The organism is Micromonospora sp. L31 (genome assembly GCF_052068075.1).
Lineage (GTDB): Bacteria > Actinomycetota > Actinomycetes > Mycobacteriales > Micromonosporaceae > Micromonospora > Micromonospora purpureochromogenes.
In genome coordinates this window covers 1-57,671 of record NZ_JBQHDC010000015.1, presented here as the reverse complement: position 1 = coordinate 57,671, position 57,671 = coordinate 1, and the positions used below count along the sequence as shown (strand labels likewise).

Here is a 57,671-nt window from a genome sequence, read left to right as displayed (position 1 = left end):
ACTCCGCCGCCCTCACCGAGACCGCCGAGCTGCTGTACGGCATGGCGCTGCTCGCCGAGGGCGGCGACCTGGCCGACCCGGCCCGGTTCGCCCGGGTCCTCGCCGACCGGCTGGCCCGCAGCCTCTGACGCGACGACGGCCCCGGCCCGGTGCAGCGCCGGGCCGGGGCCGCCTGGTCACGAACCGACCCGCACGCCCATCGCCGCCCAGGTGGCCGGGCCGACCACCCCGTCCACGGTCAGCCCCCGCATGCCCTGGTACCAGCGCACCCCGGCCTCGGTCCTCGCGTCGAAGGCGCCGCTCGCGGGGCCGCACCGCTTCGCGCCGACGAACCGCTGGACGAAGGCCACGTCCCCGCCCTTGCTGCCGCGCCGCAGCGTCCGCGAGCCCGGTCTGCCCCCGGACACCGGCGTCGCCGGTCGCCCGCTGGGCACCGACGGGGCCGGCTTGACGGCCGCGCGCAGGGCCGCCACGGTACGCGGGCCGACCACCCCGTCGGCGTCGAGCTTCCGGGCGGTCTGGAACGACCGTACCCAGGCGGCCACGGCCGGCCCGAACACCCCGTCGGCCGTCAGCCGGGCCCCGAGGCGGTTGGCGACGGCCTGCAACTCCCGGACGTCGCCGCCCCGGCAGCCGGCGCGCAGCACCCGGTCGCCGAGCCGCGCCGTCGTGGCGGTGGCGATGCCCCACGCCTGGCGGCTGTCCTCCAAGCTCCGCTGGTGGCTGACGCTGACGTGCAGGTGCTTGTCGTGCGGGTTCGGCCCGGTGTACCGGGCCGGCCGGAAGCTGCGGGTACGGCTCCAGATCTTTCGGTCGTAGATGACGTACTGGGTGGACGGATGGCTGACGGCCTGCCGGACGACCAGCAGCGGGTCGATCCCGTCGACGTCCACGTCCACCGCGTTGACCGACTGGTCGTCACTGTCCGGATTATGGTCCGAGCGGCGCGCCTGGTGACTGGCGTCGCCCAACCAGCCGTCGGACTTGCGGTCCCGCTGCGGCCACCGGGTGTCTATCTCCTCGCGCAGCACCCGCAGCGCGGGCGCCAGGTGCACGCCCATCTCACTCCTCCTCTTCCAGCGCGGCGGCCAGGTCGAAGTCGACCTCGTCGCCGGCCAGGCTCTCCGGGTCGTCGTCCTCGTCCAAGGTGGCGACGAGGTAGTCGGTGTCGATGCTGACGGTGTCCATGGAGGTCCTTCCTCTCGCGGATGGTCGGCCGCCGCGAACCGGGGCGGACCGTGCCGGCCAGGGCGCCGGCGCCCGGCATCCGGCGGGTCCGACGCGTCGGCGCCGTGGCCGCGCTCTGCTCCCTACCGTCCGAGTCGGCGGCCGGGCTGCCCAGACATGAGTCGCCAATCAGCGGCAACGCTGACCGTCCGGCGGCGCGGGCCGCCGATCGAGGCCGCCTGACCAGCGAAGACGGCGAGGCACGGCAGCTGATCCGCCGCTCGGAGCGAGGCTTTCGGCCCAGTGGTGACAGGTTCCCGACCGGCCCTTGTAGAGCACCGCCGACCAACCCGCAACTCGAAGCACGAAGCCGTCGCTCAGCCGGGTGAAGAACTTCACAAGAGGTGGGCAATCGCCCGAAACAGTTCCTAACGTCGTTCGTGTTCGCGATCGCGGACACCACGGCCGGTAACGCCTAATCCATGCCGCCGGCCGGTGGGATCTTTGTCAGCGGGCATGGAGCGGGGGACCCACACGTTCCTCGGTGCACGTCACCTCGGGGTGAAGCCGCCCACGGGCGGCCGGGCTCCTCGGCCCGAACCCGACAGCTCACCTCGTCGGCGTGGAGGAATCCACATGGCAACTGAATACACCGCCCGTCACCGACGGGTCAGCTCGCGCCGCATCGCCGTCGGCACGCTCGCCGTCGGTGCGGTCACCGGGGTCGCCGCCGTCCTGGCGCCGGCGTCGCCGGCGAGCGCCGCCAGCGTCAACTGGGACGCGATCGCCCAGTGCGAGTCCGGCGGCAACTGGCACATCAACACCGGCAACGGCTACTACGGCGGCCTGCAGTTCTCGCAGAGCACCTGGTCCGGCTACGGCGGCAAGAAGTACGCCTCCCGCGCCGACCTGGCCAGCCGCGGCGAGCAGATCGCCATCGCCGAGAAGGTGCTCGACGGTCAGGGCATCGGGGCCTGGCCGACCTGCGGCAGGAAGGGCGGCTCCACCAAGAGCTACTCCAGCACCTCAGAGAAGTCGGAGAAGTCGCAGAAGTCGCAGCGGCGCTCCGGCTCGTCGAAGGCCACCGCCACCGAGCGGTCCTCGCGGGAGCAGCACAGCACCCGCAGCCAGCGGCGCAGCGCGCCGGCCGCGACCGGCGACGTGTACGTGGTGCGGCCGGGTGACACCCTGTCGCAGATCGCCGACGCCCGGGACCTGGCCGGTGGCTGGCAGGCGTTGTACGAGCGCAACAAGCGCGTGGTCGGCGCCGACCCGGGGCTGATCTTCCCCGGTCAGAAGCTCAGCCTCTGACCTCAGCACCTGGGCACCGTGGCGACGCCCGGCCGGACGACCGGCCGGGCGTCGCCGCGTCCACAGCGCCGTCGTGGTTCGGGCCGCTGCCGGCGGGGTACCCGGCGCGCGTGGACCGGCCCGCCGGCGCGTCCGCGTCGCCGGGTCGTCGGGCCGTCGGCCGGGGGGCGGGGATAGGGTTGGCCCTGGTGTGCCGGGAAGTCTGGTCGGCGATGGATGACGCGACCCCTGCCGACGAGGAGACCCCGTGACCGACGCCCCCCGGCGCCGTACCAGCCTGTTCGCCCGCCGCTCCTGGGGCGAGACCAGGCGCATCTCCGCCATCCTGCGCAAGGAGACCGTGGGCGGGGCGCTGCTGCTCGTCGGGGCGCTGCTCGCGCTGCTCTGGTCGAACTCGCCCTGGGCGGACGGCTACCGGGCGCTGCGTGACCTCACCGTCGGCCCGGCGTCGCTGCACCTCGATCTCACCCTCGGCACCTGGGCCGCCGACGGGCTGCTGGCGATCTTCTTCTTCGTCGCCGGGCTGGAACTCAAGCGCGAGTTCGTCGCCGGCGACCTGCGCGACCCGCGCCGGGCCGCGGTGCCGGTGGCGGCGGCGGTCGGCGGGGTGGTCGTACCCGCGGTGCTGTTCGTCCTCGTCGCCGGGGTCGACGGCGCCCGGGGGTGGGCGATCCCCACGGCCACCGACATCGCGTTCGCCCTGGCGGTGCTCGCGGTGGTGGGACGGCTGCTGCCGTCGGCGCTGCGTACCTTCCTGCTCACCCTGGCGGTCGTCGACGACCTGCTCGCCATCGTCATCATCGCCGTCTTCTACACCTCCAGCCTCGCCGTGCCGCCGCTGCTGGCCGCCCTGGTGCCGCTCGCGCTCTTCGCCGTGCTGGTGCAGCGCCGGGTCCGGTCCTGGTGGCTGCTGCTGCCGCTGGCCGCCGTGACCTGGACGCTGGTGCACGCCTCCGGGGTGCACGCCACGGTGGCGGGGGTGCTGCTCGCCTTCACCGTCCCGGTGCTGCGCAGCGAGGCCGCCGGTGGGCCGGACGCCGGGCCGGGCCTGGCCGAGCACTTCGAGCACCGGTTCCGGCCGATCTCCGCCGGGGTGGCGGTGCCGATCTTCGCGTTCCTCTCCGCCGGCGTCACGGTCGGCGGCCTGGCGGGGCTGGCCACCGCGCTGACCGACCGGGTCGCGGCCGGCATCGTGGTCGGCCTGGTGGTCGGCAAGCCGGTGGGCATCCTGGCCGCCACCTGGCTGGTGTCCCGGTCCACCCGGGCCAACCTGGACGAGGGGCTGAACTGGTTTGACGTGCTCGGCCTGGCGCTGCTCGGCGGGATCGGGTTCACCGTGTCGCTGCTGATCGGCGAGCTGGCCTTCGGCCTGGGCAGCGTGCGTGACGGCCACGTCAAGGTCGCCGTGCTCACCGGCTCGCTGCTCTCCGCGCTGCTGGCGACGGTGATCCTGCGCGCGCGCACCCGGGCCTACCGGCGGGTACACGAGATCGAGACCGTCGACGAGGACCACGACGGCGTCCCGGACGTCTTCGAGCCGGATCCGGACCGCTAGCTATGCCGGTCCGGCCGGGTACGCCCGGGTCTCGCTGGCCTTGACCGCCGCCCACACCCGCTGCCCGGGCTCCAAGCGAAGCTGGGCGGCGGCGGCCGGGGTGACGTCGGCGGCGGCCGGGACCGGGCCGGCGAGCTGCACGCGCAGGTTGTCCCCGTGCCGCTGCACTCCGGCGACGGTGGCCGGCCAGGTGTTGCGGGGGCTGCCGTCGGGCTGGCGCGGGTGCAGGGCCACGGCGGCGGGCCGGAAGACCACGAAGGCGTCGCCGTCCAGCCGGTCGGCGGTGGCCAGGGCGAAGCCGTCGTCGAGGCGTACCTGGTGTCCGTCGGCGTGGCCCCGGTAGAGGTTCAGCCCGACGAGGCGGGCGACGTAGTCGGTGCGCGGCCGGGCGGTGACGGTGGCGGCGTCCCCCTCCTGCACCACCCGGCCGTCCTCGACGATGACCAGCCGGTCGGCCAGGGCGAGTGCGTCCAGCGGGTCGTGGGTGACCAGCAGCGTCGCGCCGTCGTGGTCGACCAGGTGCCGGTGCAGGTGGGCCCGGGTGTCCAGGCGAGTCCGGGCGTCCAGCGCCGCCAGCGGCTCGTCGAGCAGGAGCAACCGCGGGCGTACGGCGAGCGCGCGGGCCAGGGCGACCCGCTGGGCCTGCCCGCCGGAGAGCTGCCGCGGCCGGCTCCGGGCGTGCCCGGACAGTCCGACCCGGTCCAGCCAGCCGGCCGCCTGCTCGCGGGCGGCCCGCCGGTCGAGGCCCTGCCGGCGGGGGCCGAACGCGACGTTGTCCAGCGCGCTCAGGTGCGGGAAGAGCAGGTAGTCCTGGAACACCACGCCGACCCGGCGCCGCTCCGGCGGGATCCAGCGGGCCCGGTCGGGCCGGTCCAGGTCGACGCCGTCGAGCAGGACGTGGCCGGCGGTGAGCGGCTGGAGCCCGGCGAGGGCGCGCAGGGCGGTGGTCTTGCCGGCGCCGTTCGGGCCGAGCAGTGCGACCACCTCGCCGGCGCCGACGGTCAGCCGGACGTCGAGTCGGAAGGCGCCTCGGTCGACGACCAGGTGGCCGTCCAGCAGCGGGGTGCTCACGGGCTGGTGATCCAGCGGTCGCGCAGGCCGGCGAGGATCACCACCGAGACGGTGAGCAGGATCAGGCTGAGCACGATCGCCGCGTCCAGGTCGGTCTCCAGGGCCAGGTAGACGGCGAGCGGCATGGTCTGGGTCCGGCCGGGATAGTTGCCGGCGAAGGTGATGGTCGCCCCGAACTCGCCCAGCGCCCGGGCCCAGCAGAGCACCGCGCCGGCGGCCACGCCGGGAGCGATCAGCGGCAGGGTGACGTGGGTGAAGGTGGTCCACCGGCCCGCGCCGAGGGTGGCCGCCGCCTCCTCGTAGCGGCTGTCCGCGCCGCGCAGCGCGCCCTCGACGGCGATGATCAGGAACGGCATCGCCACGAACGCCTCGGCGAGCACCACGCCGGTGGTGGTGAACGGCAGGGTGAGGCCGAAGGCGCCGTCCAGCCACCGCCCGAGCAGCCCGTTGCGGCCGAACACCAGCAGCAACGCCACGCCGCCGACCACCGGGGGCAGCACCAGCGGCACGGTGACCAGGGCCCGCACCACCCGGCGGCCGGGGAACTCCACCCGCGCCAGCAGCCAGGCCAGGGGTACGCCGCAGGCCAGGCAGAGCAGGGTGGCCAGGGTGGCGCACTGCACCGACAGCCGCAGCGCGGTGAGCACGCCCGGCGCGGTGAGCCGCTGCGGCAGCGTCGCCCACGGGGTACGCGCCAGCAGTCCGGCCAGCGGCAGTACCAGGAAGAGCAGCCCCAGCCCGGCCGGTACGAGCAGCGCGACCGGCACCCGCCGGCCGGGCCGCCGCCGGGTACGCGGCGCCGGGGCGTCCGGTGCGGCGGTCACGACCCGGTGGGCGGCTGGAAGCCGGCGGCGGTGAGCACAGCCCGGCCCTGGTCGGAGCGGACGTGCTCGACGAAGGCGCGGGCGGCGGTCGGGTTCGGCGCGTCCTTCAGCACCACCATGGGGTAGTCGTTGACCGCGCGGGCGGACTCGGGGAACTCGACGCCGTCCACCTTCGCGGCGGCGGATCTGACGTCGGTGCGGTAGACCAGCGCGGCATCGACCTCGCCGAGGGTCACCTTGGACAGCGCGCCCTTGACGTCCTGCTCCAGGGTGACCGGGGTCAGCGGCACGCGCGCGGCGGCGAGCGCCTGGGCGGCGGCCGCTCCGCACGGCACCTGCTCGGCGCAGAGCGCCACCTTGACGCCGGGCCGGGTCAGGCCGGCCAGCCCGGTGACCCCGCCGGGGTTGCCCTTCGGCACGGCGATGACGAGCTGGTTGCGGGCGAAGACGGTGGGGGAGCCGGCGGCGGCCCCGGCGTCGGTGACGGTGGCCATGTTCCTCGGGGCGGCCGAGGCGAACACGTCCGCCGGGGCGCCCTGGGTGATCTGGGTGGCCAGGGCCGAGCTGCCGGCGAAGTTGAAGGTGACCCGCACGGCCGGGTGCGCGGCCTCGAACTGGCGGCCCAGCGTGGTGAAGGACTCGGTCAGCGATGCGGCGGCGAAGACGGTCACCGTGCCGGTGACCCCGCTCGTGCCGACGTCGTCAGCGTCGCCGCCGCAGCCGGCGAGGCCGAGCGCGGCCACCACCGGCAGGACGGCCAGCGCGGCGCGGATCCTCGTCATCAGCTGTTCCTTCCGCGCAGCGGCGCGGCCCGCTCGACCACGACCGTGGTGGACTTGATCACGGCGACCGCGACCGAGCCGACCGTCAGGCCCAGCTCGTCGACCGCCTCGCGGCTCATCAGCGAGACCACCCGGAACGGGCCGGCCTGGATGTCGACCTGCGCCATCACCGTGTCCCGGACGACGGCGGTGACGATCCCGCGCAGCCGGTTGCGGGCCGAGGAGAACTCGGCGCGCCCGTCCGGCTCGGCGGCCTGGGCCCGGACGAAGCCGGCCAGCTCGACGCCGTCGACCAGCCGGTGGCCGTGCTCGTCCCGGGTCGCCGGCAGGCGTCCGGCGTCCACCCAGCGCCGCACGGTGTCGGTGCTGACGCCCAACAGCTCGGCGGCCTCGCTGATCCGGAACACGGTCACCGGGTCACCCTAGCGGCTCGCGTCTGCGTGGTGGAAGCGGCGATGTGCCTCGCGTACCCGAGGGTGATGGCGGGTGGGCGATCGCATCTGCGGGTGCGGCATTGGGAGAGAGGACGGCCCGCAGGGGCACAATGTGGCCATGCGGCAGGGGTTCGCTCACCAGGCGGTTCTCGACATGGCGCCGGACGCCGATCCGGGCGTGCCCGGGGCGGCCATCACCACGGCTCTCTGCGGCCACTGGGAACACGAGCCGCCGTGTCCGGTCGCGTCCCACCACACCCGGGCCGAACGGTCCGGTGCCGAGGTACGCCTGCACATCCTCTTCGCCACCGAACCGCACCTGGAGGAGCGGGTGCGGCAGGACATCGACCGTGCCCTGGCGCGCGGCGAGCTGCGCGGCCCCGACGGCGGGACGACCCGGTGGCGGCTGCGGCTGAGCGGACCGAGCGAGCCGTCGCCGCGGGAGGCGGAGCACCTCGAGCGGTTGACCCGCGGCTAGACCCGTCCGCCGCCCGGTGTCCCGGGCCCGTGGGCGCGGCTGACCTACCATGCGGGCGTGGCGAACTTCGATGCGTCGGCGGTCACGATGGTCTGGCAGCGGCAGAGCGTCTGGTCGCAGGCCGCGGTGGCCGAGAAACGGCGCGTCGTGCGCGCGCGGCGCACGGTCGCCGGCCTCACCATCGGCGCCGCCGTCGCCGGCTCCCTCGCCACCCAGCTCGGCGAGCCGCACCGGACGGCCAGCCGCGCGCTGGCCATCCTCGCCGCCGCCGCGCTGCTGCTGGTGCCGGTGGCCGCGCGGTGGACCTCGCGGGACACGGTGCACGCGTGGACCCGGCTGCGGTCGGTCTCCGAGGCGTTGAAGGCCGACATCCACCGCTACCTGGCCGGGGTGGCGCCGTTCGCCGGCGCCGACCGCGACCGGGTGCTGCTGCGGCGCGCCGACACCCTGCTCGACGACTCGGGTGACCTGGTCGGGCGGACCGTCGGCCTCGCGCCGGTCGCCCGGCCGCTGCCCGACATCCAGGACGTGCCGAGCTATCTCAGCATCCGGGTGCGGGGCCAGGTGGCGGGCTACTACACGCCGATGGCGCGGCGAATGGCCCGGCTGGCCGCGCGCGTCCGGTGGGCCGCGACGGCGGTGACCGTGGCCAGCGCCCTGCTCGCCGCGACCGTCGGGGTGCTCGGCGACGGGCTGGGCCTGACCGCGTGGCTCGGGGTCGCGGCGACCGTGACGACCGCGCTGGTCGGCTACGGGGCCGCGCAGCAGTACGAGGCCCAGCAGATCGAGTTCGCCCGGACGGCCGACCAGTTGACCCGGCTGTGCGTGACCCGCGAGGCCGGGCACGGCTGGACCGACGACGACGCGTTCGTCGCCGAGGCCGAGCGGATCATCTCGCTCTCCAACGAGGGCTGGATGGCGAAGATGATCGAAGAAGATGGCACAGCGCAGCAGTGACATCACAGCGCGTGAAATGTATTATCTTCGATGGTGTCGTCGACCGTGGATGTCGACCGACCATCAACCGCATATGGGGGAACCGACGTGGATCGCATCGCAGTCCGTCCCGACCCGACCCCGACCCCGAGCCCGCCGCCACTGGACGACCTGCGGCACACACCGCTCGGCCAGATCTCCCTCTCCCGGGCGCGTGCCGTCGCCCGGGTCCACGACCGCAGGGTCGACCGCCCGACCGGCGTCGATGTCGCAGGCTTCGGCTCTTCGATCTGACGCTGGCGGGCCGGGCAGGAAGCCGCCCGGGCAGGTCAGCCCGCTGAGTCAGTACGTGCTCAAGCTGACCAGCCGCTGCGACCTCGCCTGCGACCACTGCTACGTCTACCAGCATCCCGACCAGTCCTGGCGCCACCAACCACACGTGATGGCGGCGTCCACACTGGAGCAGGCGGCGCGCCGGATCGCCGAACACGCCGCCGCGCACGGGCTCGACACCGTCCGCGTCGTGCTGCACGGCGGCGAGCCGCTGCTGGCCGGCGCGGGCGGCCTGGCCGCCGCCGCCGCCGAGCTGCGCCGCCGGATCGACCCGGTGGCGCGGCTCGACCTGCGGATGCAGTCCAACGGCGTGCTGCTCACGCCGCGCATCTGCGACGTGCTCGTCGCGTACGACGTGAAGGTCGGCATCTCGCTCGACGGCGACCTGGCGGCCAACGACCTGCACCGCCGCTACGCCAGCGGCCAGAGCAGCCACGCCGCCGTGCTGCGCGGGCTGGCGCTGCTGCGCCGCCCCGAATACCGGTCCAGCTACGCCGGCATCCTGTGCACCATCGACCTGGCCAACGACCCGGTCGCGGTCTACGAGGCGCTGCTGGCCCAGGAGCCGCCGCAGATCGACTTCCTGCTCCCGCACGCCAACTGGGAGCGCCCGCCGGCGCGCCCCGAGGGGGTGCCCACCCCGTACGCCGACTGGCTGCTGGCGATCCACCGGCGCTGGCTGGCCGACGGGCGGCCGGTGCCGATCCGGCTGCTGGAATCCCTGCTCTCCACCGCGTCCGGCGGGGCCACCCGCACCGAGGCGGTCGGGCTGGGCTTCGCCGACCTGGTCGTCATCGAGACGGACGGGACCTTCGAGCAGGTCGACTCCCTCAAGTCGGCCTACGACGGCGCCCCGGCCACCGGGCTGGACATCTTCCGCCACCGGGTCGACGACGCCGCCGCCCACCCCATGATCGCCATCCGGCAGACCGGCCTCGCCGGCCTCTGCGCCACCTGCCGGGAGTGCGAGGTCGTGCAGCAGTGCGGCGGCGGTCTCTTCGCCCACCGGTACCGCCCCGACACCGGCTTCGACAACCCGTCGGCCTACTGCGCAGACCTCAAGGAACTGATCCACGCGATGACGACCGCCGACGTACCCGCCCAGCGGCAGCCCACCGACGCGCTGAGCCCGACGGTGCTCGACGACCTCGGCACCGGCTACGGCACCGTGGAGTCGGCCCGCCACCTCGCCTCGGTCCATCTCGGGCTGGTCCGCGCGCTGCTGGTCGACCTCAGCCCCCGCGCGGCGCACGACGAGCGGGCCGCGGCCGGCTGGCAGCTGCTGGTCGACCTGGACCTGACCGCCCCCGAGGCCGTCCGCGCCGTGCTGGAGCACCCGTTCGTCCGTCGCTGGGCGCAGCGGTGCCGCGACGAGGCGACCGCCGACCTGGCGTACCTGGCGTGCGTGGCGGCCGCCGCCGCGATCCACGCCGGAGCCGACGCCGAGCTCACCGTGCCGGCGCGCGACGGGGCGCTGAGCCTGCCCACGCTCGGCGCGCTGGCCGTCGACGCCGACGAGGAGGCGGTGCTTTTGTCCATCCACGACGGGGGGTTCACCGCGCGGGCCGGCGGGCGCCGGCTCACCGTGCGGCCCGGCCGGCCGGACCTCCCGGACGGGTGGCGGCCGGTGCGGGCGGCGGTCGCCGACGGGCACCACGTCCTGCTGGAGGACACCGACCCGTACCGGGACTGTTTCGCGGTGCCGGTCGCGCCCCGGCTGCCGGCGGCCACCGCCGACGGATGGACCCGGCAGCTGACCCGGGCGCTGCGCCGCGTCGACGTCGAGGCCGGCGGGTACGCCCCGGGCCTGCGGACGCTGCTGCGCGCGGTGGTGCCGCTGCGGGCCGACGAGGGCGGGATGCAGCGCAGCGCCGCCGCCGGGGCCGCCTTCGGCGCGGTGGCCGTCGCGCCGGTCGGCGACGACGCGGCGCTCGCGGTGCTGCTGGTGCACGAGGTGCAGCACCTCAAGATGCACGCGGTGCTGGACGTCTGCGACCTGTTCGACCGGCACGACCGGCGCCGGCTGACCGTGCCCTGGCGGGCGGACCCGCGGCCGGTGGAGGGCGTCCTGCACGGCACGTACGCTCACCTGGCCGTCGCCGACGTGTGGCGTCGCCGGCCCGGCGGCGCGGCGGCGACCACCTTCCGCCGCTACCGCGACTGGACCGACGGCGCCCTCGACGCGCTGCTCGACCTCGGTGCGTTGACCGCCGCCGGCGAGCGGTTCGCGCACCGGATGCGCGACACACTGGACAGCTGGTCGTGACCCCCGATGCCGCCGCGGTCACTGCTCCGGGCACCGATCGGCCCCGGTGCTGGTGACGGGGACACCCGGTATTGCGTACGCCGATACTGTGGACGGTTCAGGATGTCCCACGTCGGGCGGGAGCGGCAGGTGACCGAGGAAGAGTTCCGGGTCGACCCGTCCGCGCCCGTGTTCTTCCTCAGCTACGCCCGGACGAAGAACCGGGTCGCCGCGCCCCCGCGGGACACCAACAGCAAGGTGTTCCAGCTCTTCGTGGACCTCTCCGACCACGTGGTCGAGCTGCTCGGTCTGCCGCCGGGGCGCCCGGCCGGCTTCATGGACCGAGTGATCGACGGCGGCCAGCTCTGGACGGAGGACCTGGCCTTCGCCGCCGGCCACAGCCAGGTCTTCATCCCGCTGATCTCGCCGCAGTACCTCAACAGCGCCTGGTGCGCCCGCGAGTGGGACGCCTTCGCCCGCCGCCGGTTCACCCTGCGCCCCGGCGCGGCGGCCACGCCGGGGGAGACCCCGATCATCCCGGTCAACTGGTCGGTGGTGGAGCGGCACCGGGTGCCGCCGGTCGTGTCGCAGCGGCAGATGTTCACCCCCACCCGGTTACCCTCGGACATCGCCCCGCAGTACCACGACGAGGGCATCTACGGCCTGCTCAGCCTCGGCAAGAACGGCAAGGACGCCTACGACGCGGTGGTGTGGCGCCTGGCGCAACGGGTCGCCAAGGCGTACCACACGCACTGGGTGCAGGCCCAGGTCCCCGCCGACATGCAGCAGCTCCGCGCGACGTTCGAGGAGGTCGGGCATGACCTGGTCTGACGCTTCCTCGTCCGGCGCGCCGCCGGGCCGGCAGACGTACTTTTTCCTCAGCTACGCGCACTCGGTGCCGCTGTCCGCGTCGGCCCGCCCGGACACCGACTTCTGGGTCAACCGGTTCTTCCAGGACCTCGGCGCCGCCGTGCGACGCGGCGCCCGCCGCACCGGCGAGCTGGACGTGGGGTTCTTCGACGGGCTGGTCAGCCCCGGCGCCGACCTCAAGCAGACGCTCACCGACGCGCTCAGCGTCGCCCACGTCTTCGTGCCGCTCTACTCGCCCAAGTACTTCAGCAACGCCTGGGCGGTCGGCGAGCGGGACTCGTTCCGCAGCCGGCTCACCCGGTTGGCGCCCGGCCGGGCCGCGCGGCACATCCTGCCGGTGCTCTGGCTGCCCCTGTCGCCCTGGGAGGAGCGGCCCGAGACGGCGCAGGCGCTGGAGCTGGTCGGCGACGGCGCCGAGCGGGCCGACTACGCCGAGAACGGGCTGCGGGCGCTGTGCAAGCTCAGCGCCTACCGCCGGCAGTACGAGAGCATCCTGTCCGTGCTCGCCGAACGGATCATCACGGTGACGGAGAGCGAGCCGCTCGCCCCGTCCCGCGCCGTGACGGTGACCAGCAACCCGGTGACCGACAGCGGGGAGACCGCGCTGGTGGTCACCACGCTCACCCCGCACGGCCCGCGCTGGCGGCCGTACGGCGACCAGCACGAGCTGGCCGTCGCCGACTACGTCGCGGCCACCGCCGAGCGGCTGGGCCTGTCCACCCGGGTGGTCGCCTTCGCCGACGCCCGCACCCAGGCGCCGCAGTGCCCCACCGTCGTGCTGGTCGACGCCGCCATCGGCGCGGACGCCGCGCGCGACGCGGTCGACGGGCTGCCCCGCTGGGCGGTGCCGCTGGTCATCGCCGCCGACGGTGAGCGTGGCGAGACGACGCCCGAGGCGATCGCCGGTACGTTGCAGGACGCCCGCTTTCCGCAGGTGCTGCCGGTGCGGGACATCGCGGAGTTCGAGCGCTGCGCGCCGCAGCTGGTGATCGAGGCCCGTAAGCAGTTCCTCCGACACGGTCCGGTCGATCCGCCCGACGGCCCGGCCGTGCCCCGGCCGAGCCTGCGTCCGGCCGGCGCATCAGACGTAGGGCGAGGGAAGGAAGACCGATGACGCGACCGCGCGATGGCCAGGTCGTCACCTTCTACTCATACAAGGGTGGCACCGGCCGCACGATGGCGCTGGCCAACACGGCCTGGATCCTGGCCGCGAACGGGCAGCGGGTGCTCGTCGCCGACTGGGACCTGGAATCCCCCGGCCTGCACCGGTTCTACGCGCCGTTCCTCGACCCCGAGCAGGTCGCCTCCACCGGCGGGGTGATGGACCTGATCCTGGAGTACGAGTGGGAGAACGCCCGGCGGCGCGCCGAGTCCGACGCAGCCGCCCGCCCCGGTGACTGGCACCGCCAGTTCGCCCGGGTGCACAAGTACGCCTTCTCGGTGAACTGGGAGTTCCCCGGCGGCGGCAGCCTCGACCTGCTGCTCGCCGGCCGGCACAACCCCGACTACGCCACCAGCGTCACCGGCCTGAACTGGGACAACTTCTACAACCGCCTCGGCGGCGCGCAGTTCTTCGACGCCCTGCGCGAGGACATGAAGCGGCACTACGACTACACGCTGATCGACAGCCGCACCGGCATCAGTGACGTCGCCGAGATCTGCACCATCCACCTGCCGGACGTGCTGGTGGACTGCTTCACCCTCAGCGACCAGGGCATCGACGGCGCCTCGGCGGTCGCCCGCCGGGTCCGGGGGTACGAGGGACGCCGCGCGCGGCGGGTGCTGCCGGTGCCGATGCGGGTCGACGACGGGGAGAAGGGCAAGCGGGACGCCGGCCGGACGCTGGCGATGCAGCGCTTCGCCGGCCTGCCCAGCGGCATGACCGACGCCGAACGCCAGGAGTACTGGCTGACCGTCGAGGTGCCCTACCGGGCGTACTACGCCTACGAGGAGACGCTGGCGACCTTCGGCGACGAGCCGGGCGGCCGGACCACCCTGCTGTCCGCGTACGAGACGTTGACCAGCCACATCACCAACGGCCGGATCGGCTCGCTGCCCCGGCTCGACGAGGCGCTGCGCCGGCAGACCGTCCAGCGCTTCGAGCGCAAGCCGGCCGTCCCCGACGAGCTGATCGTGCTGCGGCACGCCGCCGAGGACCAGGCCTGGGCGGAGTGGGTGCAGGCGGTGCTCACCGGCGCGGACCTGCGGGTGCTGACCGTCGCGCCGGGCGCCGTCGCACCGGTGAAGGCCGACACCGCCTCCCGCGAGCTGCGGCTGGTCTCCCGGGCGTACGTCGCCGCGCGGGACCGGCTCGGCCCGGACGTGGTCGGGCGCGGTGGCGCCACCCTGGCCGTGCACCTCGACGACACCCCTCCCGCCCCGGACGTCCCGGTCGGCAGTTGGACCTCGGTGCACAACCGGAGCGTGGAGGCCGCCACCGAGCAACTGCTCAAGCTCGTCGGGCGGCCCACCGGCGACGGCGGGCGGGGCCTGCCGGGCGCCCGCTTCCCGGCCGTCGGTGCGGACGTGTTCAACCCGCCCGGCCGCAACGTCCGCTTCACCGGCCGCGAGCAGTTGCTGCGCCGGCTGCGCGAGGAGCTGAAGGCCGGCGGCAACGAGCGCACCCCGGTGGCGCTGCTCGGCGGCGCCGGGATCGGCAAGACCCAGCTGGCCATCGAGTACGCGCACCGCTTCCGCGGCGCGTACGACATCGTCTGGTGGATCGACGCGGACCCGCCGCAGTTCGTCGACGTGCAGGTGTCCGACCTCGGCCGCGAACTCGGCCTGCCGGAGCTGCCGACCATCCCGGAGAAGACCCGGGCCGTGCGGCAGTGGCTCAGCCGCGCCGAGCGCCACGAGGACGGCGGCCAGCCACCCCGGTGGCTGCTGGTGTTCGACAACGCCGACCAGTACGAGCACGTCAAGGACTTCCTGCCGCAGGGCAACGGGCACGTCCTGGTCACCACCCGCAACCCGGACTGGGGGGACCTGGCCCGGGCGGTGGACGTGGAGGCGTTCCAGCGGACGGAGAGCGTGTCGCACCTGCGCGCCCGCATCGGCGAGCAGCTGATGAGCGTCGCCGAGGCCGAGCAGGTCGCCGAGGCGGTGGAGAACATCCCGATTCTGGTCGCGATGGCCGGCGCCTGGCTGGCCGACACCGGCACCCCGGTGGGCGACTACCTGGCCGGGCTGGAACGCAGCGGCCCGGAGACCGACGTGTGGGGCCAATCCCTGCAGCGGCTCAAGGAGCAGTCCGCCGGCGCGTACCGGCTGCTGCAGCTCTCCTCGGTGCTGGCGCCGGAGATCTCCCTGGACCTGCTCTACGGCGACCAGGTGGCCCGGGTCATCGCGCCGCACGACCCGGTGGTGGCGGCCCGGGTCGCCGACCGGGTGTCCGAGCGGGACATCGCCGCGGCCCTGGTGCAGCGGATCAACCGGCTCGCGTTGATCAAGGTGGACCTGCACGCCCAGCGGGTGCAGGTGCACCGCCTGCTCCAGGCCGCGCTGCGGGTCCGCATGTCCGACACCGAGCTGAACGAGATCAAGCACGACGTGCACCGGATCCTCGCCGGGTCGCGCCCGTCCGGCGAGGTGGAGGATCCGGCCGTACAGGACCGGTTCCGCATCCTCTGGCCGCACCTGGACGGCTCCGACGCCGTCTCCTGCCAGGACGACAACGTCCGCCAGCTGGTGATCGACCGGATCCGGTACATCTACCTCAACGGCGGCTTCGAGCAGGGCGAGCAGTACGCGCGGCAGGCCGACAAGACCTGGTCGACGCGGCTGGAGGAGCTGTCACCGGACTCGCCGCCGCACCGGGCGCTGCGGGTGCAACTGCTGCACCTGCGGTTCAACTGGGCGAACCTGCTGCGCGGCCTGGGCCGGTTCGAGGAGGCCCGCCAGCTCGACGAGGACACCCTGCGCCAGCAGGAGGAACTGATCGGCGCCAGCCACCCGTACACGCTGATGACGGCCGGCAGCTACGCCGGCGACCTGCGCGCCCTCGGCCGCTACCGGGAGGCGCTGGAGCGGGACCTGCGCACCTACTCGGCCTCCGTGGAGGTGTTCGGCGAGGACAACCGTCGCACCCTGGTCGCCGCCAACAACCTGGCCGCCTCCTACCAGCTGATGGGCCAGTTCGCCCGGTCCCGGGAGCTGGACGAGAGCACCTACCGCCGGCTGCGGCTGGTGCTCGGCGCCGAGCACCCGCGGACCCTCTTCTCCGCCAGCAACCTGGCCCGGGACCTGCGCGAGGTCGGCGAGTACGAGCGGTCGGTGTCGCTGCTGCGGGGCGTGGTGGAGGGCTACCGCCGGCTCTTCGGCGAGCACTCCCGCGACGCGCTCGTCGCCCAGGCCAACCTCGCCGTGTCGCTGCGCAGCACCGGGGAGATCGACGAGGCGGCCGAGCTGCTCGACGTCGCCTACGAGCGGCTGCGCACCAGCTTCGGCCCGACCAGCCCGGACACCCTGTTCAGCTGGCTGAGCCGCACGGCGAACATGATGCTCCAGGGGCAGGGCGCCCGGGCCCGGGCCGAGCTGGCCGAGGTCGGGCAGATGTTCGCCCAGGTGTTCGGCGCCGAGCACCCGTACGCGCTGGTCTGCCGCAACAACCTCGCGGTGGCGACCTGGGACGCGGGGGAGCACGCCACGGCCCGCACGCTCGCCGAGTCCGCCGCCGAGGCGCTGCGCGCGGCGCTGGAGGAGCGGCATCCGTTCGCGATGGCGGCGGCGAACAACGCCGCGGTCTTCGACATCTACTCCGGCGAGCTGGAGGAGGGCCGGGCGCGGCTGCGGACCGTCGTGGAGCGGATGGTCGAGGTGCTCGGCCCCGAACACCCCGACACCCTGCGCGGCCTGGGCAACCTGGAGGTCGTCCACCAGATGGCGTCGGGCGGGCTGGTGAGCATCGGCCGGACCCGGATCGCCGACCGGCTGGCCGACCGGATCGGTCAGCGGCATCCGAGCGTGGTGGTGCTGCGCGACGGCCGGCTGGTACGCCGGGTCGTCGACCCGCACCCCTACTGATCGGGCCGGCTGCCGATCAGCACGTCCCGGCCCACCGGCGCGCCGACGTCGGTGAGCCAGCGCAGCATGCGCGGCAGCTCCTCGACGGCGTCGAAGTGCGCCGCGCCGGGCTGCACCTCCACCTCGGCGCCCGGAATCTGCCCGGCCAGCCACCGTGCGTGGCTGGCCGGGGCGAAGGTGTCCTCCGCGCCGTGCCACAGCCGCACCGGCGTCACCGCCGTGTCGATCGCCCCGAGGTCGAACTTCCAGCTCCGCCGCAGCGCCAGCACGTCGTCGATCCACCCGTACGGGCCGGCGCGCAGCGCCTCCTCGTAGGTGTCGGTGATGAGCCGGCGCAGCGCCGCGTCGTTGACCGCCCGCCGGTCCGCCGCGCTCATCTCCACCATCAGCTCCTCCAGCAGGAACCGTGGATCCTCGACCGCCCGGGCGGCGCGGCGCCGGATCTGCTCGATCACCGAGGCGGTGTCCCGGTTGCCGTCGCCGCCGAAGCCGCGCACGTTGTCGCTGTTCATCCCGGCGAACCAGTCGAGCTGCGTGGCGTCGGACGGGGCGAAGCTGACCAGCACCGCGACCCGGGTCACCCGGCCGCGTAACGCGCCGTCGGCGGCGCAGGCCAGCGCGTGCGGGCCGCCGCCGGAACGGCCGGCGACGGCGAAGTGCTCCAGCCCGAGCTGGTCGGCGATCGCTTCGACGTCGCGGGCGGCGTCGGCGACGTCGCGGCCCTCCCGCCGGTCGGAGTCGCCGTACCCGGGACGGTCGTGCGCGATGAGCCGGACGCCGAGCCGGTAGAGAACGATGCCGCGTGGCTTCGGGCCACGGCGGCTGCCGGGGGTACCGTGGAGCAGGAAGACCGGAAACCCGTCGGGCGCGCCGGTGACCTCGTACGCCACGCGCTTGTTGTCCGCGCGGTGGGCGAATTCGGCCCCTGGCTCGCCATCTCGGGTCACTCCAGCCTGCCTTCCGGTGCTGCGTTCAGCCAACGTGCGTAACCCGGCGGGTGAGGAAGCTGATCCGGCTGCGACAACCTCACTCAGCAGTCGAGCCTAACGGTCGGGCCGGTCGCGTCGCTACGGAGAGCATCGACAAGGGGCCGGATCTGTCGGAAACGACACCCGTCCGGTCCCTTATCCTGGAACTTCCGCCTGACGCCCTGACCGGCCGTTACGGGTGCCCGGCGGGGCACCGGTCGGCACCCGGGCGGCCCGCGCCGCACGCCTGCGGCCAAGCGTCGGTGGCCCACCCGCCGGCCGCGTCCGGGTCGGCCCCGGCGGCGCTCGGGTCGCCGAAGCGCCAGTGCAGCCGGTACTGGGCGCGCAGCCGGGGCCGGGGCACCTGCCACTCGTACGCGACGACGCCCTCGCGTTCCTGGCGGCGCGGAACCACGTCGGCGGTCGTCTCCGAGGTGAACGACGTCTCGCTGCCCCAGACCGTGGGACGGGCGGCGGCGGGCAGGTCCAGCCGGATGGCGAGGCGGCGGGTGGGCAGCCGGATGTCGCGCTGCAACCAGTCGCCGAACTTCCACGCCGGCACCCGGTAGGCGTAGGCGAGCACGGTGCGCTGCCCGGGGTAGAGCGGCACGGGCGCGCCGCCGGTGTCGAACATCAGGGCGATCTTCAGGAAGGCGTCCCGGCTGCGGGTCACCCGCCAGCGCATCGGTTCCGGTCGGTCGGCGCCGATGGTGGCGGTGAAGTCGACCTCGTCCAGGGTGAGCGGGTGGCGGCTGTGGAAGTCCGTGGAGCAGGCCGGGTCGTCGGGGAACCGGTCGATGTCGATCTGCACGGTGTGCCGGGTGATCGGCTCGGTGCCGACGCTGTTCAGGATGCGCCGGAACCGGCACTCGTACCAGCCGTCGACGAGGGAGAGGCTGGCCTGCTCGTCGTCGATCACCAGGTGCGGCCCGGCGGGCGGCGGCACGGCGGTGGGGCCCAGGGCGGGCAGCCGGCCGTCGCCGCGCGTGCCGGCGAACTCGACGTACCGCTGCCAGATCCGGTTGCCGCTGTCGAGCACCAGTTCGACGCGGCGGGCGAACTCCTCGGTCGGCTGGTGCCGGCCGTTCTCGATGTGGCTGACGTACGAGGGGTCGAAGCCGGTCCGCTCCGCCAGTTCCTTCTTGGACAGTCGGCGCTGGTGTCGCCAGTGCGTGAGCTCCCGTACGAAAGCCGCGGCCGCATCGTCCTGTATGGAGCCGTCCATGCCCCCGTCCCTGGGTGTCGGGCCTCAAGTGTGTCCCAGGTGTTGCGGCCGCGCCAGCCGTGATTCGCCGGCCGGCAGCAGGTCCCGCCGGCCGGCGTCGAAAGTGTGAACGCGGCGTTACTGGACGGCCAACACCGCCGCCGCCCGGCCGTCGGACACCGGCTCCTGCCGCGACGCGTGGGACTCCGGCCGCCTGGGTATCAGGTCCGGTCATGAGCACGCGCAGCACGGCGACCGACGAGCGTCCCGCGACCACCGCGAAGGTGGGCACGGTCGCGGTCGTCGCCCACCGGAGGAAGACCCTCGGCGGCGGCCTCGACGAGCTGCGCGCGACCCTCGTCGCCGCCGGGGTCGAGGACCTGCTCTGGTACGAGGTGCCCAAGAGTCGCAAGGCGCCCAAGAAGGCCCGTAAGGCGCTGAAGAAGGGCGCCGAGCTGGTCTTCGTCTGGGGCGGCGACGGCATGGTGCAGCGCTGCGCCGACGCCCTCGCCGGATCGGACGCCGTCATGGCGATCCTGCCCGCCGGCACCGCCAACCTCTTCGCCGCCAACCTCGGCATCCCCACCGACCTCGCCGAGGCGGTCCGCGTCGGCCTGCACGGCCACCGCCGTCGGCTGGACCTGGGCCGGCTCAACGGCGAGCACTTCGCGGTGATGGCCGGCGCCGGCTTCGACGGGGACCTGATCCGCGAGGCCGACCGCACCCTCAAGGGCCGACTCGGCCGGGCCGCGTACCTGTGGACCGGCCTGCGCCACGTGCGGGGCGAGCTGGTGCGCACCCGGATCCGGGTCGACGGGTCGGACTGGTTCGACGGCGAGGCGAGCTGCGTGCTGTTCGGCAACGTCGGCACCATCACCGGGGGAGTACCGGCGTTCGACGACGCCCGCCCCGACGACGGCGCCCTGGAGATCGGCGTCTCCACCGCCAGCGGCGCGATCGACTGGGCGCGCACCCTCGGCCGGATGGCCGCCGGCCGCTCCGAGGACTCACCGTTCGTCCGGATCACCCGCGGTCGCCGGATCAAGGTCCGCTTCGCGGTGCCGAAGACGTACGAGCTGGACGGCGGCGCGCGGGGCGAGACGACCCGGCTGAAGGTCAGGGTGGTGCCGGGGGCGTTGACGGTCTGCTGCCCCGAGACGGACAGTTGAGGGGCGAACCGGCACGACCCGGGGGAGGGGCGATGGGCCCGTCACAGGACATGGTCACCGTCCGCCGCCTGCGCCGGGGCATCGGCCTGGTCGGTATCGCGATGCCGTTCGTGCTGACCCTCGGAAACGCCCTCTTCGCCGGGCGCCTCACGCTGCTCGAATCGATCAGCGGGGCGTACCACACGGGGATGCGGGACGTCTTCGTCGGCAGCATGTGCGCCATCGGCGTCTTCCTCATCTGCTACCGGTACCGGCCCCTCGACGACGTGCTGAGCAGCGTCGGCGGCGCGCTGGCGGTCGCGGTAGCGCTGTTCCCCACCGCCTCGGGCGCCCGGGACGACCCGGTCAGCGCGACCGACATCCTGGTCGGGCGGGTGCACCAGGTCAGCGCCGCCGCCCTGTTCCTGCTGCTGGCCGGCTTCTGCCTGTTCCTGTTCACCAGGACCGACCCGGCCGTCGTCCCGGTCACCCCGGAGAAGCTGCTCCGCAACCGCGTCTACCGGATCTGCGGCGCGATCATCGTCGTGGCGGTGGCGCTCGCGCCGGCGAGCACCCTGCTTCCGGAGACGGTGCAGGAGGCGGTGAAGCCGGTCTTCTGGTGCGAGACCGTCGCCGTGCTCGCCTTCGGCGTCGCCTGGCTGGTCAAGGGCGAGGCGATCATCCGGGACGGCAGCGGTCGGGGCGCGGACCCGAGCTGAGCGGTCCCGCCGTACCCGTCTGGGGGTGGCACGCGGCCCGTCGACCGGGCCGAGGCAGGATGACGGCCATGGACCCGACCGTACGGCGCTATCTCGACGACCTGGTCGACGCGGCCCGCGACGTCCTCGACGACGACCTCGTGGGGGCGTACGCGGCCGGCTCGGTGGGCATGGGGGCGTACCAGCCGGGTCGCAGCGACGTGGACGTGGCGCTGGTCGTCGCCGGACCGCTGGATGCCCGACGCAAGCGCGACCTGGTGGCCCGGCTGCGGCACGAGGCGCTGCCCTGCCCGGCGCGCGGCCTGGAACTGGTCGCCTACACCCGCGCGGTCGCCGGCTCCGGCACCCCCGAACCGGGTTTCGAGGTCGAGCTGAACACCGGGGCCCAGATGCCCTTCCGTGCCACCTGGGACCCGGCCGAGCGGCCCACCGCCGACGGCCGCTTCTGGTACGGCCTGGACCGCGACATCCTGCACGAGCACGGGTACGCCCTGCTCGGCCCGCCCGCCGCCGACGTGTTCGCCGCCCTGGCCCCGGCCGACCTGCGCCGGCTGCTCGTCGAGGCGCTGCGCTGGTGGCTCGCCCTGCCCACCCCCGCCGACGACGCGCCCGCCCCGGGCGCCGAGGACGCGGTGCTCGGCGCCTGCCGGTCGTTGGTGAAGGCCCGGGACGGGGTGTGGCTGTCGAAGGTCGCCGCCGGCAGCCGGCTGGTCGACGCCGGCTACGAGGACGAGCTGATCGGGCGCTGCGTCGCCGCGCGCGCCGGGGGCGTCCCGCCCAGCGGCGCCGAGGCCCGGGCGTTCCAGCGGCGGGTGCTGGCGGAGATCGCCGCCGGGAGCTGACCGCGCGATGGTGGCGCATCACCCGGCGGTGCCGGGGCGCGCGGCGATCGGCGTCCGACGCCGGCCGGTCTGGTCGGTGGGGAGTGACCGGATGGACACCGCGTGTCGGGTACGCGTCTCGGCGCAGTCGGTTCCGCGCTAGAGCGGCCCGGCCCGGGGGGCGGAGGGTGTGACCAGCCCACCCCGCACTCCGAGACGAGGTAGTCATGCCCGTGACTCCGAGCTACCCCGGCGTCTACATCGAGGAAGTCCCGAGCGGCGTCCGTCCCGTGATCGGTGTGGCGACCGGCGTGACCGCGTTCGTGGGATACGTCCGCACCGGGCCGGAGAACCGCGCCGTCCGGGTGAACAGCTTCGGCGAGTTCGAGCGTCGCTTCGGCGGGGTGGACCGCGATTCCGAACTGAGCCTGGCCGTGCAGCAGTTCTTCCGCAACGGCGGCTCGGCCGCCCTGGTCGTCCGGGTGCCGAAGAGCGACGCCCGCGCGGCGTCGGTGACGCTGCTGGACAAGGTCGGCACCGGCCCGAAGTCGGCGCTCGTCCTGGACGCCGCCAGCACCGGCCAGTGGGGCAGCAACCTGCTGGTCGACGTCGACCACGACGACGCCGCCGATCCGAAGATCTTCAACCTCAGCGTGCGCGACGGGTCCACCGGCGTCGCCGAGCGGTTCGCCGGCCTCTCCGTCGACCCGACCAGCGCCGCCTACGCCGTCACCCTGCTCAACGATCCCGACCGCGGCTCCTCCCTGGTGCGGGCCCGCCCCGGCGCGAGCGGCGCCGGGCGGCCGGTCCCCAGCGGCACCGTCGGGGCCGCGATCGGCACCCCCACCGTCGACGCCGGCAAGAACTACCGGCTCACCGTCCAGCCCGACCGGCCCACCAAGCCGGACCCGGCCGACGCCACCAGGACGGTGCCCGCCGTGGCGGCGGTGACGGTGACCGTGCTGGAGAAGGGCGAGCGGCTGCCGTCCTCGCCCGCCGGGGTGGCCGCCCTGGTGCAGCGCAAGGTCAACGCCGCGCTCGGCGCCGCCGACGGGGCCGCCGGCCTGCGGGTCCGGGTCGTGCCCACCGCCGCCGGCGGGGTACGCCTCCTCGGCGACGTCGACCCGCTGGTGGCCCCGGCCGCCGTGGACGCCGCCTTCACCGTCGCCGGGGCGACCGCCTCCGGCGACGTCGCCGACGGCGCCGCCCTGCTCGGCCTGGGCGGGGCGACGGCCAACGTGGGCCGGTACACGCCGGTCGGCGCGAAGCGGCTCGGCCAGGGTGACCTGGTCACCGGCGCCGACGGCAGCACGCTGCCCGGCACCGGGGCGCTGGTCGGCTCGGAGGCCGCCTACTCGGGCCTCTACGCCCTGCTCAAGACCGACCTGTTCAACCTGCTCTGCATCCCCGACGCCACCCGGGCCCGGCACGGCGATCCGAGCACCGTCGACAGTGGAGTGGACCCGGAGGCGATCTGGTCCGCGGCGTACGAGCTGTGCGAGCGGCGCCGGGCGATGCTGCTGGTCGACCCGCCGCCCGGGGTGGACGACCCGGACCGCGCCCTGGACTGGATCAACCAGCTCGGGGTCAAGGGGCCGAACGCGGTCGCGCACTTCCCCCGGCTGCGTATCCCCGACCCCTCCGACGGTTTCCAGCCGCGCACCGTGGCGCCCGGCGGCACCCTCGCCGGCCTGTACGCCCGCCAGGACGCCGAGCGGGGCGTGTGGAAGGCCCCGGCCGGCACCGAGGCACAGCTGCGCGGCGTGACCACCCTGGTGTACCCGCTGACCGACGCCGAGAACGGCGTGCTCAACCCGCTCGGGCTCAACTGCCTGCGCACCTTCCCGGTGGTCGGCACGGTCAACTGGGGCGCCCGGACGACGGCCGGCGCGGATGTGCTGGCCAGCCAGTGGAAGTACACCCCGGTCCGCCGGCTGGCGCTCTACATCGAGGAGAGCGTGTTCCGGGGCACCCAGTGGGCCGTCTTCGAGCCGAACGACGAGCCGCTCTGGTCGCAGCTGCGGCTCAACCTGACGTCGTTCATGCAGGACCTGTTCCGCAAGGGCGCGTTCGCCGGGCGGACCCCGCGCGAGGCGTACCTGGTGCGCTGCGACGCGGAGACGACCACCAGCGACGACCGGGACCGCGGCGTGGTGAACGTGGTCGTCGGGTTCGCCCCGCTCAAACCCGCCGAGTTCGTGATCATCCGGATCCAGCAGCTCGCCGGCCAGAACCCGTCCTGAGAGGTGTGAGTCATGGTGCAGTTCGCCGTCAACCCGACCCGGTTCGACCCGTACAAGAATTTCAAGTTCCGGGTCAAGTGGGACGGCCGGTACGTGGCCGGGGTGAGCAAGGTCAGCGCGTTGAAGCGGACCACCGAGGTGGTCAAGCACCGCGACGGCGGCGACCCGTCCACCAGCCGCAAGTCGCCGGGGCGCAGCGAGTTCGAGGCGGTGACGCTGGAGCGCGGGCTGACCCACGACGCGGAGTTCGCCGCGTGGGCCGGGAAGATCTGGGCGCTGCACGCCGGGCTCGGCTCCGAGGTGTCGCTGGCCGACTTCCGCCGGGACATCACCATCGAGCTGCTCAACGAGGCCGGCCAGGTCGCCCAGTCCTACCGGCTGTTCCGGTGCTGGGTGTCGGAGTACCAGGCGCTGCCGGAGCTGGACGCCAACGCCAACGCGGTGGCGATCGAGCACATCAAGCTGGAGAACGAGGGCTGGGAGCGCGACGAGGCGGTCGCCGAGCCGGCCGAGCCCCGGCTCGGGTCGTGACCGGAGGGCGGCCGCTGAGCGAGGCGGAGCTGGTCTCCGCCTGGGACCACGCGCTCGACCGGCCGGCGGCACACCGTCCGCTGGTGCTGCTCGGCCGCCCCGACGCCGACCGGCTGCCGGTGGGCGCGGTGGCGGCCCTGCTGCTGCGGACCGCGGGGGACTGGACCGGTGGGCGGGTGGAGACCATCATGGACTGTCCGGCCTGCCCGGAACGCCTCGAGGTGGGCTTCACCGTGGCCGAGCTGCTGGCCGCCGCGCCGGAACCGGACATCGGCACGTTCACCCTGGACTGGCGGGGGCACCGGCTGACGCTGCGCCTGCCCACTCCGGCCGACCTGGCCGAGGCGGCACGCGCGGGTGACCCGGCGGCCGCCGAGCGCCGGCTGCTCCAGCGCTGTCTGGTCGCCGCCGAGCCGCCGGTGGGCGAGCCGGATGAGCTGCTGCCGGCCGTGTCGGCCGCGATGGCCGAGCGCGACCCGCTCGGGGTGGTCGCCGTGGCGCTGACCTGCCCGGCCTGCGGCACCGCCGCCGAGGCCCTGCTGGACCTGCCCGCCTGGGCGTGGCAGGCCGCCGACGCCCGGGTCCGGCGGCTGCTCGGCGAGGTGCACCGGCTGGCCCGCGCGTACGGCTGGTCGGAGGCGGAGGTGCTGGGCCTGGGCCCGCACCGCCGGGCCGCGTACCTGGAGCAGGTGTCATGACCGGCTACCTGGCCGCGCTGGCCGCCCTGGCCGTGGGCAGCGCCCACCGGCTCCAGCCGCGCACCCTCGGCCGGTTCGAGCCCGAGCAGCCCGAGCCGGGCGGCGGGTTCGAGGCGTACGACCTCGAGCGGGACGCCCCGGTACCACCGCGCCCCGCGACCCGTCCGGTGGCCGCGCCGGCCGCGCCGCCCGGCACGCTGACGCCCGCCGCCGCGCCACCGCCGGTGCCACCGCCCGGGCCGCCGGCGGCGGCCACCGCGCCGGCGGTCGAGCCGGTGGCCGTGCCGGCCGTCCCCGCCGCCCCGCCGCGCGAGCCGGCGCCGCCGCGCCCGGCCGCGCCCCCGCCGGTCACCCGGGAGGAGACGACCCGGGTGCTGCGGGAGGTCACCCTCGACCGGGCGGTGACCGGGCGCCCACCGGCCGGGCCGGCCGCGCCGCCGCCCCCGCCCGCCGCGCCGGCCCCGCCGCCGCAGCCGGCACCGCCCCCGGTCACGGCGCCCGTGGTACGGCCCGCGCCGCCCGCCCCGCCGACGCGCGTCGCACCGGTGACCCGGGCCGCCGTCCGGGCACCGGAGCGGCCCACCGTGCACGTCCACATCGGCCGGATCGACGTCCGGCTCGCCCCCGGCCAGCGCCCGGTCGCCGCCGCCGGGCCGCCGGTCCCGCCCGCCGCCCCGCCGCCCGCCGCCGAGCCGGGGCCGGCCCCCGAGCTGGAGGCCTACCTGCGCGACCCGGGAGGGCCACGATGAGCACCGCGTACGCCCTCGCCGCGGTCACCGCGGTGCTGCGCGGCCAGCTGATGGCCTACCTGCGCGCCACCGGCGCCTCCTCGGCCGTCGGCGGGGTGACCGTGTCCGCCGGCCCGCCCGACCGGGTGACCGTGGGCAACCAGGAGGGCAACCAGGTCAACCTGTTCCTGAACCGGGTCACCCGCAACCCGTCGTGGGCCAACCTCGGCCCGCCGCCGCGCGACGCGGCCGGCGACGACGTCGCCGCGCCGCCGCTCGGCGTGGACCTGCACTACGTCGCGAGCGTCTACGGCCACGACCCGCTGACCAGCGAGATCCTGCTCGGGCACCTGCTGGCGATGCTGCACGAGACGCCGGTGCTCACCCGCACGGCGATCCGCCGGTCCCTCGCGCCCGACCCGCCGGACCCGACCCTGCCCGCACCGGTCGCCGACTCCCGCCTCGCCGAGCAGTTCGAGCAGCTGCGGCTCACCACCACCAACAGCCCGGGCGGGGAGGAGACCTTCCGGCTCTGGTCGGCGTTCAGCGCGCCGTACCGGACCAGCGTCTTCTTCGACGTCTCGGTGGTGCTGATCGACCCGGTGCGCGGCGCGCGGGAACCGCTGCCGGTCCGCGCGGTCACCGCCGGCACCGTCGACGTCGCCGGACCCGAGGTCGACCAGGTGCGGGCGGACGGCCCGACCGGCACCCCGGTCACCGCCGGGGCGACGCTGGTGGTCACCGGCCGCAACCTGTCCGGCCGGGACACCCGGATCCGGATCGGCGCGGCCAGCGCCAGCCCGGCGTCCGCCACCGCCGGGGAGCTGCGGGTGCCGCTGGCCGCCTTCGACCGGCCGGTGCCGGCCGGGATCTCCGGACTGGTCGTCACGCACGCGGTCGACCTCGGCGACCCGCCCAGCCCCCGACCGGCGCTCAGCTCGGACGCGGTGCCGGTCACCTACCGTCCGCTGATCACCGTCGCGCCCGGCGACGTGGTGGTCGACTCCACCCGCACCGTCGACGGGGTGCCGCTGCGCACCGGCGCGGTCACCGTCACCGTCGACCCGCGCGTCGGCGCGACCCAGCAGGTGACCCTCTCGCTGACCGGCGGCACCGGCACCGTGCTGCCCGCACCGCCCGGCAACGGCGTCGCGCCGGGCGCCGACGGCACCGACCGGATCCGCTTCGGCTTCCGCGACCTGCCCGCCGGCACGTACCTGGCCCGGCTGCGGGTGGACGGGGTGGACAGCCCGCTGACCGCCGACCCCGCCGGCCGGTACACCGGACCGTCGGTGGTGCTGTGATGCCCGCCCCGCGCCCCGCCGCCCGCTGGCCCGCCCCGCCGGTCGCCGCCACCGCCGACGACGGGCTGCCCGCCGAGGTGGACCGGATCCGACTGCTGCTCAAGGGCGAACCGGCGGACCCGCCGCCGGCCGGCTGCCCTGCGCTGGACCGGATCGCCGCCGGCTTCGGGCTCAGCGGGTTCGAACGCGACGTCCTGGTCGCCGCGATCGCCGGGGAGCTCGGGCTGCTCGACCGTCCCCCCACCTTCGCCTGGTGCCTGGACACCCTGCCCGGCCCGCACTGGGACGCGCTGGCCGCCGACCGGCCGCTGCGCGCCGCCCGGCTGGTCGAGCTGGGTGACGGCCCGCTGCCGCACGCCCCGGTCCGTCCCGACGAGCGGATCCTGCACGAGGTGCGCGGCGCCGGCCGCCTCGACGAGCGGCTCCGGCCGTACCTGGCGGACCTGCCCGCCCCACCGGCCACCCTGCCGGCGAGCCGGCGACGGGCCGCGACCCAGCTGGCCGAGGCGTGGCAGGCCGGCCGCCGCGCGCTGCGGATCTGCGGGCCGGACCGGGCCGACCGGACCGACGTGGTCGCGCTGGCCGTCGCCACGGTGCGGCGTACCGGTCACCGGGTCTCCGCCGTCGACCTGCCCCGCGCCGTCACCGACCGGGACGCCTTCGCCCGGCTGTGGAACCGGGAGGTGGTACTGGCCGACCCGGTCCTGGTGGTCGAGCTGGCCGGCGACGAGCCGCCCGAGCTGCTGACCACCGTGGAGTACCTGCTGGCCCGGATCATCGGTGACGTCCTGGTCTCCACCCCACGGGCCGTGCCGCTGCACGGGGTCGGCGTCGGGCCGGTCGTGGACCGGCCGACCCGCGACGAGCAGCGGGAGCTGTGGCGGCTGGTGCTGCCCGGCCGCACCGGCGGACCGGCCGCCGCACTGGCCCGCGAGTTCGACCTGGCGCACAGCGACATCCTCGCCACCGCCGGACGGCCCGGCGCCGATCCGGTCACCGCCGCCCGCGACCTGGTCCGCGCCGGGGTACGCCGGGACCTCGACGGCCTCGCCGAGCGGATTGAAGTCCGGGCCGGCTGGGACGACCTGGTGCTGCCCGCGCCGGCGCGCGAGCAGCTGCGCCAGCTCACCGCCGCCGCCGCGGGCCGGGTGCTGCTCGCCGAGCGGGGGTTCGGGCAGCGCACCGCCCGAGGGCTTGGCGTCACCGCGCTGTTCGCCGGGCCCAGCGGCACCGGCAAGACCCTCGCCGCCGAGGTGGTGGCCGGCGCGCTCGGCCTGGACCTGCACCGCATCGACCTGGCCACCGTGGTGAGCAAGTGGATCGGGGAGACCGAGAAGCAGCTGCGCCGGATCTTCGACGCCGCCGAACGCGGCGGCACCGTGCTGCTCTTCGACGAGGCCGACGCGCTGTTCGGCCGGCGCTCGGAGGTGAAGGACAGCCACGACCGGTACGCCAACATCGAGGTGTCGTACCTGTTGCAACGGATGGAGCAGTACCGGGGCGTGGCGGTGCTGACCACCAACATGCGCACCGCGATCGACCCGGCGTTCCTGCGCCGGCTGCGGGTGGTGGTCCCGTTCGGACACCCCGGCCCGGCCGAGCGGGCCGACCTGTGGCGGCGGGCCTTCCCGCCCGGGCTGGCCACCGACGGCCTCGACCTGGCCCGGCTGGCCGAGCTGGACCTCACCGGCGGGGACATCCACACCATCGCCCTGCGCGCCGCGCTCGTCGCGTCCGGCGACGGCGCCCTGATCGGGATGCGACACGTCCTCGACGCGGTCGCCGCCGAGTACGCCAAGCACGACCGACCCGCGGACCCGGGGCTGTGGACATGAACATCGAGGTGGACGTCCGCGAGCTGGTCCTCACCGGGGTCGAGGTGCCCGACCGGGCCGCGCTCGCCGCCGCCGTGACCGTGGCACTGACCAGGCTGCTCACCGACCGGGGCCTGCCGAGGACCGCCCCCGCGCCCGGGCCGCTGCGCGCCCGCCCCGACGCCGACCTGCCGGCCGCCCTGGCCGAGGCGATCTGGGCCGGGCTGGGCCGCCCCGGACACCCGGAGCCGGGCCGATGACCGAGCGCGAGGCGGCGGTCCACGCCGCGCCGGCCCCGGACCGGGACGACGCCCCGGCGCGGGACGAGGCGCTGGCCGCGCTGACCAGTGACCTGGTCGGCCGGTGGGCTCCCGCGCTGGGCCTGCGGCCGGACGCCGTGCGGGTGCACCTCGGCGACGCCGGGCGCCGGGCCGGCAACCACGGCGCCCGGGGCCTCTTCGCCGACGGCGCGCTCTACCTGGCCCCCGGCTTCGACCCGCGACGGGCCGCCGGGCGGGCCCTGCTGGCCCACGAACTCGGGCACCTGGCGCAGGCCAGCGCGGCGCCCGGGGCGTACCCGAACCGGACCGACCCGGAGGCCGAGGCCCGGCAGCTCGCCGAGGCGGCCGCGGCCGGCCGGCCGCTGTGGGCGCCGGCGGCGCGGCTGCCCACCGGCGCGGTCGCCGCCGACACCGGCGCCGTCAGCACCGCCCCGGCGCCCCCGGCCAGCACGGCGGCGGCGAGCGAGACCGAGACCGGGCTGCTGGAGTCGCAGCTCAGCGAGATCGTCGACCGGCGCTACCGCGCGGAACGGGCCCGGCTGATCGACCTGCTCGACGGGTTGTGGGTCTCCGGCGACGACGTGCGGGGCTGCCTGCGGGTGCTCGACACGATGCCCTTCCTGGTCGCCCGCAACCTGGTGCACAGCCTGCCCGCGAACCGCCGCACCGACCTGGCCCGCAACCTCGACGACGACCACCACCGGCTCTACCCGGGCGCCGCCCTCGCCGCGCTCGGCGGCCAGACGCCCTACCTGCTGCGGGTCCTGGAAGCCGGCAACGTGCACGGGCTGAGCACCGAGGGGCTCGGCCCGGTCGAGCGGCGCACGGCGCTGAACGTGGTGCGCGCGCTGCGCGACAGCGTCCTGCGGGAACTGCTCAACGGCGACCGCAAGGTCTTCTTCCACGCTCTGGTGGCCGAGCGGACGCCACGCGGCACCGACGCCGCCGCGCTGCGGGCGCAGCTCACCGCGCTGGGCGGGGTCGACGACGAGAGCCGGCGGCTGGACGGGGACGCCGACCTGCGGACGGTGTCGCGGCGGGCCGAGCGGCTGATCGGCGAGCACCGGGCCCCGGCGGCGCTGGACCTGCTCGCCGCGCTCGCCACCGCGCCGCCGACCGCCGGGGGCGCGGCCGCCACCGCGCCGAGCGGCGGCGCGGCTGGCGCGGGTACGGCCACCGCCGGCCCGCCGGAACCCGGTGCGCGGCTGCGCCACGTGGTACGCCGGCTCGACGAGGCCGGCCGGCTCGACGTGCTCCTCGACGACCTGCCGTGGGAGGAGAAGCGGATCGGCGCGACCCTCGGCCCCCGGCTGCTCGTCGTCCTGGCCGCCCGCGAGGAGCACCAGAACCTGACCCGGATCGAGGGGCTGCTGTCGTACGGGGTCTTCGACTGGGCGATCCGCGACCACGAGGCCCGCTTCGCGTACCTGCTGGTGCGCAGCCTGCCGCTGGCGGCGCAGGACCGGTGGCGGCGGCTGGAGCAGGGCCGGTGGTTCGCCCGGCTGGAGGAGAACATCCCCGCCGAGGACATCCTCGGCGGCCGGTACACCGGGGTGGGCAGCTTCGCCGAACCGCTCGACCCGGCCCGCCGCAGCGCCGGGCAGGTCGACGCCGGTCGGGTCGTCGAGGAGATCCACCGGGAGGTGCAGGCCGGGTTGGACGGGCCGCGGGCGGTCGCGCTGGTCCGCCGGCTGATCGGCCTCGACCAGCCGACCGGCGCGGTGACCGGCGCAGCGGCCGCCCGTGGCCGGGAGACGCTGCGCACCGCCGTCCACCGGCTCGACGCGCTGCGCGACCTGGACCGGATCCTCGACGCGCTGCCCGACGCCCACCTCACCCACGAGATGTGGCGGACCGAGGTGCTGGACCTGCTGGCCCTGCGGGACCCCGCCCACCTGGAACGGCAGGCCCGCCAGCTGCTCGCCGTGGGCTTGACCGACTGGGCGGTCAACCCGCGCGAGGCGTGGCTCGCCTTCCAGCTGGTGCGGAACCTGCCGGTGGCCGACCAGGCCCGGCTGGAGGCCGAGGACCCGGACCGCTGGGCCCGGATGCGCTCGGCGATGACCCCGGAGATGCGGGCCTCCCTGGCGGTCACCGCGATCTCCGGCCCGCGCCGGATCGAGGCCCGCGACCAGCTCCGCGACCGGCTGCGCGACGACCGGCTGTGGCGGGCGGACCGGGCCACCGAGCTGCGCTCGCTGATCGTCCAGCTGTACGCCCTCGACGACCGCCGCTGGGTGTTCCTGCGCTCCCGCGACGTCCGGGCCGACCAGGTCCCCGGCCTGCGGGAGCTGGTCGACCAGCTGCGGCTCTACCACGCCCGGTTGCGGCCCTCGTTCGAACCCGAGACGCTGCGCACCGACGACGCGCCCACCGTGGTCGGTGACCTGGCCCGGCTGGTCGCGGTCGGGCTGAAGCTGCTCTTCCTCAGCCGGACCGGGCTGAGCATGTTCACCCAGGAGGTCACCCTCCGCGAGTTCGACCTGCACGACGCGCAGTGGATCAGCGGCGACCTCGGCGGCGCCCGGCTGAGTGACACCGACCGCGCGCACACCAACCACCTGTCCGCGTCGGTCGACGCCCGGCAGGGCATCCTCCGCGTCCGGCTGCCCCGGCTGGAGCTCGACGGGTTCAACCGGACGTTCACCGGCAGCTCCCTGCGCACCGGCCGGGTCGTCCTCACCGGCCTGGACATCGTGGCCTCCTTCTCCGACCGGGGCTACGAGCGGCCGGTCGGCGCGCAGGCCGGAATGACCGGGCTGAGCGTCTCCGACGTGGTCTACGCCAGCGACTCGCTGCCGGGCGGCATCCTCGGGCTGACCCGCTTCGGCCTGTCCAGCCTGGCCTTCCGGGCCGGGGCGACCGGTCGGGAGGACGTCACCGAGCCCAGCCGGCGGGGCTGGATCGGTATCCCGCTGATCGACCCGCTGATCCACCTGCTGCACAACGTGATCTCCTTCTACGGCGGCCTGCCGTTCCTGTCGAAGATCAGCGACGCGTTGCTCGCCCCGTACACGGCCGGGGCGCCCTTCCTGGCCCGCCAGTTCGCCTCGCTGAGCGCCGGGGAGATCTTCACGCCGCTGGCCAACGCCACCATCGGCCTGCTCACCGACGGGGTGATGCGCCCGCCGCGCACGGTGGGGGAGCGGGCCACCGACGCGGTCGCCATGCTGCACTCGCTGCGGGTCAGCTTCGCCAGCGCCACCGCCGAGGGGCTCTCCTTCGCCGGGATGCAGCAGGTCGGCCGGATCGAGGTCGGCCGGACCCTGATCGGGCTGGGCAACAGCCTGCCGGCCCGGCTGCGCGCCGAGCAGGACTCGCTGCGCGAACGGCTCGGCCGGGCGACGGTCGCCGAACGGGCCGCGCTGCAGGACCGGCTGAGCCAGGTGACCCGGCAGCTGACCGAGCTGGAGCCGCTCGAGCGGGAGCTGCACCGGCTGGAGACCCGACACCGCTGGAACGCCGAGTCGCTGACCGAGCCCGAACGACGTCGCCTGGTCGCGCTCTCGGACCAGCTCCGCCAGACGGCGGGCGGCACCCTGGACATCGGCGGGATCCGGGTGACCGGGCTGACCGGCCGGGTCGAGGCCGCCGGTCTGGAGATCGACCCGATCCACGCCGAGGGCTCGGTGCCCTCCCGGTCGGGCGAGTACCTGCCCGACGACGAGCTGATCGCCCGGTTCCGCCGGGACCGCACCGCCCCGGACGCCGCCACCCTCGCCCGGGGCAGCACCGCGTCGGTCACCGCCGCCGGCGTACGACTGCTGCCCGGCGCGGACGGGCAGCCCGCGCTCCGGGTCACCGCCGCCGAGCTGCCCACCCGGGAGCAGGTCGCCGCCCAGCTCGCTGCGCTGCCCGACGAGCCGCAGTGGGCGGCGCGCCGCGCCGAGCTCACCCGCTGGCTGACCGACCTCGACCGGCTGCGCGTCCTGGCGGCCCGCCCCGCCGAGCCGGTGGACGCGGCGGGCCGGTACGTCCCGGGTCACCGCAGCGCGGCCGAGGAACGCGAGTTCCAGGAGCTGCGGGAACGGGCCCGGCGGTACTTCGGCCTGTCGGTCGGCGGGCTGACCGTCAGCGGGCTGAGCGCGGGCCTGGACCCGGCCACCCTGGGCGCCGAGATCCGGGTGGCCGAGGTGACCGCCACCGACGTCCGCAGCGGCGCGACCACCGTGGACCGGATCGAGGCCCACCGGCTGCGCGCTCGCGCCGACCTGGACGTCACCGGCGGCGGCCTGCTCCCCGCCGAGCTGAGCGGCCCGGCCACCGAGGCCGGCCTGCCCACCGGCCGGGCCGCCGTGGGTTTCGGCGTCGGCGACCTCACCGTCACCGGACTGTCCGGCCCGGGTACGACGGCCGGACGGATCGCCTTCACCGCGCCCGCCCGCGCCGACGGCAGCCCCGGCGAGGCGATCCACGGCCGGGTGGTGCCGCAGGGTGACGACCTGCGCCTGCCCGACCTGGTCGTGGAACGCACCGAGCTGACCGGGGTCACCATGCGGTCGGCGACCCGCAGCCTCTACTCCCGGGGCAGCACCCGGATCGGCCGGATGAGCCTCGACGTACTGGTCCGCACCGCGCCCGCCGCCACCGGCCGGCAGGTCCGGGGCGCGCTGATCCGCACCATGGTGATCGACCGGATCGACGCCGACCGGATCGGCATGGACGTCACCGACCCGGCGCCCGGCTACAGCGTGGAGGTCGTCTCCGGCGCGCTGGTCGGCGTCCGGGTGCAGGACCTGGAGCTGGACCTGTCCGGCGAGGAGCTGACCTACTCGGGCCGGCTGAGCATCGGCCAGCTTGACCAGCTCCGGTTCAGTGTGCTGTCCCGGGCGCTGGAGGGCGGCCCGACCACCATCACCGGCACGGTCGGTGGCCAGCCCGTCGGCCCGGCCGCCGCCGTCACGGTGGACCTGATCCGGGCCGGCGCGCACCGGGTCGACCCGGCCACCGGCCGGATCCTCAGCGACCCCACGGACAGCCAGCAGATCACCCTCAGCGGCGTCACCCTCGCCGACACCACCCTGCGCACCCCCGACGGCTCGGTCACCGTCCGCCGGGCCGGGCTGGGCGGCCGGATCGTCACCGAGCACGCCGGCGGGCTGCGGTTCGAGGACATCGGCCCGTCCCGGATCGAACTGTCCGGGATCGACTGGCGGGCCGGCGACGGCCGGATCGTCTCCCACGGCCCCACCGTGCTGGACGGTCTCACCGTCACCGGCCGCTGGGACAGCGCCCCGGAGCGGACCGGTCCCGACGGGCAGGTCCGGCCGCCCGGCGACGCCGAACTGCTCGTCGAGCGCCTGCACATCGACCGGATCACCAGCCGGGACCTGCGCTACCGCAGCGGGGTCCTGGACGTCGGCCTGGGCCGCCCGGTGCCCACCCCGGCCGGGCAGCCGGACCTGCCGCCGCTGGAGATCCTCGACGTGAACGTGCGCGGCCTGCGCTGGTCGCGGGCGGCGGGGCTGGTCGCCGGCCGGATCACCACCGGCGCCACCCGGCTGGAGATCGCCGGGCGGGTCGACGCGGCGCTGCGGGTCGACGCCGCGCTGTCGGCCGCCCAGATCACCCTGGCCTTCGGCCGGGGCGGCCACGTCGAGGCCCGGGTCACCGGCGCGGAAGGGCACCTGGGCACCGGCCCGAACCCCGGCGAGCACACCCAGCACGTCCAGTTCGAGGGACTGGACACCGGCCTGGTCAGCATCCGCCCGGACGGGATCGACATCGGCGCGAACGGCGGCCCGGGGCTGCGGCTGGCGACCGTGTCGGTGGACGCGCTCGACTGGCAGGGCCAGTCCCTCGGCCTGCGCATCCGGCCCGGCGAGGGCGCCATCACCCTGCTCGACATCCGCGCGCGGGCCCGGATCGACCTGCACCCGCCGGGCACGCCCGGCGGCCGGTTCCGCCGGCTGCTGCTGCGCGAGCTGGTGGTCGGGCAGACCCGGGCCAGCGGGCTCCTGGTCGACCTCGGCGACGGCACCACCATCCGGCTGGCCACCGACCAGGAGACGGTCCTCGGCGAGCTTCGGCTGCGCCCCACCCCGCCGCTGGACGGCTTCCTGGTCGAACCGACCCACACCGCGCAGGGCATGCGGATCATGGGCGGGCTGGACCTGGGCGCGATCAGCGCACCCCGGGTCGGCTTCGACATCGGCACCTTCCTCTCCGACGGCACCGCCGACTTCGGCGCGGCGGGGCTGACCGTCGACTTCCTCGACCACGGCGGCCTGCGACTCAACCTGCGCCAACCCACCCTCACCGCGATCCGGGCCCAGGTCACCGCCGACGCCCGACGGGAGCTGCGCCTGCTCGGCGCGCCCCACGACCGGCCGGAGTACGGGCTGCGGTTCACCTCCATCGGCTACGAGCAGGGCGGTGCCGGCCTAGGCCCGAGCGGGCCCCCGCCCGCCACCATCACCGCCACCGGTGGCGAGATCAGCGGCCTGACCTTCGTCGACCACGGCATCGGGTTGTACGTGTTCGTGCAGCGCGGCCTGCTCGGCGACCTCACCCACGAGATCACCTCCGGCGCGGGCGAGCTGCCCTCGCTGGACGTCCGCGACGCCACCTTCGCGCTCGACCTCGGCATGCTGCTGGGCGGCGGGCCGAGCCCGACCCCCGCCCCGACCACCAACCAGCAGCGCCGCCGCGAGATGGCCGCCGCCTGGGACGGGCTGCTGCGCATCCTGAACACGTACCACCTCAGCGAGGTCCTCGACAGCCTCAACGGCCGGCTGGACTTCGACGTGGTGCACTCCGGGTTCGTCTGGGGCGAGCGGACCTGGGAGGCCCGGCTGGCGTTCCACGACGGGGCGCTGGACTACCGGCGGATGACGGGCGCGCTGCCGTGGTGGACACCGGGGCGGTTCACCATGGAGGGCGAGGAACTCGTCTACCGGGTGACCCTGCCCGCCGTGGCGGACCCGTCCGGGCTCGGCCCGCAGGAGCCGAACACCGTCGACCTGCTGCGCTGGCGGCTGCCCACCGGCGAGGTCCGACCGGCCCGGGAAGAGCACCTGATCCGGTTGAACCGGCTGCTGCGGCCCACCCCGGAGTCCCGGGACGAACTGCTGCACACCATCGCCGACGTCCAGAGCGACCAACCGTCGCCGCCCGGACGGCTGGCGATCCGCAACATCGACGCCGATCTGTCGGTCAACAACCCTCGGGAGATCACCCTCCCGCTCGGCGGCGCCAACGAGATCGTCCTGGCCCCCGACGCCCTGCTCGGACTGCGGATCGGCGGCGGGATCAGCCGGGCGGCCGACGGCAGCGACCAGCCGGGGGCGCTGCGGCCCATCTCCCTGAGCAGCGCGACCGTCGCGCGGGTGAACCTGCTCTTCACCGGCCTGGGCCTGCAGACCGGCCAGATCCGGGTCACCGACCTGACCAACTGCTCGCTGACCTTCGACGGGCTCAACCCCCGGCAGTTGCAGGGGCGGATCACCCGGGCCGTCGCGGAGCGGATCCGCTGGCGCCGACCCTCGACAGGAGGCACCCCGTGACCAGTCCGCTCAGCCCCCGCCTGCTCCGCGCCGGCCTGGTGGTCCTCGACCCGGACAGCGGCCGGACCCGGCGGGTGATCACTCTGCAGTACAACCCGGACGCGCTGACCCGGGGCTTCCAGCTCAAGACCGGCGGCGCCGAGGGCGGCGCGAAGGGCGAGGCGCTGCGGATCACCGGACCGCCGGTGCAGACGCTCACCCTGGAGGCCGAACTGGACGCCGCCGACCAGCTCGCCGAGCCGCGGTCCAACGCCGACGCGGTGGAGCTCGGCCTGACCGCGCAGCTGGCCGCCCTGGAGTCGCTGGCCTATCCCAGCCTGACCGCAGTGCAGGACGCCGCGGCGCTGCTGGCCGCCGGAACCCTGGAGGTGGTGCCGCCACCGGCGCCGCTGGTGCTGCTGGCCTTCGGGCGGCGCCGGCTCTGGCCGGTACGGATCACCGAGCTGACCATCACCGAGGAGGCGTTCGACCCGATGCTGAACCCCATCCGCGCGAAGATCCGGCTGGGCCTGCGGGTGCTGACGGTCAACGACGTCGGCACCGCCGGCCGGGCCGGTGGCCTCGCCATGGCCGCCCACCAGCAGCTCGAACAGCTCGCCGGCCGGGCGCGCGGCGGCCGGCTGACCGACCTCGGAATCGACCGGCTGCCGTGACCGCGCCGCTGCCGCCCGAGACCGACCCGGCCCTGGTCGCCGCCCGCAGCCGGGTCGCCGAGACGCTGCTCGCCGCGACCGGCGGCAGCACCGCCGGCGTACCGGTGGGGGGCACGATCGCGCCGGAGAGCCGGTACGCCACGGTGGGCACCGCGGTGACCGTGGACCCGGACACCGGGCAGGAGGTCGTCCACCTGCGCCGCCGGTTCGTGCCGCCCGCCGACCGGCTCGCCACCGCCGGCTGGGAGCAGGTGGCCGACGGCGACCGGGTCGACCTGCTGGCCGCCCGTACGGTCGGCGACCCGACCGCGTTCTGGCAGCTCTGCGACGCCAACGGCGCCTTCGACCCGGCCGAGCTGGAGCAGCCGGGCCGGGTGGTCCGGGTCGCGCTGCCCGAGGGGTTCCCCGGAGCCGGCGATGCCTAGGGGAGTGCGGCTGCAACTGCTGGTCGGGCCGCTGACCTTCGGGCCCGCCCCGTACGAACTCGTCGAGGCGTTGCAGGAGGCGCAGGTGACCCAGAACGCCGGCCAGCGCTCCGGCTTCCAGCTGCGGTTCGCCCTCGGCCGAGGTTCGCTGGTGGAGCGGATGCTCGCCGACGGCAGCCTCGACCCGCCGACCCGGGTGCTGCTGGTCCTGCACCTGGACGGCCGCCCGCAGGTGCTCTCCGACGGCGTGGTGACCCGCCACGACGTGGCCCGCAGCAACGAGGCCGGCGCGTCGACGCTGACTCTGACCGGGGTCGACGTGAGCCAGATGATGGACCTGATCGACCTGTCGGGCCTGCCCATGCCGATGCCCGCCGAGGCCCGGGTGCTCACCCTGCTGGCGCCGTTCGCCGCGTACGGCGTGGTGCCGATGCTGGTGCCCAGCGTGCTGGTGTTCGCCCCGAACCCGATCCAGCGGGTCCCGGCCGTGCGCGGCACCACCTTCGCGTACGTGTCGCAGCTGGCCGACGAGGTCGGCTACACCTTCTACGTGGAGCCGGGTCCCACGCCCGGGATGAACACCGCGTACTGGGGGCCGGAGGTCCGGGCCGGGCGGGCACAGCCGGCGCTGACCGTCAACGCCGACGCCTTCTCCAACGTGGAGTCGCTGTCCTTCTCGTTCGACGGGGTGCAGAAGACCGTCTACCTGCTCACCGCGTTCCCGGAGCAGGTCCGGGTACCGATCCCGCTGCCGGTGCCGGACGTCAGCCCGCTGAACCCGCCGCTGGGCCGCAAGATCCCGATCCCGCTGTCGTACCGGCGGATGAACATCGGCCGGGCGGACCCGAGCCGTACCGACGACGCCACCGCCCGGATGGACGTGGTGCAGACCCTCGCCCGGGGCCTGGCCCGCGCCGCCCAGTCGGCGAACGTGATCACCGGCTCGGGCTCGCTGGACGTGCTGCGCTACGGCCGCCTGCTGCAGTGCCGCCGGCTGGTCGGGGTGCGCGGCGCCGGACGCGCCTACGACGGCGAGTACGCGGTGAAGAGCGTGACCACCACGGTCAAGGCCGGCGAGGTCAAGCAGCGGTTCAACCTCAGCCGCAACGCCCAGATCTCCACCTCGGGAAGGGTCGACGTATGACCAGGTACTACGGCAAGTATCGCGGCACGGTGGTCAACCACATCGACCCGTTGCAGCAGGGCCGGATCCAGGTGACCGTCCCCGACGTCACGCTCCCGCCGTCCACCTGGGCGATGCCCTGCTTCCCGCTGGCCGGCATCCAGTCCGGCATGTACGCGGTGCCGCTGCCCGGCACCGGGGTCTGGGTGGAGTTCGAGCAGGGCGACTCCGACCACCCCATCTGGACCGGCTGCTGGTACGGCTCGAAGGCGGAGATCCCCGCCCTGGTGTCCGCCGCCCCGCCGCCCACCCCGCCGATCGTGCTGCAGACCCCCGGGCAGGCCACGGTGATGGTCTCCGACGCCCCGGGGCCGGCGGGCGGCATCCTGCTCAAGACGCTCACCGGGGCGATGATCTCGATAAACGACACCGGAATCGTCATCTCCAACGGCAAGGGCGCCTCGATCACCCTGGTCGGGCCGACCGTGGCCGTCAACCAGACCGCGCTGACGGTGACCTGATGCCCGGCCCGCTGCTGCACGTCGGCGCCGTGCTCTCCTGCCCGCACGCCGGGCCGGTCACCCCGCAGACCGGCAACTCCCGGGTGCTGGTGGGCGGCCTGCCGGTGGTGACCGCCGCCGACGCGTACCCGGTGACCGGCTGCCCGTTCCAGGTGCCGGTCGGCGCGGGCACCAAACCCCAGCCCTGCGTCCGGATCCAGTGGACCACCCCGGCGGCGCGGGTGCTGGTCAACGGCCAGCCGGCGATGCTCGCCACCAGCGTCGGGCTGGGCGTGAGCGCCGAGGGCATCCCGCAGGGGCCACCGACGGTGGCCGGCTTCCAGATCAGGGCGGTGGCGTCGTGACCTACCCGGCCTTTCCCTGGCGTCCCGACAACCGGGGTCGCTCCGGGCTGGCGAGCCCGCAGCGGCACGTCGCCGACCTGGTCGAGGCGGTGCTGTTCACCTCGCCCGGCGAGCGGGTGAACCGGCCGGACTTCGGCGCCGGCCTGGGCCAGTTGCTCTTCGCCCCGGTCGACGAGGCGGTGGTCGGCGCGGCCGAGTTGCAGGCCCGCAGCGCGTTGCAGCGCTGGCTCGGCGACCTGATCGAGGTCGACGACGTCCGGGTCGACCTGGCGGAGGCCACGGTCCGGGTGCACGTCGGCTACCGGCTGCGCGCCACCGGCCGGCCGGCCGAGGTCGCCATCGTGAGGGGGAGCAGATGACCGTGCGGTGCACCGACGACGAGCGCCGGGCCGAGGTGGCCCGCCCGGGCAGCGGGTTCAACGGCATCGACTGGATCGAGGTGGACGCGGCCGACCAGAAGCTGCTGCGGGTGGGGTTCCTGCACCCGCTGCCGGGCCAGCCCGACGGGGTACCCACCGGCGCCGCGCTGGCCGCCGGCAACGTGATCGTCGAGGGCGGGGTGCGGATCACCGGCGTCCGGGTGGTCAGTGTCTCCGCCGCCGGCGCGGAGCTGACCGTCCGCGTGGACCGGGCCGGCGACTTCTCCCCGTACACGCTGCGGCTGGTGCGCTCCGCGGTGGACGACCGGGTGCCAGCCGGCTTCGACCCGGTGCTCGCCGAGGCGACGTTCTCCTTCAAGGCGAACTGCCCGAGCGACCTGGACCCGGCCCCGGCGGCCCCGGCCGGGCCGCCGCCCCGCCCGGCCGGCGCGCCGGCCAACTACCTCGCCAAGGACTACGCGGGGTTCCGGCGGTTGATGCTGGACCGGGTGGCGGCCCTGCCCGGCTGGGCGGAACGTAACCCGGCCGACCCGCTGATCACCGTGGTGGAGGCGCTGGCGCACGTCGCCGACCGGCTCTCGTACCGGCAGGACGCCGCCGGCACCGAGGCGTACCTGGGCACCGCCCGCAGCCGGATCTCGGTCCGCCGGCACGCCCGGCTGCTGGACTACGCCGTCCACGACGGCTGCGCCGCCCGCGCCTGGCTCAGCGTGCGGGTCACCGCCGGTTCGGACGCCGAGACCCAGGGCATCCCGGCGGGCACCCCGGTCCTGGCCGCCGACCGGGCCACCCCGGCGGTGCCGGCCGCCGACGCGGTGGCGCTGCTGGCCGGCGGCGCCACCGGGTTCGAGACGCTGACCGCGCTCACCCCGCGGGCCAGCCGCAACGAGATCGCCCTGCACGTGTGGGGCGGCCGGGACTGCTGCCTGCCCGCCGGCGCGGTCGGGGCGACCCTGCTCGACCAGCCGGCCACCGGCCTGGCCCCCGGCGACCTGCTGCTGCTGGAGGAGGTGGCCTCGCCGGAGACCGGGCGCCGGGCGGACGCCGACCCGACGCGGCGGCAGGTGGTCCGGCTGACCTCGGTACGCGCCGGCACCGACCCGGTCGCGCGGGTGAACGTGCTGGAGGTCGGGTGGAGCGCCGCCGACCGGCTGGCCTTCCCGCTCACCGTGACCGCCCCGGTGGCCGGCTCCGGCACCGACCACCTGGTCACCTGTGCGGTCGCCCGGGCCAACGTGGTGGCCGCCCAGCACGCCATCGGAGTACGCGGTCAGCTCCCGCCCGCCGAGGAGACCCGCTGGCGGCCGCTGCTGACCGCCGAGCCGGTGGCCGCGGCCACCCCGTTCCCGGCCGACACCCCGGCCAGCCAGGCGCTGACCCAGGACCCGCGCGCCGCGCTGCCGCTGATCCGGCTGGAGACCACCGAGGGCAGTTGGCGGCCCCGCCGGGACCTGCTCAACGCCGACCGGTTCGACCAGGGGTTCGTGCCCGAACGCGAGGGCGACGGCCGGGTCGTCCTGCGCTTCGGCGACGACGTGTCCGGTCGCCGCCCACCGGCCGGCACGGTGTTCGAGGTGACCTGGTGGCGCGGCGGCGGCGCGGCCGGCAACCTCGGCCACGACGCCCTGACCACCCTGGTCACGGAGCGCTCCGGCGTGCTGGCCGTGACCAACCCGCTGCCCGCTGTCGGCGGCACCGACCCGGAGGACACCGAGCACGCCCGCCAGCACGCCCCGGTCGCCTTCGGAACCCAGGAACGGGCGGTGACCACCGCCGACTGGGTGGCCGCGGCGCTGCGCCTGCCGGAGGTGGACAACGCCACCGCCCGGATCCGCTGGACCGGTTCCTGGTGGACGGTGTTCCTCACCCTCGACCTGCGCGGCGGGCAGCGGCTGGCCGGCGAGCCCGGGCTGGCCCGCCGGCTGGCCGGGCGGCTGGACCGGTTCCGGGTGGCCGGGTACGACCTGCAACTGCGCGACCCGGTCGACCTGCCGGTCGAGCTGCGGCTGTGGGTGTGCGTCACGCCCGGGGCGTTCCGCTCCGACGTGCGGCGGGCCCTGCTGGACCTCTTCTCCGACCGGGACCTGCCCGACGGGAGCCGGGGCTTCTTCCACCCGGACCGGTTCAGCTTCGGCACGCCGCTCTACCTCAGCCAGCTGCTCGCCGCCGCCGTCACCGTCCCGGGTGTGACCGACGTACGGGTCACCGAGCTGCACCCGGTCGGGGTGGCGCCCGGCGGCGAGCTGACCGCGCGGGTGCTGCGCGCGGGCGACACCGAGGTGATCCGCCTCGACAACGATCCCAGCGTGCCCGAGCACGGCATCCTGCACCTCGACCTGGTGGGTGGACTGTGACGACACGAGCGGGCCGTGGGCCCAACCCGCCCGGCCGGGCCGGCGTGAACTACCGGCTGGGCCGGCAGGCGGACTTCGCCGCCGACATGCTCGCCCGGCTCGGGGCCCGCCCCGAGCTGGCCGGGCTGACCACCCGCGAGGTCGACGACCCGGCCGTGGCCCTGCTGCACGCCTGGGCGACCACCCTGGACGTGCTCGCCTTCTATCAGCAGCGGATCGCCAACGAGGGCTTCCTCGGCACCGCCACCGAGCGCGGCTCGGTGCTGATGCTGGCCCGGGCCATCGGATACGAGCTGCGGCCCGGTGTCGCCGCGACGACCTGGTTGTCGTTCACCGTCACCGCCACCCCCGGCGCGCCGGACGGGGTGCCGATCCCGGCGGGCAGCCAGGCGCAGAGCGTGCCCGGCCCCGGCGAGCTGCCGCAGGTGTTCGAGACCGTCGAGCCGCTGGTCGCCCGGCCGGAGCTCAACGCGGTGGGGCTGCAGGTCACCGAGCCCCGGCCGCCCCGCCCCGGCGACGAGACCCTGACGCTGGCCGGCGCCGACACCGTCCTGCCGGCCGGCAGCGTGCTGCTGGTGCTCGGCCCGGACTGGTTCGACGTGCGGCGGGTCCGGGCCGCCACGGCGGTGCTGCCCGCGCCGCAGGCCGGCGGGGACGGCCGGCAGGCGGTGCCCGCGTACACGGTGGTGACGCTGGACGCGCCGCTGGCCGCGCAGGTCCTCCCGGTCGAGCTGCGCCCCCGGGTCACCGGGGTGCAGGTGCACCTGCTCGCGCAGCGGGCCGCGCTGTTCGGCTTCAACGCCCAGCCGTGGTCGGCGCTGCCGGTGGCGCTGCGGGTCGGCGAGCTGAACCCGGGCACCAGCAACCAGGTGCTGCCCGGCGCGTACGCCGCCCGCAAGGACAGCTGGGCGGACGCCCCGCTCGCCGCCGCGGACCGCAACCTGCACCTGGACCAGTCGTACCCGGCGATCCTGGCCGGCTCCTGGGTGGTGCTGGAGACCGCCGGGGCGGCGCAGGTGCGGTGGGTGAGCGCGGTGGCCGAGGTGCCGGTGGCGGACTTCGGCATCGCCGCCCGGACCACCCGGATCACCGTCACGGGCGGCGACTCGAACACGTTCTCCCGGCGGAGCACCACCGTGCTCGGCGACAGCCGGCAGCTCGCCGTGGCCCCGCGACCGGAGACCGCCCCGCTGGCGAAGGTGGCCACCCTGGAGCTGGCCCGCCCGACGCCCGGCCTGGCACCCGGCCGCCGGCTGGTGCTCACCGGCGTCGACCCGACCGGCGCGGCGGTCTCCGAGGTGGTCACCGTGCTGCGGGTGCGCGGCCCGGCCACGGTGGATCTCGACAGCACCATCGCCCACACCTACCGGCGCGACAGCGTCCGGGTGCTCGGCAACGTGGCGAAGGCGACGCACGGCGAGAGCCGGGCCGAGGTGCTCGGCGGCGGCGACGCCCGGCAGGCGTTCCAGCGGTTCACCCTCCGGCACGCGCCACTGACTCACGTACCCGCCGCCACCGCCAGCGGGGCGCGCACCACCCTGGCGGTCTGGGTGGACGGGGTCCGCTGGCAGGAGGTCCCCGCGCTGCTCGGCCAGGCTCCCACCGCCCGGGTCTACACCGTCCGCCGGGCCGACGACGGCACCGTCACCGTCACCTTCGGCGACGGCCGCACCGGCGCCCGGCTGCCCACCGGGCAGGACAACGTGGTGGCCACCTACCGGTCCGGCATCGGCCGGTCGGCCGACCTGGCGGCGGGGCGGCTGACCATTCCGCTGTCCCGCCCGCTGGGTCTGATGGAGGTCACCAACCCCGTCCCGGCGGCCGGCGCCGACGACCCGGAGAACGTGGACCGGGCACGGCGCAACGCGCCGCTGGCGGTGCGTACCCTCGGCCGGGTCGTCTCCCTCGACGACCACGCGGACTTCGCACGGGCCTTCGCCGGCGTCGGGAAGGCCCGCGCCGACCTGGTCTGGGACGGCGAGCGGCAGATCGTCCTGCTCACCGTCGCCGGGCCGGACGGCGCCGCGATCCCGGACGGCGCGCAGCTGCGCACGGACCTGCTCCGCGCGCTGGACGCCGCCCGGCAACCCGCCGTGCCGGTCCGGATCCTCGGCCACCGCCGCCGCCGGGTCGCGGTGACCGCCCGGCTGCTGGTCGCCCCCGGCCACCGCTTCGTCGCGGTCGCCGCCGCGGCCCGCGCGGCCCTGGTCGCCGGCCTGTCCTTCGCCGCCCGGGACTACGCCCAACCGGTACGCGCCAGCGAGGTGCAGGCCCTGCTGCACCGGGTGTCCGGGGTGGCCGGCGTGGTGCTGGAACTCCTGCACGACGCGGAGCTGCCCCCGGGCCGGGCGGACGTGATCGTGGCCGCGCCGGCCCGCCGCGCCGGCGACCTGTTGCTCCCCGCCGACCTGCTCACCGCGGACGCCGGCGACGTCACCCTGCTGGAGGCATCGTGAGGGCCGAGGAGATCTGGGGGCTGCTGCCCGCCGCGCTGCGCAGTGCGGACGAGGCCGCCGGGGGCGTGCTGCGCGCCCTGGTCGAGGTGATGGCCGAGCAGACCGCCCGGCTCGGCGCCGACGTCGACCAGCTCTCCGACGACTGGTTCGTGGAGACCTGCGCCGAGTGGGTGGTGCCCTACCTGGGCGAGCTGGTGGGCGCGGGCCGGCTGCACCCACTGCCCGACGCGGCCGCCTTCTCCGACCGGGCCCGGGTGGCCGACACCATCCGGTTCCGGCGCCGCAAGGGCACCGCCGCCGCGCTGGAGGAGCTGACCCGGGCGAACACCGGCTGGAGCACCGCCGCCGTCGAGTTCTTCGAGCGGCTGGTGATCACCCAGCACGTCAACCACCCGAAGACCGCGCCGGCCACCGCGGCGATCCGGGCCGCCGGGCCGCTGGAACTGGTCGGCGGGCCGTTCGAACCGGTCTGCCGCACGGTCGACGTGCGGGCGATGGGTGCCGGCCAGGGCCGCCCGAACATCCCCAACATCGGCATGTACGTGTGGCCGCTGCCGTCGTACCGGCTGGACCGGGCCACCGCCGCCCCGGCGGCGGACCCGCCGGACGGCCGGTGGTGGATCGAGCCGGTCGGGGTGGGGCGGCAGCTGACCGGGCCGACCGTGACCGAGCCGGACATCGACCACCGCGCCGACGAGGCGAACGTGCCCGGCCCGTTGCGCCGCCGCCCGCTGCGCGACGAGCTGGCCGCGCTGGGCTCCGCCGCGCCGCCCGCCCCGGAGGAGCTGCGCTGGTTCCGCGAGGACGATCCCTCCTTCGTGGTGTGGATCCAGCCGACCGCGGCGGACGAGTTGCGCGCCGTACCCCTGGAACACCTGCGGATCTGTGACCTGACCGGGTGGGAGCTGCCCACCGGCAGCCTGGTCCGGGTCGACCCGGTGCTCGGCCGGGTCACCGTCGCCGCCGGGCGGCCGGTGCACCGCCTGGCGCTCTCCTGGTGGTACGCGTTCAGCGCCGACGTCGGCGCCGGCCCGTACCCCCGCCGGGGCGACCTCGGCCCGGCCGGCGGCCCGGTGGACTGGCAGCTCGGGGTGAGCGCGACGGAGCCGCCCCGCGCGGGCGAGGTGGTCGCCTCGCTCGGCGAGGCCGTCACCGCCTGGCACGACTGGCAGGCGGCCCATCCCGGCACCGCCGGCCGGATCGTGCTGCTGGACAGCCACCGCTACGCCGAGACCGTCTCGGTGCGCGTCGGGCAGGGCAGCCGGCTCACCCTGCTGGCCGCCCAGTGGCCCCGGCCGCCGGACCGGCCCCGCCGGCAGACCGACCTGGACCCGGTCGGGGTACGGCCCTGCCTGCTGGGCGGCTTGGCGGTCACCGGCGCCGGCGCGGGGGACCGCCCCGGCGAACTGGTCGTCGACGGCCTGCTGGTGGCCGGCCCGGTGACGGTGGCCGCGCCGTCCGCCGGCGGCCCGGGGCTGGGACGGCTGGAGCTGCGGCACTGCACGGTCGGGCCCGGCGCGACCGGGCTGACCGTGGCGGCCGGCAACGAGCGGGTCGAGGTGGCGCTGCACCGGTGCGTCACCGGGTCGCTGGCCGTCGGCGACGGCCCGCTCACCGTCACCGACACCCTGGTGCACGGCGGGATCGGCGCCGCGGACGCCGAGGTCGAGCTGGCCGGGGTGACCGTGCTCGGCGCGACCGGCGCGCGGGTGCTGACCGCCACGGACTGCCTGCTCGACGGGGTGGTCACGGTGGCCCGCCGGCAGCAGGGGTACCTGCGGTTCAGCTACCTGCGGCCCGGCTCGGTCACCCCGCGCCGCTACCGCTGCCAGCCGGACCTGGCCGTGCAGGCCCGCCCCGGCGACCCGGACGTGGCCACCCGGGTCGGGCCGGCCTTCGCCAGCACCCGGTACGGGGACGCGACGTACGGCCGGCTCGCCGAGACCGCCGCCGCCGAGCTGCGCAGCGGCGCGGAGTCCGGTGCCGAGATGGGCGCGTTCCGACGCGCGCTCACCCCGCAACGCCTCAACAACCTGGCCCTCGCCCTGCGGGAGTACCTGCCGCTGGGGCGGGTGGCATCTCCCTTGCCCGTGCTGCCGACCGGAGGAACCACACCATGAAGGGCGACATCAGCCGCTCGACGTTCGACCAGCGGCGGCACGCGACGAGCGTGCGCAAACAGCAGGGCCGGGTGGACCTGGACGCGGACTGGAACGAGCAGCAGGACATCCAGGCGCACCTGCGGGCGACCGCGCTGACCGACCTGGTCGGCCCGGCCGGCGCGCCGCTGGCCAACGGGGCGTTCGCGCTGACCGGGGGCGGCGGCGACCTGAAGCTGTCGGCCGGCCGCTACTACCTCGACGGGGTGCTCTGCGAGAACGACGCGCAGGTGTCCGTCTTCGCCCAGCCCGACCTGCCGGCCGCCGGTCCGTTCGTGCGCAAGCTCGACGGCACCTGGCTGGCCGCCGGCGCCGCCGTCCCCGCCGGGGTCTACGTGGCCTGGCTCCAGGCCTGGTCGCAGCACGTCACCGCCATCGAGGACGCCAGCCTGCGCGAGGTGGCCCTGGGCGGCCCGGACACCGCTACCCGGCTGCGCACCGTCTGGCAGGTCCGGCTGGTGCAGGCCGGCCCGCCGAACACCCCGGTGGGGTGCGCCGACACCCCGCCCGGCTGGGCCGAGCTGACCGCCGGCTCCACCGGCACCCTCGCGGTCCGCGCCGATCCCACCGGCGCTCCGGGCGGCGACTGCGTCATCCCGACCGGTTCCCCGTACACCGGGCTGGACAACCAGTGCTACCGGGTCGAAATCCTCGCCGGCGGCGCTCCCGGCGCGGCGACCTACGTGTGGTCCCGGGACAACGGCTCCACGGTGGCGACCTGGGAGAGCATCGACGTCGACGTGCTGACGGTGAAGGTGCCTGGCCGCGACGGCAGCGCGGGCTTCGCCAACGGGTCCTGGGTGGAGCTGACCGACGACACCCGGGAGCAGAACGCGACGCCGGGCACGCTGGTGCAGGTCGACCGGGTGGAGGGCGACCGGATCGTGATCCGCCCGGCCACCGCCACCGGCAGCCTGAACCGCGCCGACTTTCCCCGGCGGCCCCGGGTGCGCCGCTGGGACGGCCGGGGCACCATCCCCACCGGCGGCGCCGAGCTGGACCTGGAACTCGGCATCAAGATCCGGTTCGGCGCGGCGGGCAGCTTCCGGACCGGGGACTGGTGGTCCTTCCCCGCCCGCTCGGCGGTGCACGACGTCCAGTGGCCGAGGACCGGCACGACGCCGCTGCCGCAGACCCCGCACGGCCCGCGCCGGGCCCACGGCCGGCTGGGCGTCCTCGGGTACGACGGCAGCCAGTGGAGCGTGCTGCGCGACTGCCGCCCGGTCTTCGCCCCGCTCACCGGTCAACTGACCCTGAGCCTGCTCGGCGGGGACGGCCAGGAGGCCGTGCCGGTGCCGAACAGCCCGGCGACGCTGGTGCCGCTCGGCCACGACCTGGTGGTGGGCGTCTCCACGGGCGGCCAACCGGTCGCCAAGGCCCGGGTGCGGTTCACCGTCACCATCGGCCAGGGGAAGCTGACCGCCGGCGCGACCACCGCGAGCACGGTCACCGTGGAGACCGGCATGGACGGCCGGGCCCGCTGCGCCTGGCAGCTCGACTCGGGCACCGCCACCCAGGAGGTCACCGCCCAGCTCCTCGACGAGGCGATGCAGCCGGCCCACCTGCCGCTCACCTTCACCGCAAGCCTCTCCCGCGCCGACCGGGTGTCGTACGACCCGACCGGGCGGCCGTCGCTGGCCGGGGCGACCACCGTGCAGGCCGCCATCAATCAGCTCGCCGCGGCCAGCACCGGCGGCTGGGCGACGCTGACGCTGCGGCCGGGCATCGACTGGGTGCAGGCGTTGAACACCCTGCCCGCCGGGGACGCGCTGATCTGCTTCGCGCCCGGGCTCTACACCAGCAACACCTCGGTGACCTTCAGCAACCGGGCGAACATCCGGCTGCTCGGCAGCGGGCCGGCGAGCCGGATCCAGGTGCAGGGCCACGAGTACGCGCTGCTCTTCGCCAACTGCGGCTCGGTGTCGGTGTCGCACCTGTTCGTGGAGACCCCGGGGCCGGCCGACAGTTCGGGGCGGCTCGGTCCGGTCAGCGCGATCAACTGCAAGGACGTGACCGTCGAGCACGTCCGGCTGGCCGGGGTGGCCGGCGCCGCGCCGCGCAGCACCTGCCTGACCGTGCGCAACGACCAGGGCACCCCGCCCGGCCGGGTCCGGGTGCTCGACTCGGACTTCCTGATCGGTCACGGTCAGCAGGGGGTGCTCCTGGTCAACCCGGACCACGCCGTCGTCACCCGGTGCCGGTTCAGCACCCCGCCCCGACCGCTCTCGCTGACCCTCCAGGAGCTGGTCAAGGACGAGAAGTTCCGCGGCGAGCTGGCCACCCAGCTGGTCGGCCGGCTGGCGCTGGACCGGGAGGACCGGCTGGAACGCGGCGACTTCAACACCGTGGTCCGGGTCGGGCAGTGGGGCGTGCGGATGAACTCGACGGTGCCGGAGAGCGAGTGGCGGACCCTGGCCGCCCTGCACCCGCCGACGCCGGAGGACCTTCGCTCGGACCAGAGCGCCGGGGCGTACCTGCACCGGCTGGCGGACCTGGCGGCTGCGGACCCGGGCCGGCTGCCCAGCTACAAGCGGCAGCTCACCTCGCTCAAGGGCCGCCTCGGCGACGCCGCCGGGCGGATCTTCGACACCGACGAGGGTCGCAAGGCGCTGCGGGACTACCTGGTCGGCGAGGGGGTCAACGTGCGCAGGGCCGACGACATCGCCCGGGACCGGCGGGACGTCGCCCTGCCGGCGCCCGGGGCCAGCCTGCGCTTCGACTCCGCCCTCGGGCAGGGCGCCTGGGAGGCGGCGCTGGCCGCGTCGCCGCCGTCGCGCCCGGTGCAGACGCCGTCGGCGGCGGCCAAGCACCTGCGCTCGGTCGCCGACCGGATCCTGCTGGAGCCGGCGTTCGGCGACCGGTACGCCGCCGGGTACCGCAAGGAACTGGCGGCCGCGGCCGAGGCGTCGATCGGGGCCTGCGGGGTGGTGATCGGCGGCGGCACGGCCGTCGGTGACGTGGAGGTCTCCGACTGCCGCTTCGACCAGGTGGCCGAGGGCGTCCACATCGGGGTGTCGTACCACCCCGGTCCGCCCATCCAGGGCCGGACGATCCGGGTGACCGGCAACGACATCCACCTGGTCAAGGCCTGGTGGCGGGGGGAGGGGACGATCCGCGGCATCAAGATCGGCAGCATGCGCAACGTCTTCGTCTCGAACAACCGGATCTCCGTCTCGGGCGGCACCGGCCTGGGGATCTGGGCTTTCGCGGCCGGGGGGCCGATCCTGGCCGTGCGGGACAACCTGGTGCAGAACTGCAACCCCGGCATCATGGTCAACCCGCTCTGGTCGGGCGCCCCGGCGAAGCGCCTCTGGTCGGTGACCGACAACGTGTCGATGGACGGCCTGATCCGGGTCGAGGGCGGAGCACGGAACGCGGGCAACGTGAGCTGAGCTGTCACATGGGTGACTGCGTGGGCTTCCGCGCCGTCCTACGCTTTCGGTGACTGCCACTTAGCACGGTTGCGGATTGCGGATGTGGTCTAGGGGTTCAAGTCCTCTGGTAGTCGCTCAACAAAGGCAAGGCGGGTCCTCACGGGCCCGCCTTGTCTGCGTGTGGGCCCGGTTCCCGCCGTGTAAAGAATTCTTGACACGCCTGCCCGGCAGGGCATACCGTTCGGGTGTCAAAAATTCTTTACACCCCCGGGAGGGTCCGTGGCCTTCGAGGAAAAACGCGCCTGGATGATGGCCGTGGTCGCGGTCGTCGCCTACGCCACGTACGCGGCCATCGTCCTCGGCCGCGCCGACGGCGTGCCCTTGCCCGACGTGTCGTACGCCGGGGCCCTGCTCTGGAGCATCGGCGGCGCCATCGTGGCGTCGATCCTCCTGCACATCGTCATCTCGATCGTCTCGCCCGAGGGCGCCAACCAGTCCGACCAGCGCGACCGGGAGATCCACCGCACCGGCGAGCACATCGGCCAGTCGTTCGTGGTCGTCGGCGGGGTCGCCGCGCTCGGCATGGCACTGGTCCGCTGGGACCACTTCTGGATCGCCAACGTCATCTACCTGTGCTTCGTGCTCTCCGCCGTGGTCGGCTCCACCGCCAAGATCGTCGCCTACCGGCGGGGCTTCCAGTCGTGGTGAGACCGACCCGGATCACCAACTCCATCCGCGCCCTGCGCGCCGCGCACGGCGACCTGACCCAGGCCGAACTGGCCCGCCGCGTCGGCGTGACCCGGCAGACCGTCATCGCCATCGAGCAGGGCCGCTACTCGCCGTCGCTGGAGATGGCCTTCCAGATCGCCGCCGTGTTCGACGTCCCCGTCACCGACGTGTTCCAGTACCCCCAGGAGGACTTGTGAAAGCCATCGTCCAGGACCGCTACGGCTCCGCAGACGTGTGGGAACTGCGGGACATCGACCCGCCGCGGGTCGGCGACGACGACGTGCTCGTCCGGGTCCACGCCGCCGGCGTCGACCCCGGCGTCTGGCACCTGATGACCGGCCTGCCGTACCCGGTCCGTCTCGGCTACGGGCTGCGCCGCCCCCGCCACCGCGTCCCCGGCATGGACCTCGCCGGCGTCGTCGAGGCCGTCGGCCGCCACGTCACCCGCTTCGCCCCCGGCGACGAGGTCTACGGCACCGGCGCCGGCAGCTACGCCGAGTACGCCCTCGCGCCGCAGCACAAGCTCGCCCGCAAGCCCGCCGCGCTCACCTTCGCCGAGGCCGCCGCCATCCCGGTCTCCGGCCAGACGGCGCTCACCGCCGTCCGGGACGCCGCGACGGTCCGCCCCGACCAGCGGGTGCTCGTCATCGGTGCCGGCGGCGGCGTCGGCTCGTACGCCGTGCAGCTCGCCACGGCGGCCGGCGCCCACGTCACCGGCGTCTGCGGACCCAGCAAATCCGACCTCGTGACGTCCCTCGGCGCGACCGACGTCATCGACCACACCCGAGAGGACATCACCGACCGGGGCGTGCGATACGACGTCATCGTCGACACCGCCGGCAACCGCACCCTGACCCACCTGCGCCGCGCCCTCACCCCGACCGGCACGCTGGTCCTCGTCGGCGGCGAGGCCGCCACCGGCAAGCTGCTGCAGGGCTTCGACCGGCAGCTGCGCGCGCTGCTGCTCTCCCCGCTGGTCGGCCAGCGGCTGATCCCCCTGGTGGCCAAGGAGAGCAGCGAGAACCTCGACGCCCTCACCGCGCTGGTCGACGCCGGCCGGCTCCGGCCCGTCCTCGACCGGAGCTGGCCGCTGGCCGAGGCGGCCGACGCGATCCGGCACCTGCGCGGCGGCCACGCCCGGGGCAAGAACGTCGTCCTGCCCTGACCGGCGCGACCGCCGGCGCGCCACCGCTCAACTGCTCGGGACCACCTCGGGCCGGTGCGCCGCCGGCGGCACGTACGGCTCGGGGGCCGGCCGCTCGGCCGCCGGCCGCACCGTCACCGGCGGTTCGACGGCCGGCTGCTCGGTCTCCGGCTCCTCCGGCGTCCCGTTCGCCGACCGCTCCCTGCCGGGACGGACGGCCAGCATCGGGTACTCGGCGGTCTCCCCGCCACCGGCCGCCGCCGCCATCACCGCGGCGGCCGCCAGGTCCGCGACCCGCTTCGCCTCCCGCTGCACCCGTGCCCGGACGTCCTTGGCGTGCCGCTCGACCGACTCGGCCGCCTGTCGCGCCTCCTCCAGCCGCCGGGTCTCGGCGGCCAGGCTGCGGCGGGTCTCCTCCAGCCGGCGCTGCGTCTGCACGAGGTCCCGCTCGGTGGTGTCGCCCTCCTGTTGGATCTCGGCGAGCTGCTGCCGGGCGGTCTCCAACTCCTCGCTCACCTGCGTCAGCGCCTGCTGCCGCTCCGCGATCTCCTCCTGCACCGCCGTGAGCTGCTCCTGCTGCGCCGCCATCTGCTCGTCGGCACGCTGGCGCACCTCGGTGGCGTACTGCTGCGCCTCGGCGATCAGCGCCTGCATCTGCTGTTCCGCGGCGCTGTGCTGGTTGGTCAGCTCCTGCTCGGCCGCCGCCCGGTGCTCGGCCAGCTCCTGCTCGGCGGCGGCCCGCCGCTCGGCGATCTCCTTCTCGGCGGTGGCCTGCCACTGGGCCAGCTCCTGCTGGCTCTGTGCCCGCGCCGCCTGGATCTCCTGCTGGATCTGGGTACGGGCCGCCTTGGTCAGCGCCTCCGCCGCCGTCCGGGTCTGGGTGATCTGCTTGGCGGTCTGTTCGCTGATCCGCTTCGCCTCCTGCTGGGCGCGCTCGTGCGCGGCCTCACCCTCCGCCCGCAGCTTCTCGGCCCGCTCGTGGATCTCGGCCAGCTCCCGCTCGGCCGCCGACCGGCGCTCCTCGTACACCCTGTCCTGCTCGGCCTGGCGCGCGGACAGTTCCTCGTCGAGGTCCCGCAGTGACTGGACGGTCCGCTCCCGCGCCTCGGTCAGCACCTTCTCGGCCTCGGCCTGCAGGCTGGTCGCCCGCTGCGTCGCCGTCTCGGTGATCACCCCGGCCTGCTTCTCGGCCAGCGCCAGGATCTGGTCCACCATTGGGCCCAGGTCGCGGAAGGACGCCCGGTCGACCTGGGCGGGGCGCTGCCGCAGCTCGGTCAGCTCCGCCTGGAGGCGCTGGATGTGCGTGGTGAGGCCGTGCACCTGGCTCGCCGCCTGGTCCCGCTCGGTCGACAGCGTCGCGAGCTGACCGTCGGTCTGCTCGATGTACCGGTCCACCTGCCGCTTGTCGTACCCGCGCAGGGCGGTCTCGAAATGCGGCCGTCCGGCCGCGTCGTCACGCAGCGCGAACGGCTCCTCGCCGTTGGACATGCCGCACCCTCCGTACTGTGTGAACGCCACGCGGATGGACGCCCACGGGCCATGATGTGGCGCAACGCTACCGTCGTCCGGCCCCGGACAATAGGCCCGCCCCGGTGATCGGGACGCGGTGAGGGGCCCCTGTTCCGCCGCTGGCCCCTTGGCGGCACGGCCTCCGGTGCGGGTGGCTCCCGCACCGGCAGTGCTGCGCCTCGGTCGGACCGTCGTCCGGTCGGCGACGGTGCTCGTCCTTTGGGTGGGGTGCGGGTTCGGCGGCCAGGTCAGGCTGGTGTTCGCCGAGGGGCCGCGATGATGGCGGAGCGGAGTCGGGCGAGGGCGTCGGTGCGCGCGCCGGTCAGTGACGGTTCCCTGGTCAGTCGGGCCGCGCGGAGGTCGACGTGCCGGGGCAGGCGGCCGAAGGCGGCGGTGACGGCGTCGAGGACCGCCGGACCCCACGGCCCGCCGAGGACGACCACCTGCGGGTCGGTGAGCGCGACGATGGCGGCGAGGACCCCGCTCACCGCCGCTCCGATCGCCTCCCGGGCGGCCGACGACGCGTCGGCCAGCTCGCGGAGCCGGTCGACGTCGATCGCCGTGCTGCCGGGCCGGCGCAGCCCCAGGTCACCGAACACCTCGATGAACCGGGTCGCCCGACCGTCCGGGCCGATGGTGATCAGGTGGGCGATCTCGCCGGCGAGGCCGGCGTGCCCCCGGCGTACCTGGCCGTCGCTGACCACCGCGCAGCCCAGTCCCTCGCCGAGGAAGAGGTACGCGAAGTCGGTCAGGTCGGCCGGTTCGATGTCGCGCTCGGCCTGTGCCGCCCAGTTGACGTCGTTGTCGACGACGACCGGCCCCTGGACCTGCGGCGCGAGCACGTCGACCGGGTCCAGTTCGCCGAGCAGGAACGGCGCGTCGGGGAGCCGGACCAGCCGGCCGGTGGTGCGCTGCACCGGGTCGGCGGCGCTGACGACCGCCAGTCGGGTGGCCCGTCCCGTGCTCCGCTGGGCCTGCGTGGCGGCGGTCCGCAGTGCGGCCGTGACCTGCTCGGGCCGGGCCGGGCGGCTGATCTCGTGGTGCGTCCGGGTCAGGGTGTCTCCGTAGGCGTCGACGCACTCGGCCACCACCCCGTCGGGCGCGATGCCGATCACCAGTGCGGTGCCGACCGTGTCGGCGAGCGCGTAGTACGAGCCGACGCGCCCCCGGCCGCGTCCGCCGGGGGTCCGTTCTCCCGTGTCCACGACCAGCCCCGCCTCGGTCAGCCGGCGCACGCTCTCGCCCACCGTCGGCTTGGACAGGCCGCTGCGGGCCGCCAGGTCGGCCCGGGTCAGGCGCCTGGCCTGCATCAACTCGCGGAGCACGTGCTCGTCGGTCAGCGAACGGAGCAGCTCCAGCGAGGGCTTGGCGGCGGTCACGCCACGATTCTAGTCAGGAGTCTTGCCTAGAAAGCGTCCCGCCGCCTACAGTCTTTTCAAAGAAGGAGCCTTAACTAGAAGGAGTCCTGCCGTGACCGCCCAACCCGCCCTCACCACCGCCCCGCTCCCGCCGCTGCCGCACTGGGAGTCGACCCCGACCGATCTGCCCGGCGCGATCCGGGAGATCAAGGCGGCGCTGCGCGCCCGCATCGAGGCCTCCGGCCGGACGGTCGAGGAGGTGTTCGCCGTCGTCGAGCAGCGGATCCAGGCGGAGGTCGACGAGATCGTCGCGGCGCGCGACCGCGGCGAGCCGGTCTGGCCGGTCATCGAGTACGCCGACATCGAGGCCGGCACGGTGTCGACCGCGACCCTGCGGGCGGTGCGCCGGCGGGGCTGCCTCGTCGTGCGCGGACACTTCGACCGGGAGCAGGCCCTCGGCTGGGACCGCGACATCGTCGACTACGTGGAGGGCAACCGGTTCTTCGACGCCTACCGCGGCCCCGGCGACGACTTCTTCGGCAGCGTGGGTTCCAAGCCCGAGATCTACCCGATCTACTGGTCGCCGGCGCAGATGCAGGCCCGCCAGAGCGACCGGATGGCCCGGGTGCAGGCGTTCCTCAACAGCCAGTGGAAGCACGAGTCCGAGGGCGTGCGGTGGTTCGACCCGGACCGCGACTCGCTCTACCCCGACCGGATCCGCCGCCGGCCGCCGGGCGCGGACTCCCAGGGCCTCGGCACCCACCTCGACCCCGGCACCCTCGACCTGTGGATGACCGAGGCGTACCAGCAGACCTTCCGCCACCTCTTCGACGGCACCGTCGAGCAGTACGACCCCTGGGACGCCGCCCACCGCACCGCCGGGGCGCAGTACCCCGGCACCACCATGTGCTCCGCCTTCCGCACCTTCCAGGGCTGGACCGCGCTGTCCGACATGGACCACGACCAGGGGGTGCTGCACACCGTGCCGATCCCCGGGGCCATGGCGTACCTGATGCTCCGGCCGCTCCTGGCCGACGTGCCCGAGGACGACATGTGCGGGGTGACGGTCAACCAGGTCTTCCCCGCCAACCAGACCTGGCACCCGCTGCTGATGCGGGCCCTCGTCGGCATCCCCGACGTCCGGGCCGGCGACTCCGTCTGGTGGCACTGCGACATGATCCACAGCGTGGCGCCGGTGCAGGACCAGCAGGGTTGGGGCAACGTCATGTACATCCCCGCCGCGCCCTGGTGCCCGCGCAACGAGGGCTACGCGGCCAGCGTCCGGGAGGCCTTCCACACCGGGTCCAGCCCCGCCGACTTTCCCGAGGAGCACTACGAGCGCAGCTGGCCCGACCGCTTTCCGGCCGAAAGCCTCAACAGCACCGGCCGACGGGGCCTCGGCCTCGACTGAGCCGTTGCCAGGTCGCAAGGGCAGGGCCTGGTTTCTGCCAGGACCGGCCGCCCGGGATCGGGGGGAGCAACGGAACCCGCTGACGGCGCCGATGTGACGGGGGACGCACGCCGCCAATTTGACGATCAACTCGCCGGGCGCGTAACTTTCTCTCTGCCAGCGCGGAACGGACGAAACAGGCGAAATGCCTGGGAGGCCGGAGCGTGGGAATGGTTCGGGGGTCGGCCGGGTTGTCATCCGGTACGGTCCTGGACCGGCTCCCCTGGGGCTTGCGAAGGCCGGTGGGGGTGCGGGAATGACTCCGGGGTCGGATGGGTTGAGTCCCATGTGAGCTTGGACCGGGCGGTGCCCCGGATCGGCCTGAGGGTCGATTTGGTGGGGCGGAGCCGACCGGGTATGGTTCATCGCCGGTAGGGAACCGGGCGAGCGTGCGGGAGACCGCAGCGGCCGGCCTGCTGAATTCCACGGAGACGAGCGGCGAGAGTCGGTCGACTTGTGGTGCCCGTAATTGTGGTGGAAGTGGTGTGGATCGCGACAGAGCGGTTTGACACGGCGGATATCGGCGGGTAGCGTAGTAAAAGTGCCCGGCGCGGAAAGCGGCGGTCAGGACAGAGTGAATATGCCCCGGGTCGGGGGTCCTCTTCGGGGGGTTTCCGGGCGGTGTGTGGTTGTTCTTTGAGAACTCAACAGGGTGCTTGAAAAGCCAGTGCCAATTATGATTTATACCCCGGACTGG

At 75.0% G+C, this 57,671-nt stretch carries 45 protein-coding genes and 1 riboswitch (1 of these 46 running past the window's edge); of the genes, 35 read left to right on the top strand and 10 right to left on the bottom strand.

Features of this window, described 5'->3' with window-relative positions:
• A protein-coding gene (gene htpG, locus ACTMS9_RS27970; RefSeq protein WP_441166402.1) for a molecular chaperone HtpG crosses the window boundary here: on the top strand, positions 1 to 128 show its 3' end. 1,759 nt of this gene lie to the left of the window's left edge; 128 of the gene's 1,887 nt are visible here — the last part of the coding sequence; its start codon lies beyond the left edge, outside the window; its stop codon occupies positions 126 to 128.
• Positions 129 to 176: 48 nt separating this feature from the next.
• On the opposite strand, the gene ACTMS9_RS27965 is transcribed toward htpG, so the two are convergent.
• Together ACTMS9_RS27965 and ACTMS9_RS27960 are read right to left on the bottom strand one after the other, a co-directional pair.
• Positions 177 to 1,061 carry a peptidoglycan-binding domain-containing protein gene (locus tag ACTMS9_RS27965; RefSeq protein ID WP_441166401.1) on the bottom strand — a complete coding sequence of 295 codons (885 nt, stop codon included), beginning with the start codon at positions 1,059 to 1,061 and terminating at the stop codon, positions 177 to 179.
• Position 1,062: 1 nt separating this feature from the next.
• Entirely contained in the window at positions 1,063 to 1,188 is a 126-nt protein-coding gene (locus ACTMS9_RS27960; RefSeq protein ID WP_255540690.1) for a hypothetical protein, read from the bottom strand.
• Between the two features lie 441 nt (positions 1,189 to 1,629).
• Positions 1,630 to 1,805: riboswitch (cyclic di-AMP (ydaO/yuaA leader) on the top strand.
• Here ACTMS9_RS27960 and ACTMS9_RS27955 point away from each other — a divergent pair.
• Together ACTMS9_RS27955 and nhaA are read left to right on the top strand one after the other, a co-directional pair.
• The gene (locus ACTMS9_RS27955) at positions 1,804 to 2,478 is read left to right on the top strand and encodes a transglycosylase family protein (RefSeq protein WP_441148612.1); all 675 of its coding nucleotides are present in this window, start codon (positions 1,804 to 1,806) and stop codon (positions 2,476 to 2,478) included. Its footprint overlaps the riboswitch before it by 2 nt.
• A 247-nt stretch (positions 2,479 to 2,725) precedes the next feature.
• Positions 2,726 to 4,033, top strand: a complete 1,308-nt coding sequence (gene nhaA, locus ACTMS9_RS27950) for a Na+/H+ antiporter NhaA (protein WP_441148611.1) — start codon at positions 2,726 to 2,728, stop codon at positions 4,031 to 4,033.
• Here nhaA and ACTMS9_RS27945 read toward each other — a convergent pair whose 3' ends face one another.
• Genes ACTMS9_RS27945 through ACTMS9_RS27930 form a run of 4 tightly spaced genes read right to left on the bottom strand, consistent with a single transcriptional unit; the run spans position 4,034 to position 7,123 of the window.
• On the bottom strand, positions 4,034 to 5,104 hold the full coding sequence (locus tag ACTMS9_RS27945) for an ABC transporter ATP-binding protein (RefSeq protein WP_441166400.1): 1,071 nt from the start codon (positions 5,102 to 5,104) through the stop codon (positions 4,034 to 4,036).
• On the bottom strand, positions 5,101 to 5,928 hold the full coding sequence (locus tag ACTMS9_RS27940; RefSeq protein ID WP_441166399.1) for an ABC transporter permease: 828 nt from the start codon (positions 5,926 to 5,928) through the stop codon (positions 5,101 to 5,103). The genes ACTMS9_RS27945 and ACTMS9_RS27940 overlap by 4 nt, the downstream gene beginning before the upstream one ends.
• The gene (modA, locus tag ACTMS9_RS27935; protein WP_441166425.1) at positions 5,925 to 6,701 is read right to left on the bottom strand and encodes a molybdate ABC transporter substrate-binding protein; all 777 of its coding nucleotides are present in this window, start codon (positions 6,699 to 6,701) and stop codon (positions 5,925 to 5,927) included. Before modA ends, ACTMS9_RS27940 begins: the two co-directional genes overlap by 4 nt.
• 8 nt (positions 6,702 to 6,709) lie before the next feature.
• On the bottom strand, positions 6,710 to 7,123 hold the full coding sequence (locus ACTMS9_RS27930; protein ID WP_357613942.1) for a TOBE domain-containing protein: 414 nt from the start codon (positions 7,121 to 7,123) through the stop codon (positions 6,710 to 6,712).
• 139 nt (positions 7,124 to 7,262) lie between these two features.
• Between ACTMS9_RS27930 and ACTMS9_RS27925 the strand changes: the two genes are divergently transcribed.
• The 7 genes from ACTMS9_RS27925 (at position 7,263) to fxsT (ending at position 17,031) form a co-directional block, all read left to right on the top strand.
• Positions 7,263 to 7,622 carry a hypothetical protein gene (locus ACTMS9_RS27925; protein WP_441166398.1) on the top strand — a complete coding sequence of 120 codons (360 nt, stop codon included), beginning with the start codon at positions 7,263 to 7,265 and terminating at the stop codon, positions 7,620 to 7,622.
• A 57-nt stretch (positions 7,623 to 7,679) separates the two neighbouring features.
• Positions 7,680 to 8,579 (top strand): DUF4231 domain-containing protein, encoded by a 900-nt coding sequence (locus tag ACTMS9_RS27920; RefSeq protein ID WP_441166397.1) that lies wholly within the window; start codon positions 7,680 to 7,682, stop codon positions 8,577 to 8,579.
• 87 nt (positions 8,580 to 8,666) lie between these two features.
• Positions 8,667 to 8,852: an FxSxx-COOH cyclophane-containing RiPP peptide gene (gene fxsA, locus ACTMS9_RS27915; RefSeq protein ID WP_334571923.1), complete on the top strand. Its 186-nt coding sequence runs from the start codon at positions 8,667 to 8,669 to the stop codon at positions 8,850 to 8,852.
• Positions 8,824 to 11,157, top strand: coding sequence for an FxsB family cyclophane-forming radical SAM/SPASM peptide maturase (locus tag ACTMS9_RS27910; protein WP_441166396.1), 2,334 nt, complete (start codon positions 8,824 to 8,826; stop codon positions 11,155 to 11,157). The genes fxsA and ACTMS9_RS27910 overlap by 29 nt, the downstream gene beginning before the upstream one ends.
• Before the next feature lie 129 nt (positions 11,158 to 11,286).
• Positions 11,287 to 11,967: a TIR-like protein FxsC gene (locus tag ACTMS9_RS27905; protein WP_441148604.1), complete on the top strand. Its 681-nt coding sequence runs from the start codon at positions 11,287 to 11,289 to the stop codon at positions 11,965 to 11,967.
• Positions 11,954 to 13,120 (top strand): TIR-like protein FxsC, encoded by a 1,167-nt coding sequence (locus ACTMS9_RS27900; protein ID WP_441166395.1) that lies wholly within the window; start codon positions 11,954 to 11,956, stop codon positions 13,118 to 13,120. Before ACTMS9_RS27905 ends, ACTMS9_RS27900 begins: the two co-directional genes overlap by 14 nt.
• Complete coding sequence (fxsT, locus tag ACTMS9_RS27895; protein WP_441148602.1) at positions 13,117 to 17,031, top strand: FxSxx-COOH system tetratricopeptide repeat protein; 3,915 nt, start codon at positions 13,117 to 13,119, stop codon at positions 17,029 to 17,031. Before ACTMS9_RS27900 ends, fxsT begins: the two co-directional genes overlap by 4 nt.
• Here fxsT and ACTMS9_RS27890 read toward each other — a convergent pair.
• Positions 17,025 to 17,978, bottom strand: coding sequence for an alpha/beta fold hydrolase (locus tag ACTMS9_RS27890; RefSeq protein ID WP_441148601.1), 954 nt, complete (start codon positions 17,976 to 17,978; stop codon positions 17,025 to 17,027). The two genes, fxsT and ACTMS9_RS27890, sit on opposite strands and share 7 nt — an antisense overlap.
• Positions 17,979 to 18,192: 214 nt before the next feature.
• On the bottom strand, positions 18,193 to 19,224 hold the full coding sequence (locus ACTMS9_RS27885; RefSeq protein WP_441166394.1) for a helix-turn-helix domain-containing protein: 1,032 nt from the start codon (positions 19,222 to 19,224) through the stop codon (positions 18,193 to 18,195).
• A 212-nt stretch (positions 19,225 to 19,436) separates the two neighbouring features.
• On the opposite strand from ACTMS9_RS27885, the gene ACTMS9_RS27880 reads away from it, so the two are divergent.
• The 24 genes from ACTMS9_RS27880 (at position 19,437) to ACTMS9_RS27765 (ending at position 52,678) form a co-directional block, all read left to right on the top strand.
• A complete protein-coding gene (locus tag ACTMS9_RS27880) occupies positions 19,437 to 20,372 on the top strand; it encodes a diacylglycerol/lipid kinase family protein (RefSeq protein ID WP_441166393.1) in 936 nt (311 codons plus the stop codon).
• Positions 20,373 to 20,404: 32 nt separating this feature from the next.
• On the top strand, positions 20,405 to 21,070 hold the full coding sequence (locus tag ACTMS9_RS27875; RefSeq protein ID WP_441148598.1) for a hypothetical protein: 666 nt from the start codon (positions 20,405 to 20,407) through the stop codon (positions 21,068 to 21,070).
• A 68-nt stretch (positions 21,071 to 21,138) separates the two neighbouring features.
• Entirely contained in the window at positions 21,139 to 21,912 is a 774-nt protein-coding gene (locus tag ACTMS9_RS27870) for a nucleotidyltransferase domain-containing protein (RefSeq protein WP_441148597.1), read from the top strand.
• 206 nt (positions 21,913 to 22,118) lie between these two features.
• Positions 22,119 to 24,134, top strand: coding sequence for a phage tail sheath family protein (locus ACTMS9_RS27865; protein WP_441166392.1), 2,016 nt, complete (start codon positions 22,119 to 22,121; stop codon positions 24,132 to 24,134).
• A 12-nt stretch (positions 24,135 to 24,146) separates the two neighbouring features.
• The gene (locus tag ACTMS9_RS27860) at positions 24,147 to 24,665 is read left to right on the top strand and encodes a phage tail protein (RefSeq protein WP_088961863.1); all 519 of its coding nucleotides are present in this window, start codon (positions 24,147 to 24,149) and stop codon (positions 24,663 to 24,665) included.
• A complete protein-coding gene (locus ACTMS9_RS27855) occupies positions 24,662 to 25,363 on the top strand; it encodes a hypothetical protein (RefSeq protein WP_441166391.1) in 702 nt (233 codons plus the stop codon). Before ACTMS9_RS27860 ends, ACTMS9_RS27855 begins: the two co-directional genes overlap by 4 nt.
• On the top strand, positions 25,360 to 26,112 hold the full coding sequence (locus ACTMS9_RS27850) for a hypothetical protein (protein ID WP_441148594.1): 753 nt from the start codon (positions 25,360 to 25,362) through the stop codon (positions 26,110 to 26,112). Before ACTMS9_RS27855 ends, ACTMS9_RS27850 begins: the two co-directional genes overlap by 4 nt.
• Positions 26,109 to 27,395 (top strand): DUF4255 domain-containing protein, encoded by a 1,287-nt coding sequence (locus ACTMS9_RS27845; protein WP_441166390.1) that lies wholly within the window; start codon positions 26,109 to 26,111, stop codon positions 27,393 to 27,395. Before ACTMS9_RS27850 ends, ACTMS9_RS27845 begins: the two co-directional genes overlap by 4 nt.
• On the top strand, positions 27,395 to 29,230 hold the full coding sequence (locus tag ACTMS9_RS27840) for an ATP-binding protein (RefSeq protein ID WP_441166389.1): 1,836 nt from the start codon (positions 27,395 to 27,397) through the stop codon (positions 29,228 to 29,230). The genes ACTMS9_RS27845 and ACTMS9_RS27840 overlap by 1 nt, the downstream gene beginning before the upstream one ends.
• Entirely contained in the window at positions 29,227 to 29,469 is a 243-nt protein-coding gene (locus tag ACTMS9_RS27835) for a hypothetical protein (protein WP_441166388.1), read from the top strand. The genes ACTMS9_RS27840 and ACTMS9_RS27835 overlap by 4 nt, the downstream gene beginning before the upstream one ends.
• The gene (locus ACTMS9_RS27830) at positions 29,466 to 36,995 is read left to right on the top strand and encodes an eCIS core domain-containing protein (RefSeq protein ID WP_441166387.1); all 7,530 of its coding nucleotides are present in this window, start codon (positions 29,466 to 29,468) and stop codon (positions 36,993 to 36,995) included. Before ACTMS9_RS27835 ends, ACTMS9_RS27830 begins: the two co-directional genes overlap by 4 nt.
• Positions 36,992 to 37,648, top strand: a complete 657-nt coding sequence (locus ACTMS9_RS27825) for a hypothetical protein (RefSeq protein ID WP_154936630.1) — start codon at positions 36,992 to 36,994, stop codon at positions 37,646 to 37,648. Before ACTMS9_RS27830 ends, ACTMS9_RS27825 begins: the two co-directional genes overlap by 4 nt.
• On the top strand, positions 37,645 to 38,073 hold the full coding sequence (locus ACTMS9_RS27820) for a hypothetical protein (protein ID WP_441148589.1): 429 nt from the start codon (positions 37,645 to 37,647) through the stop codon (positions 38,071 to 38,073). Before ACTMS9_RS27825 ends, ACTMS9_RS27820 begins: the two co-directional genes overlap by 4 nt.
• Positions 38,066 to 39,217, top strand: a complete 1,152-nt coding sequence (locus ACTMS9_RS27815) for a hypothetical protein (RefSeq protein WP_441148588.1) — start codon at positions 38,066 to 38,068, stop codon at positions 39,215 to 39,217. The genes ACTMS9_RS27820 and ACTMS9_RS27815 overlap by 8 nt, the downstream gene beginning before the upstream one ends.
• Positions 39,214 to 39,717 (top strand): phage baseplate assembly protein V, encoded by a 504-nt coding sequence (locus ACTMS9_RS27810; protein ID WP_179805109.1) that lies wholly within the window; start codon positions 39,214 to 39,216, stop codon positions 39,715 to 39,717. Before ACTMS9_RS27815 ends, ACTMS9_RS27810 begins: the two co-directional genes overlap by 4 nt.
• Positions 39,717 to 40,061 (top strand): hypothetical protein, encoded by a 345-nt coding sequence (locus ACTMS9_RS27805; protein ID WP_441148587.1) that lies wholly within the window; start codon positions 39,717 to 39,719, stop codon positions 40,059 to 40,061. Before ACTMS9_RS27810 ends, ACTMS9_RS27805 begins: the two co-directional genes overlap by 1 nt.
• Positions 40,058 to 40,420 carry a GPW/gp25 family protein gene (locus ACTMS9_RS27800; RefSeq protein WP_441166386.1) on the top strand — a complete coding sequence of 121 codons (363 nt, stop codon included), beginning with the start codon at positions 40,058 to 40,060 and terminating at the stop codon, positions 40,418 to 40,420. Before ACTMS9_RS27805 ends, ACTMS9_RS27800 begins: the two co-directional genes overlap by 4 nt.
• A complete protein-coding gene (locus ACTMS9_RS27795) occupies positions 40,417 to 42,795 on the top strand; it encodes a baseplate J/gp47 family protein (protein WP_441166385.1) in 2,379 nt (792 codons plus the stop codon). The genes ACTMS9_RS27800 and ACTMS9_RS27795 overlap by 4 nt, the downstream gene beginning before the upstream one ends.
• The gene (locus ACTMS9_RS27790; protein ID WP_441166384.1) at positions 42,792 to 45,251 is read left to right on the top strand and encodes a putative baseplate assembly protein; all 2,460 of its coding nucleotides are present in this window, start codon (positions 42,792 to 42,794) and stop codon (positions 45,249 to 45,251) included. Before ACTMS9_RS27795 ends, ACTMS9_RS27790 begins: the two co-directional genes overlap by 4 nt.
• Complete coding sequence (locus tag ACTMS9_RS27785) at positions 45,248 to 47,371, top strand: phage tail protein (protein ID WP_441166383.1); 2,124 nt, start codon at positions 45,248 to 45,250, stop codon at positions 47,369 to 47,371. Before ACTMS9_RS27790 ends, ACTMS9_RS27785 begins: the two co-directional genes overlap by 4 nt.
• On the top strand, positions 47,368 to 50,802 hold the full coding sequence (locus ACTMS9_RS27780) for a DUF6519 domain-containing protein (protein WP_441166382.1): 3,435 nt from the start codon (positions 47,368 to 47,370) through the stop codon (positions 50,800 to 50,802). The genes ACTMS9_RS27785 and ACTMS9_RS27780 overlap by 4 nt, the downstream gene beginning before the upstream one ends.
• Before the next feature lie 261 nt (positions 50,803 to 51,063).
• Complete coding sequence (locus ACTMS9_RS27775; RefSeq protein ID WP_441148581.1) at positions 51,064 to 51,492, top strand: hypothetical protein; 429 nt, start codon at positions 51,064 to 51,066, stop codon at positions 51,490 to 51,492.
• Positions 51,486 to 51,710, top strand: a complete 225-nt coding sequence (locus ACTMS9_RS27770) for a helix-turn-helix transcriptional regulator (RefSeq protein ID WP_441148580.1) — start codon at positions 51,486 to 51,488, stop codon at positions 51,708 to 51,710. Before ACTMS9_RS27775 ends, ACTMS9_RS27770 begins: the two co-directional genes overlap by 7 nt.
• Entirely contained in the window at positions 51,707 to 52,678 is a 972-nt protein-coding gene (locus ACTMS9_RS27765; protein WP_441148579.1) for an NAD(P)-dependent alcohol dehydrogenase, read from the top strand. The genes ACTMS9_RS27770 and ACTMS9_RS27765 overlap by 4 nt, the downstream gene beginning before the upstream one ends.
• A 27-nt stretch (positions 52,679 to 52,705) precedes the next feature.
• Here the strand turns inward: ACTMS9_RS27765 and ACTMS9_RS27760 are convergent, their stop codons facing one another.
• Both ACTMS9_RS27760 and ACTMS9_RS27755 read right to left on the bottom strand, forming a co-directional pair.
• Positions 52,706 to 54,145: a DivIVA domain-containing protein gene (locus ACTMS9_RS27760; protein WP_441148578.1), complete on the bottom strand. Its 1,440-nt coding sequence runs from the start codon at positions 54,143 to 54,145 to the stop codon at positions 52,706 to 52,708.
• A gap of 269 nt (positions 54,146 to 54,414) precedes the next feature.
• Positions 54,415 to 55,545, bottom strand: a complete 1,131-nt coding sequence (locus tag ACTMS9_RS27755) for an ROK family transcriptional regulator (protein WP_441166381.1) — start codon at positions 55,543 to 55,545, stop codon at positions 54,415 to 54,417.
• A 91-nt stretch (positions 55,546 to 55,636) separates the two neighbouring features.
• On the opposite strand from ACTMS9_RS27755, the gene ACTMS9_RS27750 reads away from it, so the two are divergent.
• Positions 55,637 to 56,935 (top strand): DUF1479 domain-containing protein, encoded by a 1,299-nt coding sequence (locus tag ACTMS9_RS27750; protein ID WP_441166380.1) that lies wholly within the window; start codon positions 55,637 to 55,639, stop codon positions 56,933 to 56,935.
• Positions 56,936 to 57,671 lie beyond the last annotated feature (736 nt).

Bases quoted from the DNA above. Each gene is read 5' to 3' on its own strand.
- ACTMS9_RS27965 (WP_441166401.1), bottom strand. From the start codon at position 1,061: ATGGGCGTGCACCTGGCGCCCGCGCTGCGGGTGCTGCGCGAGGAGATA.
- ACTMS9_RS27960 (WP_255540690.1), bottom strand. From the start codon at position 1,188: ATGGACACCGTCAGCATCGACACCGACTACCTCGTCGCCACCTTGGAC.
- ACTMS9_RS27955 (WP_441148612.1), top strand. From the start codon at position 1,804: ATGGCAACTGAATACACCGCCCGTCACCGACGGGTCAGCTCGCGCCGC.
- ACTMS9_RS27925 (WP_441166398.1), top strand. From the start codon at position 7,263: ATGCGGCAGGGGTTCGCTCACCAGGCGGTTCTCGACATGGCGCCGGAC.
- ACTMS9_RS27910 (WP_441166396.1), top strand. From the start codon at position 8,824: ATGTCGCAGGCTTCGGCTCTTCGATCTGACGCTGGCGGGCCGGGCAGG.
- ACTMS9_RS27900 (WP_441166395.1), top strand. From the start codon at position 11,954: ATGACCTGGTCTGACGCTTCCTCGTCCGGCGCGCCGCCGGGCCGGCAG.
- fxsT (WP_441148602.1), top strand. From the start codon at position 13,117: ATGACGCGACCGCGCGATGGCCAGGTCGTCACCTTCTACTCATACAAG.
- ACTMS9_RS27885 (WP_441166394.1), bottom strand. From the start codon at position 19,224: ATGGACGGCTCCATACAGGACGATGCGGCCGCGGCTTTCGTACGGGAG.
- ACTMS9_RS27880 (WP_441166393.1), top strand. From the start codon at position 19,437: ATGAGCACGCGCAGCACGGCGACCGACGAGCGTCCCGCGACCACCGCG.
- ACTMS9_RS27875 (WP_441148598.1), top strand. From the start codon at position 20,405: ATGGGCCCGTCACAGGACATGGTCACCGTCCGCCGCCTGCGCCGGGGC.
- ACTMS9_RS27870 (WP_441148597.1), top strand. From the start codon at position 21,139: ATGGACCCGACCGTACGGCGCTATCTCGACGACCTGGTCGACGCGGCC.
- ACTMS9_RS27865 (WP_441166392.1), top strand. From the start codon at position 22,119: ATGCCCGTGACTCCGAGCTACCCCGGCGTCTACATCGAGGAAGTCCCG.
- ACTMS9_RS27860 (WP_088961863.1), top strand. From the start codon at position 24,147: ATGGTGCAGTTCGCCGTCAACCCGACCCGGTTCGACCCGTACAAGAAT.
- ACTMS9_RS27850 (WP_441148594.1), top strand. From the start codon at position 25,360: ATGACCGGCTACCTGGCCGCGCTGGCCGCCCTGGCCGTGGGCAGCGCC.
- ACTMS9_RS27845 (WP_441166390.1), top strand. From the start codon at position 26,109: ATGAGCACCGCGTACGCCCTCGCCGCGGTCACCGCGGTGCTGCGCGGC.
- ACTMS9_RS27840 (WP_441166389.1), top strand. From the start codon at position 27,395: ATGCCCGCCCCGCGCCCCGCCGCCCGCTGGCCCGCCCCGCCGGTCGCC.
- ACTMS9_RS27835 (WP_441166388.1), top strand. From the start codon at position 29,227: ATGAACATCGAGGTGGACGTCCGCGAGCTGGTCCTCACCGGGGTCGAG.
- ACTMS9_RS27830 (WP_441166387.1), top strand. From the start codon at position 29,466: ATGACCGAGCGCGAGGCGGCGGTCCACGCCGCGCCGGCCCCGGACCGG.
- ACTMS9_RS27815 (WP_441148588.1), top strand. From the start codon at position 38,066: ATGCCTAGGGGAGTGCGGCTGCAACTGCTGGTCGGGCCGCTGACCTTC.
- ACTMS9_RS27810 (WP_179805109.1), top strand. From the start codon at position 39,214: ATGACCAGGTACTACGGCAAGTATCGCGGCACGGTGGTCAACCACATC.
- ACTMS9_RS27805 (WP_441148587.1), top strand. From the start codon at position 39,717: ATGCCCGGCCCGCTGCTGCACGTCGGCGCCGTGCTCTCCTGCCCGCAC.
- ACTMS9_RS27795 (WP_441166385.1), top strand. From the start codon at position 40,417: ATGACCGTGCGGTGCACCGACGACGAGCGCCGGGCCGAGGTGGCCCGC.
- ACTMS9_RS27780 (WP_441166382.1), top strand. From the start codon at position 47,368: ATGAAGGGCGACATCAGCCGCTCGACGTTCGACCAGCGGCGGCACGCG.
- ACTMS9_RS27760 (WP_441148578.1), bottom strand. From the start codon at position 54,145: ATGTCCAACGGCGAGGAGCCGTTCGCGCTGCGTGACGACGCGGCCGGA.